Annotated in this window: 48 protein-coding genes and 2 tRNA genes (1 of these 50 running past the window's edge); 32 read left to right on the top strand and 18 right to left on the bottom strand. The window is 60.6% G+C overall.

The genetic code is table 11. The annotated features are described in order from the left end of the window. Positions 1-81: 81 nt before the first annotated feature. Entirely contained in the window at positions 82-795 is a 714-nt protein-coding gene (locus tag KGA81_RS10270) for a membrane integrity-associated transporter subunit PqiC (RefSeq protein WP_223545702.1), read from the top strand. Positions 796-1,059: 264 nt separating this feature from the next. Here KGA81_RS10270 and KGA81_RS10275 read toward each other — a convergent pair whose 3' ends face one another. After that, complete coding sequence (locus tag KGA81_RS10275; RefSeq protein WP_223545703.1) at positions 1,060-2,577, bottom strand: AhpA/YtjB family protein; 1,518 nt, start codon at positions 2,575-2,577, stop codon at positions 1,060-1,062. 135 nt (positions 2,578-2,712) lie between these two features. Here KGA81_RS10275 and serB point away from each other — a divergent pair, with 135 nt between their 5' ends. Further along, complete coding sequence (gene serB, locus KGA81_RS10280; RefSeq protein WP_223545704.1) at positions 2,713-3,927, top strand: phosphoserine phosphatase SerB; 1,215 nt, start codon at positions 2,713-2,715, stop codon at positions 3,925-3,927. Between the two features lie 140 nt (positions 3,928-4,067). Here the strand turns inward: serB and asd are convergent, their stop codons facing one another. The 3 genes from asd to KGA81_RS10295 are packed head-to-tail and all read right to left on the bottom strand — an operon-like array spanning position 4,068 to position 7,343. Further along, positions 4,068-4,928 carry an archaetidylserine decarboxylase gene (asd, locus tag KGA81_RS10285; RefSeq protein ID WP_223545705.1) on the bottom strand — a complete coding sequence of 287 codons (861 nt, stop codon included), beginning with the start codon at positions 4,926-4,928 and terminating at the stop codon, positions 4,068-4,070. Positions 4,929-4,946: 18 nt separating this feature from the next. Beyond that, positions 4,947-5,762 (bottom strand): rhodanese-like domain-containing protein, encoded by an 816-nt coding sequence (locus tag KGA81_RS10290; protein WP_223545706.1) that lies wholly within the window; start codon positions 5,760-5,762, stop codon positions 4,947-4,949. A 42-nt stretch (positions 5,763-5,804) separates the two neighbouring features. Beyond that, positions 5,805-7,343, bottom strand: a complete 1,539-nt coding sequence (locus KGA81_RS10295; RefSeq protein ID WP_223545707.1) for an HDOD domain-containing protein — start codon at positions 7,341-7,343, stop codon at positions 5,805-5,807. 167 nt (positions 7,344-7,510) lie between these two features. On the opposite strand from KGA81_RS10295, the gene motA reads away from it, so the two are divergent. Both motA and motB read left to right on the top strand, forming a co-directional pair. Next, positions 7,511-8,362: a flagellar motor stator protein MotA gene (gene motA, locus KGA81_RS10300; RefSeq protein ID WP_108218404.1), complete on the top strand. Its 852-nt coding sequence runs from the start codon at positions 7,511-7,513 to the stop codon at positions 8,360-8,362. Positions 8,363-8,365: 3 nt separating this feature from the next. Continuing rightward, positions 8,366-9,412: a flagellar motor protein MotB gene (motB, locus tag KGA81_RS10305; protein WP_223545708.1), complete on the top strand. Its 1,047-nt coding sequence runs from the start codon at positions 8,366-8,368 to the stop codon at positions 9,410-9,412. A gap of 40 nt (positions 9,413-9,452) precedes the next feature. Here motB and KGA81_RS10310 read toward each other — a convergent pair whose 3' ends face one another. From KGA81_RS10310 to rsgA, 4 genes are all read right to left on the bottom strand, one after another. Beyond that, positions 9,453-9,944, bottom strand: coding sequence for a toll/interleukin-1 receptor domain-containing protein (locus KGA81_RS10310; RefSeq protein ID WP_223545709.1), 492 nt, complete (start codon positions 9,942-9,944; stop codon positions 9,453-9,455). After that, entirely contained in the window at positions 9,944-10,903 is a 960-nt protein-coding gene (locus tag KGA81_RS10315) for a caspase domain-containing protein (protein ID WP_223545710.1), read from the bottom strand. The genes KGA81_RS10310 and KGA81_RS10315 overlap by 1 nt, the downstream gene beginning before the upstream one ends. A gap of 2 nt (positions 10,904-10,905) precedes the next feature. Continuing rightward, on the bottom strand, positions 10,906-11,313 hold the full coding sequence (locus KGA81_RS10320) for a TIR domain-containing protein (protein WP_223545711.1): 408 nt from the start codon (positions 11,311-11,313) through the stop codon (positions 10,906-10,908). A gap of 200 nt (positions 11,314-11,513) precedes the next feature. Continuing rightward, positions 11,514-12,545 (bottom strand): small ribosomal subunit biogenesis GTPase RsgA, encoded by a 1,032-nt coding sequence (rsgA, locus tag KGA81_RS10325; RefSeq protein ID WP_223462517.1) that lies wholly within the window; start codon positions 12,543-12,545, stop codon positions 11,514-11,516. A gap of 107 nt (positions 12,546-12,652) precedes the next feature. Here rsgA and orn point away from each other — a divergent pair, with 107 nt between their 5' ends. Next, entirely contained in the window at positions 12,653-13,195 is a 543-nt protein-coding gene (orn, locus tag KGA81_RS10330; RefSeq protein WP_007983969.1) for an oligoribonuclease, read from the top strand. A 152-nt stretch (positions 13,196-13,347) separates the two neighbouring features. After that, positions 13,348-13,959, top strand: a complete 612-nt coding sequence (locus tag KGA81_RS10335) for a trimeric intracellular cation channel family protein (protein WP_223545712.1) — start codon at positions 13,348-13,350, stop codon at positions 13,957-13,959. Here the strand turns inward: KGA81_RS10335 and queG are convergent. Continuing rightward, complete coding sequence (queG, locus tag KGA81_RS10340) at positions 13,941-15,020, bottom strand: tRNA epoxyqueuosine(34) reductase QueG (protein ID WP_223545713.1); 1,080 nt, start codon at positions 15,018-15,020, stop codon at positions 13,941-13,943. The genes KGA81_RS10335 and queG overlap by 19 nt on opposite strands. Before the next feature lie 63 nt (positions 15,021-15,083). On the opposite strand from queG, the gene KGA81_RS10345 reads away from it, so the two are divergent. From KGA81_RS10345 to KGA81_RS10400, 12 genes are all read left to right on the top strand, one after another. Beyond that, positions 15,084-16,583 carry an NAD(P)H-hydrate dehydratase gene (locus KGA81_RS10345; protein ID WP_223545714.1) on the top strand — a complete coding sequence of 500 codons (1,500 nt, stop codon included), beginning with the start codon at positions 15,084-15,086 and terminating at the stop codon, positions 16,581-16,583. After that, complete coding sequence (gene tsaE, locus KGA81_RS10350; protein WP_223545715.1) at positions 16,571-17,041, top strand: tRNA (adenosine(37)-N6)-threonylcarbamoyltransferase complex ATPase subunit type 1 TsaE; 471 nt, start codon at positions 16,571-16,573, stop codon at positions 17,039-17,041. The genes KGA81_RS10345 and tsaE overlap by 13 nt, the downstream gene beginning before the upstream one ends. Continuing rightward, positions 17,042-18,472: an N-acetylmuramoyl-L-alanine amidase gene (locus KGA81_RS10355; protein WP_317850783.1), complete on the top strand. Its 1,431-nt coding sequence runs from the start codon at positions 17,042-17,044 to the stop codon at positions 18,470-18,472. It begins immediately after the preceding gene. Next, positions 18,469-20,379, top strand: a complete 1,911-nt coding sequence (mutL, locus tag KGA81_RS10360) for a DNA mismatch repair endonuclease MutL (RefSeq protein WP_263293297.1) — start codon at positions 18,469-18,471, stop codon at positions 20,377-20,379. The genes KGA81_RS10355 and mutL overlap by 4 nt, the downstream gene beginning before the upstream one ends. Then, the gene (gene miaA, locus KGA81_RS10365; protein ID WP_223545716.1) at positions 20,379-21,350 is read left to right on the top strand and encodes a tRNA (adenosine(37)-N6)-dimethylallyltransferase MiaA; all 972 of its coding nucleotides are present in this window, start codon (positions 20,379-20,381) and stop codon (positions 21,348-21,350) included. Before mutL ends, miaA begins: the two co-directional genes overlap by 1 nt. A 93-nt stretch (positions 21,351-21,443) precedes the next feature. Beyond that, positions 21,444-21,704 (top strand): RNA chaperone Hfq, encoded by a 261-nt coding sequence (hfq, locus tag KGA81_RS10370; RefSeq protein WP_007902656.1) that lies wholly within the window; start codon positions 21,444-21,446, stop codon positions 21,702-21,704. A gap of 12 nt (positions 21,705-21,716) precedes the next feature. Then, positions 21,717-23,018, top strand: a complete 1,302-nt coding sequence (gene hflX, locus KGA81_RS10375) for a ribosome rescue GTPase HflX (protein ID WP_008048071.1) — start codon at positions 21,717-21,719, stop codon at positions 23,016-23,018. Positions 23,019-23,114: 96 nt separating this feature from the next. Beyond that, complete coding sequence (gene hflK, locus KGA81_RS10380) at positions 23,115-24,290, top strand: FtsH protease activity modulator HflK (RefSeq protein WP_223545717.1); 1,176 nt, start codon at positions 23,115-23,117, stop codon at positions 24,288-24,290. Next, entirely contained in the window at positions 24,290-25,159 is an 870-nt protein-coding gene (hflC, locus tag KGA81_RS10385) for a protease modulator HflC (RefSeq protein ID WP_056725458.1), read from the top strand. Before hflK ends, hflC begins: the two co-directional genes overlap by 1 nt. 312 nt (positions 25,160-25,471) lie before the next feature. Continuing rightward, positions 25,472-26,659: an ATP phosphoribosyltransferase regulatory subunit gene (locus KGA81_RS10390; protein WP_223545718.1), complete on the top strand. Its 1,188-nt coding sequence runs from the start codon at positions 25,472-25,474 to the stop codon at positions 26,657-26,659. A 54-nt stretch (positions 26,660-26,713) separates the two neighbouring features. Beyond that, the gene (locus KGA81_RS10395; protein ID WP_223545719.1) at positions 26,714-28,003 is read left to right on the top strand and encodes an adenylosuccinate synthase; all 1,290 of its coding nucleotides are present in this window, start codon (positions 26,714-26,716) and stop codon (positions 28,001-28,003) included. Between the two features lie 150 nt (positions 28,004-28,153). Further along, positions 28,154-30,088 carry a methyl-accepting chemotaxis protein gene (locus KGA81_RS10400; RefSeq protein ID WP_223545720.1) on the top strand — a complete coding sequence of 645 codons (1,935 nt, stop codon included), beginning with the start codon at positions 28,154-28,156 and terminating at the stop codon, positions 30,086-30,088. A gap of 120 nt (positions 30,089-30,208) precedes the next feature. Here the strand turns inward: KGA81_RS10400 and KGA81_RS10405 are convergent, their stop codons facing one another. From KGA81_RS10405 to KGA81_RS10420, 4 genes are all read right to left on the bottom strand, one after another. After that, positions 30,209-31,765, bottom strand: coding sequence for an ABC transporter permease (locus KGA81_RS10405; RefSeq protein ID WP_223545721.1), 1,557 nt, complete (start codon positions 31,763-31,765; stop codon positions 30,209-30,211). Next, on the bottom strand, positions 31,765-32,775 hold the full coding sequence (locus tag KGA81_RS10410) for an extracellular solute-binding protein (RefSeq protein ID WP_223545722.1): 1,011 nt from the start codon (positions 32,773-32,775) through the stop codon (positions 31,765-31,767). Before KGA81_RS10410 ends, KGA81_RS10405 begins: the two co-directional genes overlap by 1 nt. Before the next feature lie 180 nt (positions 32,776-32,955). After that, positions 32,956-33,042, bottom strand: a tRNA-Leu gene (locus tag KGA81_RS10415). A gap of 167 nt (positions 33,043-33,209) precedes the next feature. Beyond that, positions 33,210-33,296 (bottom strand) — tRNA-Leu (locus KGA81_RS10420). A 225-nt stretch (positions 33,297-33,521) separates the two neighbouring features. Between KGA81_RS10420 and rnr the strand changes: the two genes are divergently transcribed. From rnr to KGA81_RS10475, 11 genes are all read left to right on the top strand, one after another. Further along, positions 33,522-36,146, top strand: coding sequence for a ribonuclease R (rnr, locus tag KGA81_RS10425; protein WP_223545723.1), 2,625 nt, complete (start codon positions 33,522-33,524; stop codon positions 36,144-36,146). Further along, positions 36,143-36,910 carry a 23S rRNA (guanosine(2251)-2'-O)-methyltransferase RlmB gene (gene rlmB, locus KGA81_RS10430; protein ID WP_007973273.1) on the top strand — a complete coding sequence of 256 codons (768 nt, stop codon included), beginning with the start codon at positions 36,143-36,145 and terminating at the stop codon, positions 36,908-36,910. Before rnr ends, rlmB begins: the two co-directional genes overlap by 4 nt. A 315-nt stretch (positions 36,911-37,225) precedes the next feature. After that, complete coding sequence (gene rpsF, locus KGA81_RS10435) at positions 37,226-37,648, top strand: 30S ribosomal protein S6 (protein WP_008048087.1); 423 nt, start codon at positions 37,226-37,228, stop codon at positions 37,646-37,648. 28 nt (positions 37,649-37,676) lie between these two features. Further along, positions 37,677-37,907, top strand: a complete 231-nt coding sequence (gene rpsR / locus KGA81_RS10440) for a 30S ribosomal protein S18 (protein WP_002551829.1) — start codon at positions 37,677-37,679, stop codon at positions 37,905-37,907. 36 nt (positions 37,908-37,943) lie between these two features. Beyond that, a complete protein-coding gene (locus KGA81_RS10445; protein WP_108218425.1) occupies positions 37,944-38,837 on the top strand; it encodes a hypothetical protein in 894 nt (297 codons plus the stop codon). 19 nt (positions 38,838-38,856) lie between these two features. After that, positions 38,857-39,303 carry a 50S ribosomal protein L9 gene (gene rplI, locus KGA81_RS10450; RefSeq protein ID WP_034149636.1) on the top strand — a complete coding sequence of 149 codons (447 nt, stop codon included), beginning with the start codon at positions 38,857-38,859 and terminating at the stop codon, positions 39,301-39,303. A 134-nt stretch (positions 39,304-39,437) separates the two neighbouring features. Further along, positions 39,438-40,835, top strand: a complete 1,398-nt coding sequence (gene dnaB, locus KGA81_RS10455) for a replicative DNA helicase (protein WP_007915846.1) — start codon at positions 39,438-39,440, stop codon at positions 40,833-40,835. Between the two features lie 146 nt (positions 40,836-40,981). Next, positions 40,982-43,285, top strand: a complete 2,304-nt coding sequence (locus KGA81_RS10460) for a YgiQ family radical SAM protein (protein WP_223545724.1) — start codon at positions 40,982-40,984, stop codon at positions 43,283-43,285. Positions 43,286-43,703: 418 nt separating this feature from the next. Continuing rightward, entirely contained in the window at positions 43,704-46,979 is a 3,276-nt protein-coding gene (locus KGA81_RS10465; RefSeq protein WP_223545725.1) for a DUF2126 domain-containing protein, read from the top strand. An 88-nt stretch (positions 46,980-47,067) separates the two neighbouring features. Continuing rightward, a complete protein-coding gene (locus KGA81_RS10470) occupies positions 47,068-49,554 on the top strand; it encodes a circularly permuted type 2 ATP-grasp protein (protein ID WP_223545726.1) in 2,487 nt (828 codons plus the stop codon). Next, complete coding sequence (locus KGA81_RS10475) at positions 49,554-50,444, top strand: transglutaminase N-terminal domain-containing protein (RefSeq protein WP_223545727.1); 891 nt, start codon at positions 49,554-49,556, stop codon at positions 50,442-50,444. The genes KGA81_RS10470 and KGA81_RS10475 overlap by 1 nt, the downstream gene beginning before the upstream one ends. Positions 50,445-50,658: 214 nt before the next feature. Here KGA81_RS10475 and KGA81_RS10480 read toward each other — a convergent pair whose 3' ends face one another. Both KGA81_RS10480 and KGA81_RS10485 read right to left on the bottom strand, forming a co-directional pair. Then, complete coding sequence (locus tag KGA81_RS10480) at positions 50,659-50,850, bottom strand: hypothetical protein (RefSeq protein ID WP_110660080.1); 192 nt, start codon at positions 50,848-50,850, stop codon at positions 50,659-50,661. Between the two features lie 68 nt (positions 50,851-50,918). Further along, on the bottom strand, positions 50,919-51,506 hold the full coding sequence (locus KGA81_RS10485; protein ID WP_223545728.1) for a TIGR00730 family Rossman fold protein: 588 nt from the start codon (positions 51,504-51,506) through the stop codon (positions 50,919-50,921). A gap of 344 nt (positions 51,507-51,850) precedes the next feature. Here KGA81_RS10485 and azu point away from each other — a divergent pair, with 344 nt between their 5' ends. Then, complete coding sequence (azu, locus tag KGA81_RS10490) at positions 51,851-52,297, top strand: azurin (RefSeq protein WP_223545729.1); 447 nt, start codon at positions 51,851-51,853, stop codon at positions 52,295-52,297. Between the two features lie 176 nt (positions 52,298-52,473). On the opposite strand, the gene nadE is transcribed toward azu, so the two are convergent. The 3 genes from nadE to KGA81_RS10505 all read right to left on the bottom strand — a co-directional run bounded on the left by nadE (position 52,474) and on the right by KGA81_RS10505 (position 55,645). Beyond that, positions 52,474-53,301 carry an ammonia-dependent NAD(+) synthetase gene (gene nadE, locus KGA81_RS10495; RefSeq protein WP_223545730.1) on the bottom strand — a complete coding sequence of 276 codons (828 nt, stop codon included), beginning with the start codon at positions 53,299-53,301 and terminating at the stop codon, positions 52,474-52,476. A gap of 4 nt (positions 53,302-53,305) precedes the next feature. Then, complete coding sequence (pncB, locus tag KGA81_RS10500; RefSeq protein ID WP_223545731.1) at positions 53,306-54,532, bottom strand: nicotinate phosphoribosyltransferase; 1,227 nt, start codon at positions 54,530-54,532, stop codon at positions 53,306-53,308. A 207-nt stretch (positions 54,533-54,739) separates the two neighbouring features. Beyond that, entirely contained in the window at positions 54,740-55,645 is a 906-nt protein-coding gene (locus KGA81_RS10505; RefSeq protein WP_223545732.1) for a LysR family transcriptional regulator, read from the bottom strand. 174 nt (positions 55,646-55,819) lie between these two features. Between KGA81_RS10505 and KGA81_RS10510 the strand changes: the two genes are divergently transcribed. Next, positions 55,820-57,310: an aldehyde dehydrogenase family protein gene (locus KGA81_RS10510; protein WP_223545733.1), complete on the top strand. Its 1,491-nt coding sequence runs from the start codon at positions 55,820-55,822 to the stop codon at positions 57,308-57,310. 125 nt (positions 57,311-57,435) lie between these two features. Next, on the top strand, positions 57,436-57,511 hold the start of the coding sequence (locus KGA81_RS10515; protein ID WP_223545734.1) for an NAD(P)/FAD-dependent oxidoreductase. Its footprint extends 1,208 nt past the window's final position; the window shows 76 of its 1,284 coding nt (coding positions 1-76); its start codon is at positions 57,436-57,438; its stop codon lies beyond the right edge, outside the window.

Raw genomic sequence — 57,511 nt, forward strand, 5'->3', positions numbered from 1 at the left:
CGCCGGCATTGCCGCGCGTTCTTCATATTTGTTGAGTATTTTCACTGTGATCAACCTTTTAGCGATCACTTGGATGGGACGATGACTGCTCTGCGCCTTCCTTTTATTCTTATGCTCGCTGGCGTTCTTGGCCTGGCGGGTTGCAGCGTTCACCAACCGGTGTCGTTGTATCAGCTGGACGCTGGTAGTCCGGTTCAGCCTGCACAGAACGCGGGCATGGCGGTATTGTTGGGGCCGGTCACCGTGGCCGACTACCTGCAACGCGAAACCCTGTTGCAGCGTCAGCCGGATGGCAGCCTGCAAGCCTCGACCGACGGTCGTTGGGCTGGCAGCCTTTCGTCGGATATCGATCAGTTGCTGCTGCGTCAGGTCGCAGGTCACCTGGACAGCCAGCGCGTAGTGCTGGCCCCGGCGACAGTGGGCTTCACCCCGGACGTTCAGGTGCTGCTGACTATCACGCGCCTGGATTCGGGTGCAAAACAACCGGCGATCCTCGATGCGCAATGGCGCCTGATCGACCGTCGCGGCCAGGTCCGTGACAACCGCATCATCCATTTGCAGGAACAGCATGCCGGTAGTACGGCGGCTCAGGTTCAGGCCCAGGGTGTGTTGCTGCAACGTCTGGCCGAGCAACTGTCGGTGGCACTCAAGCCGCTGGCCAATCAGCCACCGATCGCCGAAGCCCCGCGCAAGCCGGCTGCCAAGGCAGCAGCACCTGCGGTAGAGCAGGAAAAACAGCCGAAGATCCCGATGGCCGCGCCGGTCCGGACGGATATGGAAGTGTTCCGCTTCTGACTTTGGATGGATTTGAAGCAGAGCCCGCATTGATGCGGGCTTTGTTGTTTCTGCAGGTTGGAGATCTTCAGGGCCCGTACGGACGCCTTCGCTGGCAAGCCAGCTCCTACAGTGGATCGGTGTAAGCCCGCAATTGTGTGAACGACGCAAAACCTGTAGGAGCTGGCTTGTCGGGTCGCCGCATCGCAGCGAAGGCGTCCGTACAGGCACAAAAAAGCCCACAGACGATCACTCATCTGCGGGCTCTGTTATTGCTCCTGGCGGTTACGCCCGGCGTTCGTGCATCCGCGCCAATTGCCGCTCAAGCATCGACGGATACGGCTCCATCAACCGTTCCACGCAGCATGCACCTTCAGGGCTGGCAATCGGGCGGATCCGTGCACGCTGGCGGATCAACGCGTCGTCACTGATCTTGCGCTCCACCAGCAGCAGGTTGCGGCTGTGCTGCGACAGGGCCAGGGCGTCCTGGGCGGAGTCGGTCAGCAGCAGGTCGATCTGGCTCAGGCCGAACAGTTCGTCACCGAGGGTCAGGCCCAGCTGCAATTGCAGGGTGATGCCGCTGTCCGCGACTTCGATCTGCAACTGGTGGCCCAGGGCCCGCAGCAGCTCGCCACAGCAAATGGCGTTGGTCAGGTAATCGTCGCCGCTGTCTTCTGTGTGGAACAGCATCAGCGTGCTGCCATCGTTCAAAGTCTCCACTTCGCCTTGATATAGCGAAGCGGCTTGGTCGAGACAATCGCGATAGCGTTCGAGCAGTTCTTCCAGGCGTGCCCGCGGCAGTCGCCGCAGTTGTTCCTGGGAGCCCAATTGCACTGCCAGCACCGCGCTGTGTTGCGGCACGCTCGGCGTAGCCTTGCGAATTAGCGGTTGCGGGGGGCTGTCCAGCGACTCGTCGCGCAGGTCGGCGAACGGGTCTTCGTCATCGTCGTCCTCGACGGTGCTGACGATCTGCCGCGGCGCCGGCTTGAGCGCCGCTACCGGAGGGCTCTCGTCGAAACTCGGGTCGCGCAGGTTACGGACTTCGAAGGCCGGGTCGACCTCGTCATCGACGTCGTCGAATTCCGGTTCCGGCTCCGGCACGGGGGCAGGCTCCGGGGCGAAGTTGGCGTGCAGCTGGCGCGCCAGGTCACCGATTTCGTCCTGTCGGTCGGTGGCCGGGGTGTATTCATCGATATTGCGCAGCCACACCCGCAATTGCAGCAGCGGCGTGGAGAGATAACGCCCCATGCGCAGGCTCAAGGCCAGGGACAGGGCCAGCAGGATGGCGCTCAGAATGCCCATGCTCTGCAGGCTGATGGTCATTGGCTGCTGGAACTGGTCCATGTCCAGGCTGATGCGCAATTGCCCGGCAGTCACGTCCTGGAAGGTGATCTTGCTCTGGTACATGCCCTCGGCTTCGCCCAGCAGACCATGCTTGGGACGCTGGCCGGATTCGGCGAGGATGCGGTTGTCCGGGCTGTAGATGGCAGCGTGGGCCACCAGCTTGTTCTTGGTCAGGTTATTGAGCAGCACATTGAGGCTGAGGATGTCGTTGGACACCAACAGCTCGGTGGCCGAGGTGGCCGTCTGCGTGGTCAGGCTTTCGCCCAGCGCATCCGCCTGCTCGTGCATGGCCTGCTTGAACTGCAAGCCCATCACACCGGCATAGATGACCAGGGCCAGGGCGACCAGGATCACGTTATGGCTGGCGATGCGCAATGCAATCGGTACACGGCGGTGGCGCAGTGCCCGGAAGATCAGCAGGAAGAAGTTGTCGGTTTTTACTGGCGTGGGCCGGTTCACTTGAGCTCGGCTCTTTTGTCCGTGAAGTTGACGCGCAGTATAGCGACAGGCCCTAGGCCGTCAAAGCGCTCGCGGTGCCCGATGGTCACTGAAAGTGGGTAGAATGCGGTTTTTTTCCACCTGCGGGGGTGCGCCTTGCGCGAAATCGTCCTGATAAACATCACGGGAGTCGACCGTCCGGGTCTGACTGCGGCCATTACCGGCGTTCTGGCCCAGGGTGGTGTGAACATTCTCGACATCGGTCAGGCGGTGATCCACGACACCTTGTCGTTCGGCATCCTGGTTGAAATTCCCGACACTGAACAAGGCAGGTCCGTGCTCAAGGACATCCTGTTCAAGGGGTACGAGCTCGATCAACAGGTACGTTTCACTCCGGTGTCCGAAGAGGATTACCAGCAGTGGGTCGGCAACCAGGGTAAAAAACGTCACATCGTGACCTTGTTGACCCGCAAGGTGACAGCCGGGCAGTTGCAGGCCGTGAGTTCGATCACCGCCAAATATGGCCTGAACATCGACCATATCGATCGTCTGTCCGGGCGTATGCCGCTGGATACGCCGGCTGACAAGGGCAAGGGTTGCATCGAGTTTTCCGTGCGTGGCGAAGCGGCTGATCCGCAGGCGCTACGTGCCGAATTCCTCAGCGTTGCCCAGGAACTGAACGTCGACATCGCCTTCCAGGAAGATTCGCTGTTCCGGCGCAACCGTCGCCTGGCGGTGTTCGATATGGATTCAACGCTGATCGAAGCCGAAGTGATCGATGAACTGGCCAAGGCGGCCGGCGTTGGCGACAAAGTGTCGGAGATCACCGAGCGGGCAATGGCCGGTGAGCTGGATTTCCGCGCCAGCTTCAAGGAACGCCTGGCCTTGCTCAAAGGTCTGGACGTCAACGTGCTGGATTCCATCGGTGCCTCGCTGCGCCTGACCGAAGGCGCCGAAACCCTGTTCGCCGAGCTCAAGCGCCTGGGCTACAAGACTGCGATTCTGTCGGGTGGTTTCACCTACTTCGCCAAGCAGTTGCAGGCCAAGCTGGGTATCGACTACGTGTTTGCCAACGAACTGGAAGTGGTCGACGGCAAAGTCACCGGCGTGGCGATCGAGCCTATTGTCGATGCGCAGCGCAAGGCCGATTTGCTGAAGGAACTGGCGCACAAGGAAGGTTTGCGCCTGGAGCAGACCATTGCGGTCGGCGACGGTGCCAACGACCTCCCGATGCTGGCGATTGCGGGGTTGGGCGTGGCGTTCCGCGCCAAGCCGCTGGTCAAGCAGTCAGCCAAGCAGGCGATTTCGACCCTGGGCCTGGATGGTGTGTTGTACCTGCTGGGCTTCCGTGACCGCGACGGACAGCTGTAACACCGCAAAACTACTGTAGGAGCAGCCGGTCGACGCTCGATTGCTCGCGATGGGCGTTAACGATGACGCGGGCAATCTGAATGCCCGCGTCGCCTTGTCGTCCATCGCGAGCAAGCTCGCTCCTACAGGATGTGTGTCGATCAGGCCTTTGGTGAGCCCATGCCCTGACCCATCTGCACCGCTGTACCGGCGGTCATTTCTTCAGCCCACTTCACTTGATCCGGCCCGAACAGCACGACAGCGGTAGAACCCAGCTTGAAGCGACCCAGTTCCGCACCTTTTTCCAGATGGATCGGCGCGCGTGCGGCTTCGTCGTAGCGGAAGGTTTTCAGCTCGCGCTTGGGCGGCGTCACCAGACCGGCCCAGACGGTTTCAATCGACGCCACGATCATCGCACCCACCAGCACCACGGCCATTGGGCCGCGCTCGGTGTCGAAAATGCACGCCACGCGCTCGTTGCGGGCAAACAATTCCGGAACGTTTTCAGCAGTAGTCTGGTTGACCGAGAACAGACGACCCGGGATGTAGACCATCTCACGCAGGGTGCCAGCCAGTGGCATGTGCACGCGGTGATAGTCCTTCGGCGACAGGTAGATAGTCGCGAAGTCACCGCCCATGAACGGCGCAGCGATTGCCGCATCGCCACCCAACAGTTCCAGCACGCTGAAGCTGTGGCCCTTGGCCTGGAACACGCGACCATGCTCGATCGGGCCGAGCTGGCTGATCGCGCCGTCGGCCGGGCTGAGGATCGCGCCCGGGGTCTCGTCCAACGGGCGGGCACCGTCTTTCAGTGCGCGGGTGAAGAACGCGTTGAAGTGCTCGTAGGCGGTCAGGTCTTCGACCAGCGCCTGGGACATGTCCACCTGATAACGCTTGGCGAACCAGGCGGTAAAGGCGATCTTGAACCAGCGCACGCGGCATTCGGCGATGCAGCCGGCCAATCGCGAGAGCAAGTTGTGGGGCAGCAGGTACTGGCTGACGATAAACAGACGCTTGTTCATTAACTGTCCTTAAAAACCTTAAATCTCAACGGGCGTATCGGGATGGTTACCCCATTCGCCCCAGGAGCCGGCGTAGCCTTTGACCCGCGGATAACCGAGAGCCTTGGCCACCAGATAGGTGAAGCCAGAACGATGGTGGGTCTGGCAGTGGGTAATCACTTCTTTGTCTTTGCTGATCCCGAGTTGTTCGAGGATCTGCGGCATGTCGGTGCGGATGCGCAACTGGCGCGCCTGATCCATGCCGGCGGTCCATTCGAAATTGACCGCGCCGGGAATGTGCCCGCCCTTGGCTGCCAGGACTTTCTCGCCGGAGTACTCCTGCGGGCCGCGAGCGTCCCAGATTGCCAGGTCGGCGGCGCCGAGTCGGCTTTGCAGGTATTCGCGGGTGGCGGTGGGTTCATCATGCAAGGTCAGTGCAACCGGGCCACCCACGGGTGGCGGGATCTGGATCGACATGGGCAAACCCTCTGCCATCCAGGCTCTCAGGCCGCCGTCGACATAGTGGTACTTGCTGTGGCCGATGACATCCAGCAGCCAGATGAAGCGCCCGGCCCAGCCGCCGCCTTCGTCGTCATACACCACGTAGACCGCATCGGGGTTGTGTCCCAGCTCACCAAACAAGGTTTCGAGTGCTGCCTGCGGGGGTATCAGTCCCGGGGCGGGAGCCAGGCCGAGCTGCGTGCGTTTCGGTTCGACAAAACGCGCGCCGGGAATGTGCCCTTCGGCGTAGCGGGCGGTACTGGTCAAGTCCACCAGAATCAGTTCGCGGGCGTCGAGGCGAGGGAGCAAGTCGCTCGGCTCGATCACCAGCGGCAAGCCAGAGAAGTCAGACATGTGAGGTCTCCAGAGCACAAAAGGGAGGATTGTAGCGCAGCCTCATCGGCCACGGTGGCTAAAGCTGTGCAGGGCTTTCTCGATGCACTGTGCGGTTTTGCCGAAGGCCTGTACGGAAATTTCCGAAAACGGCCCACCGCCTTGATCCGCCACGACGATCATGATCACCCGGCCATTGTTGACCAGCGAGCGCAGCAGCAGATGTTCGCCGCTGAACTGCGAACGCAGGCTGTTGGGCAGGAGGGCCGAGAACTGCGCGTTGTTGGCGGGTGTCAGGCGCACCTGGGCCTGTTGCGCGAGCAGGCGTTGCAACACGCTGCTCTGGCTGACCACGAAGTTCAATCCGGCCGCTTCCTTCGGCAGGCCGGCCGTCTGGTGCACGCGCAGGTTGGCATGAGTGCGGTCGGCCATCAGGATCATCACCCGACGCATGCCGCAGGCCACCAGGGCGTCCCGGGCGGCGATGGTCAGGTGCATGGCATTGGTGAAACGACTCGGCTCGGTCAGCAACTGGGCACATTGCTTACGCCATTTCGCCAGATCTTCGGCGGTCGGTGCCGAGGCCGGCAGCAGCCCGGCGTGGACACGGTTCATGCCCCGTGGCCAGATCAGCGATTCGGCGGGGTGCCAGAGGTCGGGCATGGCGTGTTGGCGTGCGCTGTTGGCGGCTTGCTGGTGCAGTTGCTGTTGCACCTCGTCCATCGGTATTTGCAGATAAAGGCTGGTCAGCAATTGCCAGCGCTCACTGTGCGGGCTGTCCCAGGCGTGTTGTGCCGACAGCGCCAGCCCGTTGGCCAGTAGCACTGTGTTGGCCGGCTGATTGAGCCAGCGACGCAGGGTCGGATCGTCATCGAGACGGTTCTGCTGGCGCAGTGGATGCTCACTGTCACGGGCGATGCGCAGGACTTTCACCAGTTCCCGCTGCTCGGTGAGCAACAGGCGATAACACTGCTGCACCCAGATCGGCAGGCGCCAGACCTCCACCAGCGCCTGGCCGATGGCCAGCAGGCGCACACCAAACAGTTGCTGTTCGACTTTGCGTGCCGACTCACCTTTATGGATGACCCGCAGCTCCCACTCTTCGAGCAGTTTCGGATGAGTCAGCGCCAAAGGCCACAGGGGTGATAGAAACAGCAGGCTGCCCCAGTGGATGTCCTGCCACAGGCGCGCCAGGCGACTGGCAAAAAAACCGTTGGCCTGTTGCGTGGCGTGCTGGCTGATCATCTGCAGCTGACGCAAGGCTTTGGGAATCTCGGACTGGGGTTCGGCGGGCAGGCGCGCGAGCAGTTCTTCGGTGCGTTTCAGACCGAGGCGATTGATTGCGATCTCAAGGTTTTCCGCAGGCGTGCTCATGCCGCCGTGGGTGTGCCGGTTGGCTTCGCGAATCACGCTCAAGGCCAGGGCCGGGCTGCCTTGCATGAGGTCGGCGATGTCGCGCAGTGAGCTGCGATTGTCGCGGATGGCTTTGCAGACACGGTCGTGGCTGGCTTGCGGGACGGGAAGCCGTACGCCATCGAGCAACTTTACCCAGCCTTCGAGTGTTGTTGGTTTTGGCGTTGGAACGTTCGTTTCATTAACCATGGTGGGAGGCGATCATCGTCAACATTACCTGGGCCCGGATGGGGTCAAATCAGTTTTTCGCCTGAACGGCCTATAGTCTGGCGCAGTTTTGCCGATAAGTAGAAGAAGAGATTTTTTAACTTCCGAATATGACCTTGAACCCGACTCAGTAAGTGCTCTCCTAACCTATGGCTAAAATTATCGGCATCATCGTCGTATTCGCGAGCGTGCTCGGCGGATACGTGCTTTCCCACGGCAAGATTGCCGCCCTGATCCAGCCTTTCGAGGTCATGATCATCGGTGGCGCCGCCCTTGGCGCATTCTTGCAGGCCAACCCCGGCCACATGACGATGCACGTGCTCAAGAAGTCCCTGAGCATGTTCGGTTCGCGTTTCAACCACGGCTTCTATCTGGAAGTGCTGGGCCTGATCTACGAGATCCTCAACAAGAGCCGCCGCGAAGGCATGATGGCCATCGAAGGTGACATCGAGGACGCTGCCGCGAGCCCGATCTTCGCCAAGTACCCGACCGTTCTCAAGGACGAGCGCATGACCGCGTTCATCTGCGATTACCTGCGCATCATGTCCTCCGGCAACATGGCTCCGCACGAGCTGGAAGGCTTGTTCGACATGGAACTGTTCAGTCTCAAGGAAGATCTGGAACACCCATCCCACGCCGTGAACGGCATCGCCGACGCCATGCCCGGTTTCGGTATCGTCGCGGCGGTACTGGGGATCGTGGTGACCATGGCTTCGCTGGGTGAGGGCGATCAGAAATCTATCGGCCTGCACGTAGGTGCGGCACTGGTGGGTACCTTCTTCGGTATTCTCGCCGCCTACGGCTTCTTCGGCCCGCTGGCCCATTCCCTGGCCCACGATGCCAAGGAAGAACTGAATGTCTACGAAGCCATCAAGGCCTCGCTGGTGGCTTCGGCTTCCGGCATGCCGCCATCGCTGGCCGTGGAGTTCGGGCGCAAGGTACTTTACCCGGCGCACCGTCCAAGTTTCGCCGAGCTGGAACAAGCGGTTCGCGGTCGATAAGTTATGGAAAACAATCAGCCGATAATCATCAAGCGCGTCAAGCGCATCGCCGGCGGACACCACGGAGGCGCCTGGAAAATCGCCTTCGCGGACTTCGCCACAGCGATGATGGCGTTCTTCCTGGTGTTGTGGCTGCTGTCCACCGCCACGCCGGAACAGAAGATTGCCATCGCCGGTTACTTCAAGGACCCGATCGGTTTTTCCGAAAGCGGCACGCCCTACATCATCGATCTGGGGGGCACGCCGACCCTGGCGCCGGAAAACACCCTCAACCCCGAAGTGAAGTCCCAGCCGCAGCCGGACAAGGTCACCATCGATACCGACCAGGTCGAAGGCATGGCCGAGCAGGTCGAGAAAGAACGCCTCGAATTGTTGCTGCAAGAACTGCAGAACAAGGTTGAAGAGAACCCGCAGCTGCAGAAGTTCAAGGATCAGATCCTGTTCGAAATCACACAGGACGGCCTGCGTATCCAGATCATGGACGCAGAAAACCGCCCGATGTTCGACTCAGGCTCGGCCCGTCTGAAACCGTATTTCGAAGACATCCTGCTGGCCATGGCCGACACCATCAAGGCAGTGCCGAACAAGATCAGCATCAGCGGCCACACCGATGCCAAGCCATACACCGGCACCGGTGATTTCGGTAACTGGGAGCTCTCAGCCAACCGTGCCAACGCCGCGCGTCGTGCGCTGGTGGCGGGCAGCTATCCGGATGCGCAGGTGGCGCGGGTGGTCGGTTATGCCTCGTCGGCCCTGTTCGATCGCGAGCATCCGTTCAACCCGGTGAACCGTCGTATCGACATTGTGGTGCTGACCAAGAAAGCCCAACGTGCGATCGAAGGTTCGCAAGGTGCGGAGCCTGCCCCCGATGCGCCGCAAGGTTCGGCTGCTCCGGGAGCCGCACCGGCTACACCGGTCGACCCGAACGCATTGCCGGCGGACAAGGAACCGCTGCCGGCCCACGAACTGCGCGAACGTCTGAACTTGTTCGATAATCCGGCACCGAAACCGGGTGAGCCAGCCAAACCGGCTGAACCGCCCAAGCAGTGACCGAAAAAAAACGCCGACAGCGATGTCGGCGTTTTTTACGTTAAAAGCCGCGGATGATTCGCGACTTGAGGTCGGAGTGAAAGCGATCCGCATTGGATTTGTTGACGCTGCGCACCGACTCGCTGCCGGTCACCGACTCCAGTGACATCGAGCGCTTGAGCATCGCTTCGTTTCGATAGGCATCGATAAAGAACTCGATGTCCCGGTCGTTGGTCAGCTTCGGCCATTTGTCCAGGTACAACGGCAGCTCTGTCGGGCCGGTCCTGTACGAACAGATACGTCGATTCGTGATGGTTGCCTCGCCGATTTCGAACGGTACCCACCAGGACAGTGCGGTTTTCTCCGACACCACCGCCAGCAGGTGCGTGCATTCGCTGATGTTGCGGGTGATCACCCCGGTGATGTCATCGGTGGTCTGGGATTCGGCATCCAGTACGTCGAGGTAGGTCTTGATGTTGGCCTGGATCAGGCGCGTGTTGATTTTGACCGCGTGGGCGCGATCCATGTGGCGGTAGCTGATAAACACTGGCATCAGAAATGTCCCTTGATCGCGAGTTCGCGGTAATAGGCGCCGAGTGCGGTGAGGCGGCAGCCGGTGGCGTGAATGGCGGCGTAGTACATGTGCTCGGCATCTACCGGTTCGATGAGGCTGTGACGGTTGCACTTTTGCAGCTGGGCGAAGACCTCGCCGTGCTCCGGGTTGAATTCAGGTTCGGTGGGCTCAAAGCTGGGGGCGAGGGGGTACACCGACTCGGCTTCGGCAAACCATTCGGGGAGTTTGCGCAGGATTTCCTTGGGGATCAGCGGTGACACTTCGCGCAGGGAAATGAACTGCGACACGTTGGTCTTGAACACCGGACGCTGTTCCCAGGCATCGAGGGCATTGTCGACAAATGAATAAAGGCTGCCGGGGGTGATCTTGCCCAGAATGTTCGCGGCGCCGCCGTGCAGGGCCTGGAGCAACAATCCGGTGAACACGCCGTGTTGCGCGCCCTCCATCGCCGGCTCTTCCTTTTTGCAGGCGGTCAGAATGGTCATGCCTTCGCCGATCACGCTGCCTTCGCTGCGCAAGGCGCGCAGTTCGCCGGCCGAGCCGCTCTGGCAACAATCGAGAATGATCACTTTGTTTTTGATCTTCGTGGCTTTGCTCGCCCAGTTGAGAATGTCGCTGAGGCGAATTCCGTCCTTGGCGCTCTTGTAATCCTGCGGGATCAACATGCCTTCGTCGGTGTCGGTATCGAAGCTGCCGTGGCCGGCGAAATACAGCAGCGCGACATTGCAATCCCCGGAAAACAGCTCGCGGATCTGGTCTTCGAGTTTTTCCCGGCTCAGGTAGTCCTCGGCGGAGGTCAGTACGATGTTCTTGAAGTTCGGATCGCCATTGGCGTCGGTCTTGAGCACCGAGGCCATGGCCATGGCGTCATTGCTGCAACCGCTCAGGCGCGACACGTGGGTGTAGTCGTTGATGCCGATAAACAGTCCCTTGCGCATGGTTACACCGCCGTGTGCTGGCGAATCGCATCGATGATGCTGTTGGTGTTCCACGCACATTCGGCATGTGCCGCGTCACGTACCACCGTGGAAATCCGCTCGGCACCAAACGGCTTGATCGCAATGATCACCTTGCCCATGCGCTTGGCGATCTCGATTTCCTTGTTGATCCACTTGCTGTAGGTGGAGTACATCCCGGCCATGATCAATACCGCCGAACACGGGCGAATCTTGTTTTCGATGGCCTCCTCAAGTTGTTTGTCGGTTTTCGCGCCGACAATCGGGTTTTCCGGTGGCACCGAAAAATTCTTGTACGCGAACCCCGGCTTGGCGTTGAGCAAGCGCACGAGATTGTTGTGGGCGTCGGAGTAGTTCCACGAGTGGCTGATGAACAGATGGTAGGTTTGCATGGGTGTCCCTCGGTGTCGCTGGAGTGCGAAGAGGGTCTGAAGCTAGGCTATTGGCTGGCGGCTACAAGGGGATGTGATTTAAAGAGAAATGCCCTACAAGCACCGGTGCTGGTGTCTTACAGAAAGGTCTGATGTTTAAGCAGGGGGAAGATCCAGCCGCCGGCCGTCCCGCTGAAGGCAGGAGCGGCCGGTACGTCTGTTTAGTAGCCGTTTTCCGGCAGACTGGCGATGATCGAGCGGTAGCTGTTCATCCGTTGCTGCTGCACGCGGCCGTCTTCAAGGGCCTTGAGCAGGGCGCAGCCGGGTTCGCGATCATGCTTGCAGTCACGGAAGCGGCAGGTGCCAAGCAGGTCGTTGAACTCGATGAAGCCGGCTTCGACGTCGGCACGGCTGACGTGACCCAGGCCGAATTCGCGGATACCCGGGGAGTCGATCAACTCACCGCCGCCGGGGAAGTGGAACAACCGCGCGGTAGTGGTGGTGTGGGTGCCCTGGCCGGACAGTTCGGACAACGGGCCGACGCGGGTTTCGACATCCGGCAGCAGGCTGTTGACCAGCGATGACTTGCCGACACCGGACTGACCGACGAACACGCTGATGCGTCCGTCCAGCTGCTTCTGCAACTGCTCCATACCGTTGCCGTGGTGCGCCGACACTTCCAGCACCGGATAGCCGAGGGTGCGGTACACCGCGAGCAAGGCATTCAGCGCAGGAGCGTTGTTGTCGTCGATCAGGTCGAACTTGTTCAGCAGCAACAGCGGTTTGATGCCCGCATGCTCGGCCGCGACCAGGTAGCGGTCGATCAGGTTGGCGTGGGGCTCGGGCAGCGGTGCAAACACGATGACGATCATGTCGACGTTCGCCGCCACCGGCTTGAGCTGGCCACGGCTGTCCGGGCGGCACAGCTCTGTGTTGCGCGGCAGTTGCGCCACGATCACGCCGATGCCCTGGTTGCCGGCACGCCAGACTACCTGATCGCCGGTCACCAGCGCCGGCAGGTTGGCGCGCAGGTGGCAACGGAACACCTGGCCGGCCAGTTCGCCGTCGCGGGCCTCGACCTCGACCTGCACACCGAAGTGCGCGATCACCAGGCCGTGTTGTTCCGGGCCCAGATCGCCGCCCTCAAGTGCCTCGACAGCCGAGGACTCGCGTTTGGCGGCGCGGGCAGCGCGTTCGCCCTGAATCTTTTCGATGCGCCAGTTTTGACGACGATTGAGTTGGCGTTTGGCCATGGGTGTTCCGTATCAAGAATGCAGCGATTAGGTAAAACGGCCGCGAGTTTAGCACGCCCGGCCACCGGCCTAGGCTAAACTGCGCAGCATTGCCTAGGAGCCGACACATGCAAAACCCGCAGAACCTGATCTGGATCGACCTGGAAATGACCGGTCTGAACCCGGATACCGACGTCATCATCGAAATGGCCACCATCGTCACCGACAGTGACCTGAACACCCTGGCCGAAGGCCCGGTGATCGCCATTCACCACAGCGACGAAATCCTCGCCGGCATGGACGAGTGGAACACCCGTCAGCACGGCGGTTCCGGGCTGACTCAACGGGTTCGCGACAGCCGCATCAGCATGGCCGAAGCCGAGGCCGAAACCATCGCCTTCCTGGAGAAGTGGGTGCCGAAGGGCAAATCGCCGATCTGCGGCAACAGCATCTGCCAGGATCGACGCTTCCTTTATACGCACATGAAATCCCTGGAAAGCTATTTCCACTACCGCAACCTCGACGTATCCACGCTCAAAGAGCTGGCTGCTCGCTGGGCACCGGACGTGCGTGACAGCTTCAAGAAGGGCAGCACCCACCTGGCCCTGGACGACATCCGCGAATCCATCGCCGAGTTGCAGCATTACCGCAAGCATTTCATCAAAGCCTGAGCCTGAAACCCGATCTGTAGGCGCTGGCTTGCCAGCGAAGGGGCCCTTGAGGACGCCTTCGCCAGCAAGCCGGCTCCTACAGTGAGCAATGCCCTCTTTTGGTGCCTGGGTGAAGTGAGTAGACTGCGCGCCTTTTTGTAAGGATCGCCACCATGCTGCTGATGCTCTACCTGATCGCCATCACCACCGAAGCCATGACCGGCGCCCTGTCTGCCGGGCGTCGTGGCATGGACTGGTTCGGTGTGGTGTTGATCGCTTGCGTCACGGCGCTGGGGGGCGGGTCGGTGCGCGACATGCTGCTCGGGCACTACCCGCTGACCTGGGTCAAACACCCGGAATACCTGGTGCTGACGTCTGTCGCCGCGATGATTACGGTGTTCACGGCGCGCTGGATGCGCCATCTGCGTTCACTGTTCCTGGTGCTCGATGCCATGGGCCTGGTGGCTTTCACCCTGATCGGCTGCATCACCGCCCTGGAAATGGGCCACGGCATGTTGGTGGCCTCGGTCAGCGGGGTGATCACCGGGGTTTTCGGCGGCATCCTGCGGGACATCTTCTGCAACGACATTCCGCTGATCTTCCGGCGTGAGCTCTATGCCAGCGTGTCGTTTGCGGCGGCATGGTGCTACATGCTCTGCATCTATCTGCAATTACCCGACGAACAATCGATTCTGATCACTCTGTTCGGTGGTTTTCTGCTGCGCTTGCTGGCGATCCGTTTCCACTGGGATATGCCCAAGTTCGTCTACAACGACGAAGCCTGACGTTCGGCATGTTGGCGCAACGCCCACTCGACGTGTTCACGTACCAGTTGCGAAGGATGTTCCCGTCGCGCCTTCAGCGCCTCCAGCACGGGAATCGTTGACGGCGCATTGCCCAGGCCCACCGCCAGGTTGCGCAACCAGTTTTCGTAACCGGTCCGGCGCAGCGGCGAGCCTTCGGTACTGCTGAGAAACTTCTCTTCATCCCACATGAACAGTTCTGCCAGCCCGGCGTTGTCCAGATTGTGCCGCGGCTTGAAGTCGCTTTCACCGGACGGACGGGCGAAGCGGTTCCACGGGCAGACGATCTGGCAATCATCGCAACCGAACACCCGATTGCCGATCAGTGGCCGCAGGTCCTCAGGGATGGCGCCTTTGAGTTCGATGGTCAGGTAGGAAATGCAGCGTCGGGCATCCAGCACATAGGGGCCGACGAAGGCGTTGGTCGGGCAGATGTCGAGGCAGGCGCTGCACCGCCCGCAGTGTTCGGTGGCGTGGGGTGGGTCTACCGGCAGCGGCAAGTCAACGAACAGTTCGGCGAGGAAGAAATAACTGCCTGCCTTGCGATTCAAAACCAGAGTGTTTTTGCCGATCCAGCCCAGGCCGGCCTGTTCGGCGATGGCTTTTTCCAGCACCGGGGCACTGTCGACGAATGCGCGATAACCGAAAGGCCCGATGACCGCCTGGATCTTTTCCGCCAGTTGTTGCACGCGTTTACGGATCAACTTGTGGTAATCGCGACCCAGGGCATAACGCGAGACGTAGGCTTTTTCCGGTTGGGCGAGCATTTTTGCCATGTGGGTGTCGCCCGCCAGATAGTCCATGCGCAGGGACACCACGCGCAATGTGCCCGGCACCAGCTCTTCGGGGTGCGAGCGTTTACTGCCGTGGGCGCCCATGTAGTCCATTTCGCCGTGGTAGCCGGCGGCGAGCCAGCGCTCCAGATGCTGCTCATGCTCGGCCAGGTCGAGGCCGCTGATGCCGACTTGTTGAAAGCCCAGCTCACGACCCCAGTCCTTGATGGATTGGGCGAGGGCGGGCAGGTCTGTGGTAATAGCGGGCATGAGACGAGAGAAACCGGAGCTGAGGTGCGTATAATTCTGCCAGACATCGGAGCCCGAAGACGCATGCCGCACATTAAAGATGAATTACCCGACGCGCTGTACAGCGCAGCACAAGTGCGAGGCCTCGATGCGAGCCTGATCGCGGCCGGCACACCGGGCTTCGAATTGATGCAGCGTGCAGCGCATGCGACCTGGCGGGCCTTGGTCCGCCAGTGGCCGACAGTGAAAGAAATGAGCGTGCTGACCGGTCACGGCAACAATGCCGGGGATGGGTATCTGGTAGCGGCGCTGGCCAAACGTGCCGGTTGGGCAGTGCGGGTGCTGGCGGTGGGGGATCCGCAGCGTTTGCAGGGTGATGCGGCGTTGGCCCATGCCGAGGCAGTGTCTGAAAAAGTGCTCGTCGAGCCCTGGACCGCGCAATCCGGAATGCGCGGCATTGTGCTGGATGCTTTGCTTGGCACCGGACTGGGCGGCGATGTGCGTGAGCCGTATGCCAGCGCCATCGCCGCGATCAACGCCAGCGGGTTGCCGGTTGCGGCGGTGGATATCCCTTCAGGACTGTGTGCCGATACCGGTCGTGTGCTTGGCTGCGCGGTATGTGCCGACCTGACGGTGACATTCATCGGGTTGAAGCTGGGAGTGTTCACCGGTGAGGCGGCGGATGTGGTGGGTAAGCTGGTGTTCAACGACCTGCACGCCGATCTACAGCTGCTCGAGGCGGCACCGCGCAGTGCCCTTCGCCTGACGGCGGCTAACCTGCCGCGTCTGGCCTTGCGGCGACCTGCTTCCCATAAAGGCAAGTTCGGCCATATGCTGCTGATCGGCGGCGATCGTGGTTATGGCGGAGCGATCCTGCTGAGCGCGCAGGCTGCGCTGCGCAGCGGTGCGGGCATGGTGTCGGTGGCAACCCGCGGCGAACATGTGCCGGCGGCCCTGGCCAGAATCCCCGAGGCCATGGTGCTGGGCGCTTCTTCGGCCAATCAGTTGATGGAATTGCTGCAAAAAGTTTCCGTATTGGTGGTCGGCCCGGGGCTGGGTCAGGCTGCCTGGGGACGCAGCCTATTGTCGGCCGCCGCCAACGCACCACTGCCGCAAGTCTGGGATGCCGATGCGCTGAACATGTTGGCCGAAGCGAGTGTGAGCTTGCCCAGGGATTGCGTGATCACGCCGCATCCCGGGGAGGCCGCACGGTTGCTGGGCCTGAGCACTGCCCAGGTGCAGGCTGATCGTCCTGCAGCTGCCCGTGCATTGAGCAAGAAATACACAGCGGTCGTGGTGCTCAAAGGTGCCGGAAGTTTGATCGCCAGTCCCGACGGGCGCCTGGCGCTGTGTCATCAGGGCCATCCGGCGATGGCCACCGCCGGGCTGGGCGATGTACTGGCCGGTTTGCTCGGGGCGCTGCTGGCCCAGGGCATGGCCGCATTCGACGCGGCCTGTCTGGGCGTCTGGCTGCACGCCAATGCCGGTGAGCAACAAGGAAAATTCGGCCGTGGGCTGGCGGCCAGTGATCTGATTCCAGCCATTCGTCAGTTGTTGGAGGAGCAAGCACCGTGTCTGAAGTAACCCTGTACCTGGCCGATGAGCAGGCCATGAGCGACTTTGGCGCACGCATTGCCCGAATCACCCAAGGCCATGGCCTGATCTTCCTCGAGGGCAACCTGGGAATGGGCAAGACCACCTTGTCCCGAGGCATCATCCGTGGCCTGGGGCATGTCGGGGCCGTAAAAAGCCCGACGTTCACCCTGGTTGAACCCTACGAGATCGGCGATATTCGGGCCTTCCATTTCGACTTGTACCGTCTGGTCGACCCGGAGGAGCTTGAGTACCTCGGTATCCGCGACTACTTCGAAGACGACGCGCTGTGCCTGATCGAGTGGCCCGAAAAAGGTGCAGGCTTTTTGCCAAAGCCGGACCTGACCATTACCATTAGCCCGCAAGACAGCGGGCGTTCGCTGAACATTTTATCCCAGGGCTCGCGTGGCGAGGCCTGGTGTGCCGCTTTGGCATTGGAATCCAATTAAATGATGGGGTTAGGTATGCGCTTTCGCGCGTTGGTTGCTGCCGTAGGATTGTTGTTTTTGGCGGTGACCGTCGACGCTGTGGCCGAGACGAAGGTCAACAGTGTTCGCCTGTGGCGGGCGCCGGACAACACACGACTGGTGTTTGACCTGACCGGCCCGGTGCAACACAGCGTCTTTACCCTGACGGCTCCGGATCGTCTGGTCATCGACATCAATGGCGCGACCCTCGGTGCGCCGCTCAACGTCAACACCTCGAACACCCCGATCACCGCCATGCGCTCGGCTCAACGCACGCCGACCGATCTGCGGGTGGTCATCGACCTGAAAAAGGCCGTGACACCGAAGAGCTTCTCCCTGGCGCCGAATGCCCAGTACGGCAACCGCTTGGTGGTCGATCTGTTCGATAACGCCGCGGATGCCGCTCCTCCTCCCGCGCCAGCGCCTTCGGTCGCCACAGTGCCCGCCGTGCCGGTCACGCCTGCGGAGCCTGCGATCAAGCTGCCACCAGCCCCGGCCGGTAAGCGCGACATCATTGTGGTGATCGACGCCGGTCACGGCGGTGAAGACCCGGGTGCATCGGGTTCTCGCGGTCAGCGTGAAAAAGACGTGGTACTGGCCATCGCCCGCGAGCTGCAACGCCAGGTCAACGGCATGAAAGGTTTCCGCGCCGAACTGACCCGTACCGGCGACTATTTCATTCCGTTGCGCGGCCGTACCGAAATTGCCCGCAAGAAAGGCGCCGACCTGTTCGTCTCGATCCACGCCGACGCCGCGCCTTCTGCCGCCGCGTTCGGTGCCTCGGTATTTGCCCTGTCCGATCGCGGCGCGACCTCCGAGACGGCCCGCTGGCTGGCCGACAGCGAAAACCGTTCCGACCTGATCGGTGGTGCCGGCAACGTCAGCCTCGATGACAAGGACCGCATGCTCGCCGGCGTACTGCTTGACCTGTCGATGACGGCATCCCTGACGTCCAGCCTGAACGTTGGCCAGAAGGTGCTGAGCAACATTGGCCGGGTTACGCCTCTGCACAAGCAGCGGGTCGAGCAAGCCGGGTTCATGGTGCTGAAATCGCCGGATATTCCGTCGATCCTGGTGGAAACCGGGTTCATCTCCAACGCCGACGAAGCCTCGAAACTCGCGGCCTCGAGCCATCAGCAGGCGTTGGCGCGTTCGATCAGCAGCGGCGTGCGTCAGTTCTTCCAGCAGAACCCTCCACCGGGCACTTACATCGCCTGGCTGCGTGATTCCGGCAAAATCGCCCAAGGTCCACGTGACCACCGCGTCAACCCGGGCGAGACCCTGGCGATGATCGCTGTGCGCTATCAGGTGTCGCCCGCGACCCTGCGCAGTGCCAACAACCTGTCGAGCGATGAGCTCAAGATCGGTCAGCACCTGACCATTCCGGGCACTGAACTGGCGGCCAAAGAATGAATCAAGTCGTGAACAACAGCGCTCGTATCGAGCTGCTCAGCCCACGACTGGCGAACCAGATTGCCGCGGGTGAGGTGGTCGAACGCCCGGCTTCGGTGATCAAGGAACTGCTGGAAAACAGCCTTGATTCCGGTGCCAGGCGTATCGATGTCGATGTGGAGCAGGGCGGCGTCAAGCTGCTGCGGGTGCGCGACGATGGCAGCGGCATTTCCGCCGATGACCTGCCGCTGGCGCTGGCCCGTCACGCCACCAGCAAGATCCGCAACCTGGAAGACCTCGAACAGGTCATGAGCCTGGGGTTTCGTGGTGAGGCCCTGGCATCGATCAGCTCCGTGGCGCGCCTGACCCTGACCTCGCGCACCCGCGACGCCGATCAGGCCTGGCAGGTCGAGACCGAAGGCCGTGACATGGCGCCCCGCGTGCAGCCTGCGGCCCACCCGGTGGGTACATCGGTTGAAGTGCGCGACCTGTTCTTCAACACGCCAGCGCGGCGCAAGTTTCTCAAGACCGAAAAAACCGAATTCGATCACCTGCAAGAAGTGATCAGGCGCCTGGCCCTGGCGCGCTTCGATGTGGCGTTCCATCTGCGTCACAACGGCAAGACCATCCTCAGCCTGCACGAGGCCCATGATGATGCGGCCCGTGCCCGGCGCGTGGCAGCGATCTGCGGGCCGGGCTTCCTGGAGCAGGCGCTGCCGATCGAGATCGAGCGCAACGGTCTGCATCTATGGGGCTGGGTCGGCTTGCCGACCTTCAACCGCAGCCAGGCCGATTTGCAGTATTTCTTCGTCAATGGCCGTGCCGTTCGCGACAAGCTGGTGGCTCACGCGGTACGCCAGGCTTATCGCGACGTGCTGTTCAACGGTCGGCACCCGACCTTCGTGCTGTTTTTCGAAGTCGATCCGACCGGCGTGGACGTCAACGTGCACCCGACCAAGCACGAAGTGCGCTTCCGTGAAGGGCGCATGGTTCACGATTTCCTCTACGGCACCTTGCACCGCGCCTTGGGCGATGTGCGCCCCGACGATCAACTGGCGGCACCGGTTGCCACGGCCATCGTCCGGCCTACCGGCCTCGAAGCCGGTGAATTCGGGCCCCAGGGCGAAATGCGCCTGGCCGCCAATGCGCTGCTGGAGCAGCCTCAGGCTCAGCCGTCGTTCAATGCGCCGGCGGGTTCGGGAGCGGGCGCGGGTTATCAGTATCAATACACGCCGCGTCCGCAGTCCGGTGTGCCTGTCGCCGAAGCGCAGGCCGCCTATCGCGAGTTTTTTGCGCCGCTGCCCGAGGCCAATGCCGTTGCGCTACCGGCCGGGCAGGACGACATCCCGCCGCTGGGATATGCACTGGCACAACTCAAGGGCATCTATATTCTTTCGGAAAACGCCCAGGGCCTGGTGCTGGTGGACATGCATGCCGCCCACGAGCGGATCATGTACGAGCGCCTGAAAGTGGCGATGGCCAGCGAGGGCCTGAGCGGCCAGCCGTTGCTGGTGCCGGAGTCCCTGGCCGTCAGCCAGCGTGAAGCCGATTGCGCCGAGGAGCATGTCGCCTGGTTCCAGCGCCTGGGCTTCGAATTGCAGCGCCTTGGCCCGGAAACCCTGGCGATCCGGCAAATCCCGGCACTGCTCAAGCAGGCCGAGGCCAACCGGCTGGTCGCCGACGTCCTGGCCGACCTGATGGAGTTCGGCACCAGTGACCGCATTCAGGCGCACCTGAATGAATTGCTCGGGACCATGGCCTGCCACGGTGCGGTTCGTGCGAATCGGCGCCTGGCCCTGCCGGAAATGAACGCTCTGCTGCGTGACATGGAAAACACCGAGCGTAGCGGTCAATGCAACCATGGCCGACCGACCTGGACCCAACTGGGCCTGGACGATCTGGACAAACTCTTCTTGCGCGGTCGTTGATGAGCCAGCTCCCACCTGCGATTTTCCTGATGGGCCCGACCGCCGCCGGCAAGACCGATCTGGCCATCGAACTCACCAAGGTTCTGCCGTGCGAGTTGATCAGCGTCGATTCGGCGCTGGTCTACCGTGGCATGGACATTGGCACCGCCAAGCCTTCCAAAGAGCTGCTGGCGCAATATCCGCATCGTCTGATCGATATTCTCGATCCGGCCGAGAGCTATTCGGCTGCGGATTTCCGCCGTGACGCCCTGCAAGCTATGGCGGAGATCACCGCACGCGGAAAAATTCCGCTGCTGGTGGGCGGCACCATGCTCTATTACAAGGCTTTGGTTGAAGGTCTGGCGGATATGCCGGCGGCCGATCCCGACGTCCGCGCGCAAATCGAAGAAGAGGCTGCACGCCTTGGCTGGCAAGCCTTGCACGAACAATTGGCGGTAATCGATCCGGAGTCTGCGGCTCGAATACATCCGAACGATCCCCAGCGATTGAGTCGAGCACTGGAGGTTTATCGTGTCAGCGGTCAAAGCATGACCGCCCTGCGATTGCAACAATCTGTGCAAAGTACCGAAGCAGCCGCTTCGGGGCGGCAACAATTGCCCTATACTGTCGCGAACTTGGCTATTGCTCCGGCAAATCGCCAGGTACTGCACGAGCGAATTAAACAAAGATTCACTTTAATGTTGGAACAGGGATTCATTGACGAGGTCGTAGCCCTGCGTAATAGAGGTGACCTGCATGCCGGGTTGCCGTCTATACGTGCAGTAGGCTACCGCCAAGTCTGGGACTACCTGGATGGCAAGCTGACGTCAGCCGAGATGCAGGAGCGTGGAATCATTGCCACGCGCCAATTGGCGAAACGCCAGTTCACCTGGCTGCGCAGTTGGACTGATCTGCATTGGCTGGACAGTCTCGATTGCGACAATCTGCCGCGCGCCTTGAAATACCTGGGGACCGTCTCCATATTGAGCTGAGTCCTTGCAATTGCCGTCTATCCTTGGGGGTGTGACGGCCAAAGCCATCTGTTTACCTATTTTTTATATTGAATCCTTAAAGGAGTGCGGCACATGTCAAAAGGGCATTCGCTACAAGACCCTTACTTGAATACGTTACGTAAAGAGAAAGTTGGGGTGTCCATCTATCTGGTCAACGGTATCAAACTGCAAGGCACGATCGAGTCTTTCGACCAGTTCGTTATCCTGCTGAAAAACACCGTCAGCCAGATGGTCTACAAACACGCGATCTCTACAGTGGTGCCGGTTCGTCCAATTCGTCTGCCTAGCGCAACCGAATCCGAAGCTGGTGACGCTGAGCCAGGTAACGCCTGATAGGAGTCTCCTTTGTTCTTTGAGCGCCACGGTGGTGGTGAGCGAGTAATCCTCGTTCACTTGGATGGACAGGACCCTGAGGCGCGCGAAGATCCGCAGGAGTTTCAGGAACTGGCTAATTCGGCGGGTGCCGAGACCGTCGCGTTTTTTAACGTGCCGCGTCATCGGCCAACCGCAAAGACACTGATTGGCAGTGGCAAGGTCGAGGAACTGCGCGACCTGGTCAAAGCCGAACAGGCCGATCTGGTGATTTTCAATCACATCCTCACACCCAGTCAGGAGCGTAACCTCGAACGTGTTTTCGAGTGTCGCGTGATCGACCGTACCGGTCTGATTCTCGATATTTTCGCCCAGCGCGCCCGTACCCATGAAGGCAAGCTCCAGGTCGAACTGGCCCAGCTTGACCACATGAGCACCCGGCTGGTTCGTGGGTGGACCCACCTTGAGCGCCAAGGTGGCGGTATCGGTATGCGTGGCCCGGGTGAAACCCAGCTGGAAACCGACCGCCGTTTGCTGCGGGTTCGCCTGCGGCAGATCAAGGGGCGGCTGGAGAAGGTACGCAGCCAGCGAGAACAGTCGCGCCGTGGCCGATCGCGTGCGGATATTCCTACCGTGTCCCTGGTGGGGTACACCAACGCCGGTAAATCCACGCTCTTCAATAACGTGACGAAGTCCGACGTCTACGCAGCTGACCAATTGTTTGCCACGCTGGACCCGACCCTGCGCCGTCTGGATATAGATGATCTGGGGCCGATTGTCCTGGCGGACACTGTGGGTTTCATTCGTCACTTGCCCCACAAGCTGGTCGAAGCATTTCGGTCTACCCTCGAAGAGTCGAGTAACTCCGATCTGTTGTTGCACGTGATCGATGCGGCCGAACCGGATCGCATGTTGCAGATCGAGCAGGTAATGGTGGTGCTCGGCGAGATTGGTGCTCAGGACTTGCCGATCCTCGAGGTCTATAACAAACTCGATTTGCTTGAAGGCGTTGAGCCACAAATCCAGCGCGACGAAAACGGCAAGCCCCAACGGGTCTGGCTGTCGGCGCGTGATGGCAGTGGTCTGGAATTGCTTGAACAAGCCATTGCCGAGTTACTGGGCAGTGATTTGTTCGTCGGTACCTTGCGCTTGCCACAACGATTCGCTCGACTGCGTGCGCAGTTCTTTGAGCTCGGTGCGGTGCAGAAAGAAGAACACGACGAAGAAGGCATCAGTTTGCTGGCCGTTCGTTTGCCCCGGGTCGAGTTGAATCGACTGGTAAGCCGCGAGGGATTGCAGCCGATGGAATTCATCGAGCAACACACTTTGCAATAAAAGCCTGAGAAAGCGGTTGTGCCGCGGTGACAGGCATTCTGTAGCATTGGTCGGCGCGCCGTGGGTGCGTCTTTGCTTTATCAGATGGAGAGCGCTATGGCTTGGAATGAGCCGGGTGGCAACTCGAATAATCAGGATCCTTGGGGTGGCAAGCGTCGTAACAACGGCGACCGCAAGGGGCCACCGGATCTCGACGAGGCCTTCCGTAAGCTGCAGGAAAGCCTGAACGGTTTGTTCGGTGGTGGTAAGAAACGTGGTAGCGACGACGGCGGTGGTCCGGGCAAGAGTGGCGGCTTTGGCGGCCTGCTCGGCATCGGTCTGGTCGTGCTGGCCGCCGTGTGGCTGTATAGCGCGGTTTATGTCGTCGACGAGCAGGAGCAAGCCGTGGTGCTGCGTTTCGGCAAGTACTACGAAACCGTAGGTCCGGGCCTGAATATCTACTTCCCGCCGATCGACAGGAAGTACCTGGAAAACGTCACGCGTGAGCGTGCCTATACCAAGCAGGGCCAGATGCTGACTGAAGACGAGAACATCGTCGAAGTGCCGCTGACCGTGCAGTACAAGATCAGCAATCTGCAGGACTTCGTGCTGAGCGTCGATCAGCCGGAAATCAGCCTGCAGCACGCGACCGACAGCGCCTTGCGCCATGTGGTGGGTTCCACCGCGATGGACCAGGTACTGACCGAAGGTCGTGAGTTGATGGCCAGCGAGATCAAGGAGCGTCTGCAGCGCTTCATGGACACCTATCGCACCGGTATCACCGTTACCCAGGTCAACGTTCAGAGCGCAGCGGCACCGCGTGAAGTCCAGGAAGCCTTCGATGACGTGATCCGTGCCCGGGAAGACGAGCAGCGTTCGCGCAACCAGGCCGAAACCTATGCCAACGGTGTCGTGCCGGAAGCTCGTGGTCAGGCCCAGCGCATCCTCGAGGATGCCAATGGTTACCGTGACGAAACCGTCTCGCGCGCCAAGGGTGAGGCCGATCGCTTCACCAAGCTGGTCGCCGAGTACCGAAAGGCTCCTGAAGTCACCCGCCAGCGTCTGTACCTGGACACCATGCAGGAAGTCTTCAGCAACACTAGCAAGGTTCTCGTGACCGGCAACAAGAACGGCCAGAACAACCTGCTGTACCTGCCGCTGGACAAAATGGTCGAAAGTGGTCGCAACACCAGCGCTCCGATGAGCGGTGCGGCAGCCAGCAGCAATGAAGCGAATACGCGTGCGGCAGCAGATCTGCAGCAACAGCAAGCACGTACCAGGGAGAGTCGCTGATGAGCAATAAATCGCTGATCGCCCTTATTGTCGGCGTCGTCGTGGCGATCGCTGCCTGGAACTGCTTCTACATCGTGGCTCAGACCGAGCGTGCGGTGTTGCTGCAGTTCGGTCGCGTGGTTCAGACCGATGTTCAGCCAGGCCTGCATGTGAAAGTGCCCTACGTTAACCAGGTGCGTAAATTCGACGCCCGCCTGATGACGCTGGATGCACCGACACAACGCTTCCTGACGCTGGAAAAGAAAGCCGTGATGGTCGATGCCTACGCCAAGTGGCGCGTGAAGGACGCAGAGCGTTACTACACCGCGACTTCCGGCCTCAAGCAGATCGCCGACGAGCGTCTGTCCCGTCGTCTGGAATCGGGCCTGCGTGACCAGTTCGGTAAGCGCACCTTGCACGAAGTGGTGTCGGGTGAGCGTGATGCGCTGATGGCGGATATCACGGCTTCGCTGAACAAAATGGCCGAGAAAGAGCTGGGCATCGAAGTGGTCGATGTTCGGGTCAAGACCATCGACCTGCCGAAAGAAGTGAACCGCAGTGTGTTCGAACGTATGAGCACCGAGCGTGAGCGTGAAGCTCGCGAGCACCGCGCCAAGGGTAACGAGCTGGCCGAAGGCATCCGTGCCGACGCCGATCGCCAACGCCGCGTGCTGCTGGCTGAAGCCTATCGTGAATCCGAGGAGGTTCGCGGTGATGGTGATGCCCAGGCCGCTGCGATCTATTCCAAGGCCTACGGTCAGGATCAGGAGTTCTACGCGTTCTATCGTAGCCTGCGCGCCTACCGTGAAAGCTTCGCGAACAAATCCGACGTATTGGTCCTGGACCCAAGCAGCGACTTCTTCCACTACCTGGAAAAAGCCAAGCCTTGATACGGCGTTGACCCGATTTATCCCCCGCCGGGCGGCTAAAACCTCTGGCGGGGTGATCCTTTGGGAAAACGTGTGTATGATGCGGCAGCCGGGAAATTCCCGGCTTTTTTGCGTCTGCATGTTTGATTGCTGTTCTCAAGCGGATGCCGGGCCGATTGGCTCGACAGATTTTCGAGGAAAGTGGTTGGCGAAGCCGGTAGAAGGGCTTTTCGCTCCGTCGCTCATGCGCGTGGTTTGTGCGCAAGCCGACCATTTTCTGCTTCACTCAAGGCTCGCCGACAGGCTGGTCGCCCGGATATAGGGGAAGGCGTAATGGCAACGGTAGACCGCTGGCTTCTGCCAGATGGCATCGAAGAAGTACTGCCACCGGAAGCTGCGCGTATTGAAGTCGCGCGCCGTCAGGTGTTGGATCTGTTCCAGAGCTGGGGTTACGAGTTTGTCGTGACTCCCCATATCGAGTACCTGGAATCCCTGCTGACCGGCGCGGGCCAGGACCTGGATCTGCGCACCTTCAAGGTCATCGACCCGCAATCGGGCCGGCAGATGGGTTTCCGTGCCGACATCACGCCGCAAGTGGCGCGTATCGATGCGCACACCCTGCGTCGCGAAGGTCCGAGTCGGCTGTGCTATGCCGGTAGTGTTCTGCATGCTCAGCCTCGCGCTTTGTCGTCCTCGCGCAGCCCGATTCAGCTGGGCGCCGAGTTGTACGGCGACGGCAGCCCAAGCAGCGACGTCGAAGTCATCAGCTTGATGCTCGCCATGCTGCAACTGGCCGATGTGCCGGATGTGCACATGGACCTCGGTCATGTCGGTATCTACCGTGGCCTGGCTCGCGCTGCCGGTTTGTCCGGTGAAGTCGAGCAACAGTTGTTCGATGCCTTGCAACGCAAGGCCATCGATGAGGTCATTACCTTGACCGAGGGCTTGCCTGCCGATCTGTCGGGCATGCTGCGGGCGTTGGTCGATCTGTGTGGCGATCGTGAAGTGCTGGCTGCAGCCCGCGAGCGCCTGGCCAAGGCTCCGGCCCCTGTTCTGGCGGCTCTGGACGACTTGCTGGCGATTGCCGAGCGGCTGTCCGTGCGTTTCCCTGAGCTTCCATTGTATTTCGACCTGGGCGAGTTGCGCGGTTACCACTACCACACCGGTGTGGTGTTCGCCGTGTTCGTGCCGGGTGTTGGCCAGTCGATTGCCCAGGGCGGTCGTTACGACGACATCGGCGCCGACTTCGGTCGCGCCCGTCCGGCAACCGGTTTCTCTACCGATTTGAAAACCCTGGTGACCCTGGGGCGTGCTGAGATCGAGCTACCGTCTGGCGGTATCTGGATGCCTGACAGTACGGATGCAGCACTCTGGCAGCAGGTTTGCCAGTTGCGCAGTGAGGGTCAGCGTGTCGTTCAGGCCTTGCCTGGACAACCTTTGGCCGCCGCCCGTGAAGCGGACTGCGACCGGCAATTGATTCAGCAGAACGGGCTTTGGCAAGTTTCGCCACTGGCTTCTTGAGTTTTCCTGCCGGCCGCCGCCGGCACCAAGTTTGCGCGAATGAGGACAAGTGTTATGGGTAAGAATGTCGTAGTCCTGGGCACCCAATGGGGTGATGAGGGCAAAGGCAAGATCGTTGATCTGCTGACCGAACATGCTGCCGCCGTAGTGCGTTACCAGGGCGGCCACAACGCTGGCCACACCTTGGTGATCGACGGTGAAAAGACCGTCTTGCACCTGATTCCGTCGGGCGTGCTGCGCGAGGGTGTGCAGTGCCTGATCGGCAACGGCGTGGTGGTTGCACCTGACGCCCTGATGCGGGAAATCGTCAAGCTGGAAGAGAAAGGCGTACCGGTGCGCGAGCGCCTGCGCATCAGCCCTTCCTGCCCGCTGATCCTGTCCTTCCACGTTGCGCTGGACCAGGCCCGTGAAAAGGCCCGTGGCGAACTGAAGATCGGCACCACCGGTCGCGGCATCGGCCCGGCCTATGAAGACAAGGTTGCACGCCGTGGCCTGCGTGTGGGCGACCTGCTCAACATGCCGCGCTTTGAAGACAAGCTGCGTGAGCTGGTGGATTACCACAACTTCATGCTGGTGGGTTACTACAAAGAGCCAGCCATCGAATTCGACAAGACCCTGGCCGAGTGCAAAGAATACGCTGAGCTGCTCAAGCCGCTGATGCTGGACGTGACTGCCGAGCTGCACGACCTGCGTCGCGCTGGCAAAGACATCATGTTCGAAGGCGCCCAGGGTTCGTTGCTGGACATCGACCACGGTACCTACCCGTACGTGACCAGCTCTAACACCACCGCTGGCGGCGTTGCTACCGGTTCGGGTGTTGGCCCTATGTTCCTGGACTACATCCTGGGCATCACCAAGGCTTACACCACGCGTGTAGGTTCGGGTCCATTCCCGACGGAGCTGTTCGACGAAGTCGGTGCGCACCTGGCCAAACAAGGTCATGAGTTCGGCGCGACTACCGGCCGTGCCCGTCGTTGCGGCTGGTTCGACGCTGTTATCCTGCGTCGCGCTATCGATGTGAACAGCATCTCGGGCATCTGCCTGACCAAGCTGGACGTACTCGACGGTCTGGAAACCATCAACATCTGCGTCGGCTACAAGGATGCGCAGGGTAAGGACGTTGCCCCGACTGATGCTGACAGCTACGTGGGCCTGCAGCCTGTGTACGAAGTAGTGCCGGGCTGGACCGAGTCGACCGTGGGTGCCAAAACCCTGGAAGAGCTGCCAGCTAACGCCCGTGCTTACATCAAGCGCGTCGAAGAGCTGATCGGCGCGCCGATCGACATTATTTCGACGGGCCCGGACCGCAACGAAACCATCGTTCTGCGTCATCCGTTTGCTTGATAAGTCGTTGATGTAAAACACAAAGGCTCCTTAATCGGGGCCTTTGTCGTATTTGTCTGTCGGACGGCATGACCTTTGCTGTGAACATTAAAAAAAGCATTGCTTCTGGCGTGCTATCAATTTAATGGCGCCAAAGCAGAGGGATTTCAGATGTCGGCCGTTCTCTCGTTGTTACAAAGCCGTTTGTTGCGGCCCGTGTTCGTTACCCTGGGTATCGCCCTATTGGTGCAGGTGCTGGTGGCCGTTGCTCTGACCCGGAGCACGGTGACTGCGCTGGAAGCCGATCTGGGCCTGCGCCTGGGCGCGGACAGTCAAAAGCTCTCTGCCGAGCTCGAGCAGGCAGGGCGCGAAGTCACGTCCAGTCTGGACAGCCTCTCTACCAGTACGCGTCAGCGCCTCACGGCCGGTTTGTCCTCGCGACTGGAGGAGGAGCAGGCGCAATTGCGTTCGACCCTGGAAAAGGATCTGAAGGACTCCGCCAGCGACATGGCGCAGCTTCTGGCATCAGTCGCGCCCCGCGCCATGTGGGACAACGACGTCCCGACGCTTTCCGAATTCGCCCGCCGGGCGCAGCGCAATCCCAATGTGCTGTTCGTGGTGTATGACGACGCTACCGGCCAGCACCTGACACGCTATCTCAACCGGGAAAACCCGATCAACAAGGCGCTACTGGAAAAAGGCCAGGGTGAGCGGGCGCTCGACAAGGTGCTGGATGCGGCGAAGAACGATCCTTCGGTCTTCTACACCGAGGCTTCGATCAATCCCAATGGCGTGGAAATCGGCAAGGTCCTGATGGGCGTCTCGACCGCTTCGGTGGAGACTGATCTCACGGCCCTGGACAAGCGCTTCTCGGCCTTGATCGCCAGCAGCGATCAACTGGTGGGCGACAGTCTGAAAGGCGCGGCGGCTGACAGCGCAACGGCCATGCGCTCGCGCCTGCAGTCGGCCCAATCCACCGCAACTGAAATGAAAGCCAATACCACCAGCACCGTGCAGGAAGCTGCTACGACATTGCGCTGGCGCATCGGCGTATGCCTGGCGGTGGTGGGTTTCAGTGTCCTGCTGTTGTTGGCGGTGGTGCTCGGCCGCCGAGTGGTCAATCGCCTGAAAATGCTGATCGTAGCCATGGATGACCTGGCAGCGGGCGAGGGCGATCTGACCAAGCGCGTGCAGATCAACAGCAAGGATGAAATCGGTGACATGGCCTCGGCGGTCAATCGCTTTGTGGACAAGTTACAGCCGATCGTGCGCGAGGCGGGCGATGTGGCTCAGCGTACCGGTGTGGAAATTGGCGCCATGACCTTGCGCAACGCTGGTGCGGATGCGGCGGCTGGCATGCAGCGCGACGAGGTGGCGGAGAGTTTGCGCGCCCTGTCGCAAATGGCGGATGAGGCGCAGTCGGAAAGCCACGCCATGCAGGCGGCGCTCAAGCAAGTCGTGGACATTCGTCAGGCTACCGATGAAAACACCCGCACCTCGGCGAAAGTCGGCAGCCTGATCGAGGAGCTGGCGGGGCAGGTCAATACAGGCGCGCAAGTGATCGAGCGCCTGGCGCAGCAAAGTGAGCAGATTGAGGTGGTGCTGACGGTAATTCACGGCATCGCCGAGCAAACCAACCTGCTGGCGCTGAACGCGGCCATCGAAGCGGCGCGTGCCGGCGAGACGGGGCGCGGGTTTGCGGTGGTGGCAGATGAGGTGCGGGCGCTGGCGAGCAAGACGCAGAGTTCCACTGGCGATATTCAGGCGCACATCGTGGCGTTGCAACAAGGTGCGCGTGAGGCGGTGGCGGCAATCGGTCAGGCCGGGCGTCAGGCCAGTGAGGGTTTGCTGGTGCTGCGTGACAGTGCGCGGTTGCAGCAGTCGGTGCAGGCGTCCGTCGAGCAGGTCCATGCGGCGATTGGTCTGGCTACCCAGGCTGCGGCGCATCAGGCGCAGGGCGCGCAGGCTGTGCGGGGGCGGGTCCAGACCATTCACGCCCAGGCCGAGAAGGCGGCGCAAGCCGTTGTGGAGACCACGGCGAGCGGCAAGGTGCTCGATGGTCTGGCGGCGCAGTTGAAGGCGAGCCTGGGGCAGTTCAGGGCTTGATGGGGTGTCTGTGCTGGCCTCATCGCGAGCAAGCTCGCTCCCACAGTGATCGTTGGTGGACACTAGATTTGTGAACGTCGCAGATTAAATGTGGGAGCGAGCTTGCTCGCGATGGCCGTCTTAACGGCTCAGATACATCCGCGTCGTCAGCAAATAGACCGGCAATCCCGACACCAATATCAACAACGCCGCATAAGGCGCCGCCGCCGCAAACTCCACGTTCGCTGTATGCGCCCAGACTTCGGTCGCCAGCGTGTTCAGCCCGGTTGGACTCAACAGCAAGGTCGCCGTCAGCTCCTTCATCGCATCCAGGAATACCAGGGCAAAAGCCGCCCCCAGCGCCGGGAAAATAATCGGCAGCGTCACTCGACAGAAAGCGCTGAATGACGAGGCGCCCAATGTGCGAGCCGCCTCCTCAAGCTGCGGCGCCGCCTTGTTCAGGGCGGTGCGGATCGGCGCCTGGGCCAGTGGCAGGAACAACAGGGCGTAGGCGATCAGCAGCAATGCCGAAGTCTGGTAAAGCATCGGCACGTAGTGCAGGGCGAAATACACCAGGGTCAGGGCAATGACCAGTCCCGGCAGCGCATGCAGTAGATACGGCAGGCGCTCGGCCCAGATCGCCAGTTGGCCCCTGTAGCGCACGACCAGCAGGCCGACCGGCACCGCCAGCACCAGGCACAATGCAGCGCCACCCAGCGACAGTGCGAGGGATGACAGCAATGCTTCGCCGATTGCCGACGCCGGAAAGGCTGCCGATGATCCCACTGCCAGCCAGTAGGCGAGCATGCCCAACGGAATCCCGCTGCCAATGATTGCCAGCAGCAGGCAATAAAGCTGGCCCGCCACGGCCCAGGGGCCCAGTTGAACCTGTTCCGCGCGTCGCGCCGCACCCTGGCCGGTGCGCACGTGCCGACCTTTGCCGCGCACGCGCAGCTCAAGCCACAGCAGCGCCAGGCACAGCATCAGCAGTACGGCAGAGAGCATCGCCGCGTTGGCATTGCTGAACTCCAGTTCGAACTGCTGATAAATCGCCGTGGTGAAGGTTTGCAGGCCAATGATCGACAAGGCGCCGAACTCCACCAGCATGTGCAGGGCAATCAGCAACGAACCCGCCAACAGCGAAGGCCAGAGCAGGGGCAGGGTGACCTTGAAAAATACGCCCCAACGATTCTGCCCGAGTGTGCGCGCGGACTCTTCGAGGGAGGGGTCAAGGTTGCGTAACGTTGCCGCCACGGGCAGGAAAATCAGCGGATATTTGGACAGGCTCATCACCAGGATAGCCCCGCCAAGTCCCTCGAAATGAGCGCTGAGCGAAACCCAGGTGAAGCTGCTGACAAAGGCCGGAACGGCGAACGGCAAGCAGAGGATCACCCCCCACAATCGTCGGCCCGGCAGATTACTGCGCTCCAGCAGCCAGGCCAGCGACAGGCCGATTACCCCGCAAACAGCGGTGACGCCAATCATCAATGCGAGTGTATTGCGCAGCAAGCCGAACACATAAGGTCGCCATAGCAAATGCAGTGCTTCTGCCCAGCCCGCCTGCCAGGCTTTCAGGCCGACATACAGCAGGGGCAGGAGGCTGAGCGCCACCAACAGCAACACGGGCAATATCAGCCAGATAGACGGCCGCTTGCGTCGTGGCGCATACACGTGATGGGTGGGCAGTGAGGCATCCATCAATTCAGGCCAACGTCACGTTCCAGGTCCAGCGCTTCCTCAGCGTTGCCGAGGTCGGCAGGCGTGACTTTGGGGGCTTGCAGTTCGCTGAACGGCTTGAGCCCGCGATCTGATTCCATGCCTTTGTGCAGCGGGTATTCGGCGGTGGCCTGGGTGATCACGCGTTGGCCTTCCTCGCTGGCCATGTAGGCGAGCAATTGCTGGGCTTCTTTTGGATGTTTGCTGGATTTGAGGACTGCGGCGCTGGAAACTGTGATCAGCCCGCCGACGTCGCCGCCAGTGAAGTAATGCAGCTTGGAATCGAGCTGGCCCTTTTCCCGTTGCAAGGCGAACCAGTAGTAGTTGTTCACCAGCACAGTGGCTACTTCACCATTTTCCACCGCTTTCAATGCAACCATGTTGTTGCTGTAAGTCTTGCCGAATGCGCGCAGGCCGGTCAGCCATTCTTCGGCCGCGTCCATGCCGTGCACCTTGATGATCGCAACGGCCTGTTCCTGAAAGGCGCCACTGGTGGGCACGAAGCCGACCTTGCCTTGCCATTTTGGATTGGAGAATTCCATCACCGACTTCGGCAGGTCTTTTTCATCGATCAGTTTCGGGTTGTAGGCCACAACGCGTACCCGGGCAGTCACGCCAATCCAGGTGCCGTTGCCGGCGACGTATTCCTTGGGCAGAACGGCCAGCGTGGCGTCATCCGCCTTGGCCAGCAGGCCTTGTTCGCCAAGTTTGTTCAGTGGCGGCGACTCTTCGGTGTAGATCACGTCGGCGGGAGAGCGATCGCCTTCTTCGACGATTTGGCTGGCGAGCTGGTTGCTGCTGCCTTTGCGCACATTGACGTGGATCCCGGTCTTGGCTTCGAAGGCTTTGGCGACCGCGTCGCCGACTTCTTTGTGTTGGCCGTTGTAGAGGGTCAGGGCAACCGGATCGGCGGCTTGGGTGAGGGGAGTGGCGAGTGCCAGGCCGAGCAGGGTAATGGTCAAGCCGCGGCGCAGGGTATTTCGAAACATCATTCGCAGGGTTCCTCACTGTCGCATTGCAAAAACTTGCAACAATGATAAACGATATTGTTTCTCAAATGCGCCTTGCGAGGGGCTTTGACTCTGGCGTGTATGGTTTTCAAATGCCAGAAACGCAAAAACCCGCTTTCGCGGGGTTTTGTGAAATTCAAGGTCGTAACCTTGAATTTGAATTGGTGCCCAGAAGAAGACTCGAACTTCCACGACCGTAAGGTCACCAGCACCTGAAGCTGGCGTGTCTACCAATTTCACCATCTGGGCATTCATCTTCAGCGTTGTCGCTGTTGATGTGGCGCACTATACGGAGAGCTATTTGATCTGTAAACCCCTGATTCTAAAAATAATAAATCAGCGGTCAAAAATGCAAAAACCCGCTTTCGCGGGTTTTTGTGTGAGCCTTGAAATTGAACTAATCTCAAGCTCGAAATTGGTGCCCAGAAGAAGACTCGAACTTCCACGACCTTTCGGTCACCAGCACCTGAAGCTGGCGTGTCTACCAATTTCACCATCTGGGCAGTATCGGCAACGTTGTCCGTCGTCGATGGCGCGCACTATACGGAGCGTCTTTTTAACTGTAAACCCCCGGAATCAAAAAAACCTGAAAAATTTCGCCAGCGGTCTTCAAAACAGCTTTGCGGTGTCGATACAAGGCTTTAGATGGGTCGTCTTAGCCTGAAATTTCCCGTTTCATTACGCCTATGCCAAACTAACCCGCATATAGACAAGGTGAAAACTCTCTAATGGCCGATTGGCAGTCCCTCGATCCCGAGGCCGCTCGTGAAGCGGAAAAATATGAAAACCCTATTCCTAGCCGTGAACTGATCCTTCAGCACCTTGCTGATCGAGGTTCGCCTGCTAACCGCGAACAGTTGGTCGAAGAGTTTGGTCTGACCACGGAAGACCAGATCGAAGCCCTGCGCCGCCGCCTGCGTGCCATGGAGCGCGATGCTCAACTGATCTACACCCGACGCGGCACTTATGCGCCGGTGGACAAGCTCGACCTGATCCTGGGTCGCATCAGCGGTCACCGTGATGGTTTCGGCTTCCTGGTGCCGGACGACGGCAGTGACGACCTGTTCATGAGCCCGGCGCAGATGCGTCTGGTGTTCGATGGTGACCGTGCGCTGGCCCGTGTATCCGGCCTGGATCGTCGTGGTCGCCGCGAAGGCATGATCGTCGAAGTGGTGTCCCGGGCTCACGAAACCATCGTCGGCCGTTACTTCGAAGAGGGCGGCATCGGTTTCGTGGTTGCCGACAATCCGAAAATCCAACAGGAAGTACTGGTCACGCCGGGTCGTAACGCCAATGCGCAGATCGGTCAGTTCGTCGAAGTGAAGATCACTCACTGGCCGACGCCACGCTTCCAGCCGCAAGGCGACGTGGTCGAGGTCGTGGGCAACTACATGGCGCCGGGCATGGAAATCGATGTCGCCCTGCGTACCTACGACATTCCTCACGTCTGGCCTGACGCCGTGCTCAAGGAAGCCGGCAAGCTCAAGCCGGAAGTCGAAGAGAAAGACAAAGAGAAGCGCATCGACCTGCGTCATCTGCCGTTCGTCACCATCGACGGCGAAGATGCCCGCGACTTCGATGATGCGGTCTACTGCGAAGCCCGTCCGGGCAAGCTGCGTCTGTTCTCCGGCGGCTGGAAACTGTACGTGGCGATTGCCGACGTATCCAGCTACGTGAAGCTCGGTTCGGCGCTGGATGCCGAAGCGCAGGTTCGTGGCAACTCGGTGTACTTCCCCGAGCGTGTGATTCCGATGCTGCCTGAGCAGCTGTCCAATGGTTTGTGCTCGCTGAACCCGCAAGTCGATCGTCTGGCCATGGTTTGCGAGATGACCATCTCCAAAACCGGCGAAATGACCGACTACTGCTTCTACGAGGCGGTGATCCACTCCCATGCGCGTCTGACCTACAACAAGGTCAGCGCCATGCTCGAAACGCCGAAAGCCACCGAAGCGCGCAAGCTGCGCGGCGAATACACCGACGTGGTGCCGCACCTCAAGCAGCTTTACTCGCTGTACAAGGTATTGTTGGCGGCTCGCCATGTGCGTGGCGCGATCGATTTCGAAACCCAGGAAACCCGGATCATCTTCGGTTCCGAGCGCAAGATCGCCGAAATCCGTCCGACCGTGCGCAATGACGCTCACAAGCTGATCGAGGAATGCATGCTGGCGGCCAACGTGGCCACCGCCGAGTTCCTGAAAAAGCATGAAATCCCGGCGCTGTACCGCGTTCACGATGGTCCGCCGCCAGAGCGCCTGGAAAAGCTGCGCGCCTTCCTTGGCGAGCTCGGCCTGTCCCTGCACAAAGGCAAGGATGGTCCGTCGCCCAAGGATTACCAGGCACTGCTGGCCGGTATCAAGGATCGTCCGGATTTCCACCTGATCCAGACCGTCATGCTGCGTTCGTTGAGCCAGGCGGTGTACAGCGCCGATAACCAGGGCCACTTCGGCCTGAATTACGAGGCGTACACGCACTTCACTTCGCCGATTCGCCGCTACCCGGACTTGCTCACGCACCGGGCGATTCGCAGTGTGATCCATTCGAAGCAGAACACCCCGCACGTTCGTCGTGCCGGTGCGATGACCATTCCGAAAGCGCGCATCTATCCGTATGACGAGGCGGCCCTGGAGCAGCTCGGCGAGCAGTGCTCGATGAGCGAGCGCCGTGCCGATGAGGCGACTCGTGACGTGGTGAACTGGCTCAAGTGCGAGTTCATGAAAGATCGCGTGGGCGAGTCGTTCCCGGGTGTGATCACTGCGGTGACCGGTTTTGGTCTGTTCGTCGAGCTGACCGATATCTACGTCGAAGGCCTGGTGCATGTTACTGCGCTGCCGGGCGATTACTACCACTTCGATCCTGTGCACCACCGTCTGGCCGGTGAGCGTACCGGTCGCAGTTTCCGCCTGGGTGACACCGTGGAAGTGCGGGTCATGCGCGTCGACCTCGACGAACGCAAGATCGACTTCGAGATGGCTGAAAAGACCATCAGCGCGCCGATTGGCCGCAAAAAGCGTGGCACCGAAGCGGCAGCGCCCGCGGCTAAAGCCGAAGCAGAGGCCTCGGCGAAAACCGGTCGTCGTCCTGCCAAGGAAAAGGCTGTGGAAGCCTATCGTCCGAGCGATGCGGCGGCGAAAAACGCCGAAGTGCGCAAAAGTCGTGAAATGAAACAGGCGTTGCTCGCCGGTGCGAAAAGCGGCGGTAAAGCGGCGTCTGCGGGAAAGACCAGTCGGTCGACGCCTGACAAGGCCGTCGGCGGCAAGCCAGCCAAACCGAGCAAACATCGTAAAGGTCCGCCAAAAGCGGGCTCTGCTCCAGCCAAGACTGGCGGGGCGCGTAAACCTAAGGCCAAGCCATGAGTCAGTTGGAAAAGATCTACGGCGTACACGCTGTAGAAGCGCTGTTGCGTCACCACCCGAAACGCGTCAAGCAGATCTGGCTGGCCGAAGGTCGCAATGACCCTCGGGTCCAGACGCTGATTGAGCTGGCGAACGAAAACCGGGTTCAGGTCGGCCAGGCCGAGCGCCGCGAAATGGACGCCTGGGTTGAAGGCGTGCACCAGGGTGTGGTCGCGGACGTGAGTCCGAGCCAGGTCTGGGGCGAGGCGATGCTCGACGAGCTGCTCGATCGCACCGATGGCGCGCCGTTGTTGCTGGTGCTCGACGGCGTGACCGATCCACACAATCTCGGCGCCTGCCTGCGTTCCGCCGATGCGGCGGGTGCGTTGGCAGTGATCGTGCCGAAGGACAAATCGGCGACCCTGACTCCGGTTGTGCGAAAAATCGCCTGCGGCGCGGCGGAAGTGATTCCGCTGGTTGCCGTGACCAACCTGGCGCGCACCCTGGAAAAACTCCAGCAGCGCGGCTTGTGGGTTGTCGGTACGGCGGGGGAGGCCGAAGTCAGTCTTTATGACCAGGACCTCACCGGCCCGACCATCCTGATCATGGGGGCCGAAGGCAAGGGCATGCGTCGCCTGACTCGCGAACATTGCGACTACCTGGTGAATCTGCCGATGGCCGGTAGTGTCAGCAGTCTCAACGTTTCCGTAGCGACGGGTGTATGCCTGTTCGAAGCGCAGCGTCAGCGCAGTGTAAAAGCCAAGGCTGCCGCCAAGAAATCCTGACTTGCTGCAAATCTCCTGTGGGAGCGAGCTTGCTCGCGATGGCGGTGTCACATTCAGCATCAATGTTGAATGTGTTGCCCTCATCGCGAGCAAGCTCGCTCCCACAGGGGTTTGTAGTGAGGCAAAAATTGTGGTGTGAACGAGCTGTTCAATTAATCACCAATTACCTTGCGCCTCCCTCGCCCCTTCTCTACAATTGCGCCCCTTGCTGTGATGGCAGGCACCAACGTGTCTAGCGTCCGCAAGTCCATAAGTGTCATTCACTCCTTGTCTGACCGCTTTTGAGCGGCAGGCTACAACCCGTAAGGAGCATTCATGCGTCATTACGAAATCATCTTTTTGGTCCACCCGGATCAAAGCGAGCAAGTCGGCGGCATGGTTGAGCGTTACACCAAGCTGATCGAAGAAGACGGCGGCAAAATCCACCGTCTGGAAGATTGGGGCCGTCGTCAACTGGCCTACGCAATCAACAATGTTCACAAGGCTCACTACGTGATGCTGAACGTTGAGTGCACTGGCAAGGCCCTGGCCGAGCTGGAAGACAACTTCCGCTACAACGATGCAGTGATCCGTAACCTGGTCATCCGTCGCGACGAAGCCGTTACCGGCCAGTCCGAGATGCTCAAGGCTGAAGAAAACCGCAGTGAGCGCCGTGAGCGTCGCGACCGTCCTGAGCACGAAGGCGCTGAAAGCGCTGATAGTGATGACAGCGACAACAGCGATAACGCTGACGAGTAATCCACGGACCTTTTAAGGAGCCAATTACATGGCACGTTTCTTCCGTCGTCGTAAATTCTGCCGCTTCACCGCTGAAGACGTGAAAGAGATCGATTACAAAGATCTCAACACTCTGAAAGCCTACGTATCCGAGACCGGCAAAATCGTTCCAAGCCGCATCACCGGTACCAAAGCTCGTTATCAGCGTCAGCTGGCCACCGCTATCAAGCGCGCCCGCTTCCTGGCCCTGCTGGCCTACACCGACAGCCACGGCCGCTGAGACCGGGCAGTCGACACGTAGCAAAGGATTGAATGCATGCGGGCCATAGCTGAGTTCATCATGCGCGGCCGTATGCAGGCCACTCTGGTAGTGGCTGGATGCGCGGCGATGCCGTTGTTGTATTGGTTGGGTGCTGCCGCCGGATGCCTTGTGCTCCTGCGGCGCGGATTGAGGGACGCCCTGGGCGTTCTTGCTCTGGGACTGCTGCCGGCATTGGCCTGGTGGCTGTACTCCGAAGACCCACGGGCACTTCTGGTGCTGCTGGGGTCTGCGAGCCTTGCGCTGGTTTTGCGCGCAAGCGAGTCCTGGAACCGCGTGCTGCTGGTCAGCATAGCGATGGGAGTGGTGTTTTCAGTGGTGTTGGGGACAGCTTTTGCTCCCCAGATCGAGATGCTGGCGCAGGCTTTGATCAAGGTCATGCCGTCGCTACTCGGTGACGTCTACCAGAAGTTGTCGGTAGACGAACAAGCGCGTTTCGCGTCCCTGATTGCACCGGTCCTGACCGGCTTGATTGCGGCGTTGTTGCAAATCGTCAGCTTGCTGAGCCTGCTTGTCGGGCGTTACTGGCAGGCGTTGTTGTACAACCCGGGCGGTTTTGGTCGCGAGTTTCGCGCCATCCGCTTCCCGCTGTTGCCAGCGATGTTGCTGCTGGCGTGCATGCTTCTGGGGCCGAACATCGGCCCGCAGATGGCCATGTTGACGCCGTTGTGCAGCGTACCGCTGGTGTTCGCCGGGCTGGCCCTGATTCACGGGCTGGTGGCGCAGAAGCGACTGGCCAGGTTCTGGCTGGTGGGGTTGTACGTGACGCTGTTGCTGTTCATGCAACTGATCTATCCGTTGCTGGTGGTCCTGGCCATCGTCGACAGCCTGATTGATTTTCGCGGTCGTTCGGCACCGAAAGATGCCGATAACGCGAACGGTGAAGGTTAAAAGTTAAGAGGATTTTCACATGCAACTGATCCTTCTGGAAAAAGTCACCAACCTGGGCAACCTGGGTGACAAAGTGAACGTTAAGGCTGGTTACGGTCGTAACTACCTGCTGCCTTACGGCAAAGCTACCGCTGCGACCCCAGCCAACCTGGCTGCGTTCGAAGAGCGTCGTGCCGAGCTGGAAAAAGCTGCAGCAGATCGTAAATCGTCGGCTGAAAGCCGCGCTGCCCAACTGGCCGAGCTGGAAGTGACCATCACTGCCACCGCTGGCGACGAAGGCAAGCTGTTCGGTTCGATCGGTACTCACGACATCGCTGACGCACTGACCGCCTCCGGCGTTGAAGTGCAGAAGAGCGAAGTTCGTCTGCCGAACGGCACCATCCGCAACGTAGGCGAATTCGACGTAGCCGTGCACCTGCACGCCGAAGTTGAAGCCACCGTACGCGTTGTCGTGGTAGCAGCTTAAGCAGCACTTGTCGGCTGGCACCCTCGGGTGCTTGCCGGTAACATCGGGCACGATCCTGTTTACAGGTCGTGCCCTTTGTTTTTTTGGTAGCTCCTGTTTTTCAACCCCTGCTTTTTATAAACAACCAAGTGGCCATGAACGATATCTCCGCTCCTGAGCAATACGATCTGCAAACCGCCGCGCTGAAGGTGCCGCCGCATTCCATCGAGGCCGAACAGGCCGTGCTCGGTGGTCTGATGCTGGACAACAACGCCTGGGAACGCGTGCTCGATCAAGTCTCCGACGGCGATTTCTATCGACATGACCACCGCCTGATTTTCCGCGCGATCGCCAAGCTGGCCGATCAGAACATGCCGATCGACGTCGTGACCCTGTCCGAACAACTGGACAAGGAAGGTCAGACTTCACAGGTTGGCGGTCTCGGTTACCTGGGCGAACTGGCGAAAAACACCCCGTCCGTTGCCAACATCAAGGCCTATGCGCAGATCGTTCGCGAGCGGGCGACGTTGCGCCAACTGATCGGTATCAGTACCGAGATTGCCGACAGCGCGTTCAACCCTGAGGGCCGCACTGCCGCCGAGATTCTCGACGAGGCCGAGCGGCAGATCTTCCAGATCGCCGAGGCCCGTCCGAAAACCGGTGGCCCGGTGGGCGTCAACGACCTGCTGACCAAGGCCATCGACCGCATCGACACCTTGTTCAACACGGACAACGCCATTACCGGGCTGTCCACGGGTTACACCGACCTCGACGAGAAAACCAGCGGCCTGCAACCGTCCGACCTGATCATCGTCGCCGGCCGTCCATCGATGGGTAAAACCACCTTTGCGATGAACCTGGTGGAAAACGCCGTGTTGCGCAGCGAGAAGGCCGTCCTGGTTTACTCCCTCGAGATGCCAGGCGAATCGCTGATCATGCGTATGCTGTCTTCCCTGGGCCGTATCGACCAGACCAAGGTCCGTTCCGGTCAGCTTGAAGACGACGACTGGCCGCGCCTGACCTCGGCGGTCAACCTGCTCAACGACCGCAAGTTGTTCATCGACGATACCGCCGGCATCAGCCCGTCGGAAATGCGCGCCCGGACCCGCCGTCTGGTGCGTGAACACGGCGATGTCGGTTTGATCATGATCGACTACCTGCAACTGATGCAGATCCCGGGTTCCAGTGGCGACAACCGGACCAACGAGATTTCCGAGATCTCCCGATCCCTCAAAGCCCTGGCCAAGGAGTTCAACTGCCCGGTGGTGGCGCTCTCGCAGCTCAACCGTTCCCTCGAGCAACGGCCGAACAAGCGCCCGGTGAACTCCGACTTGCGGGAATCCGGAGCGATCGAGCAGGACGCCGACGTGATCATGTTCGTGTATCGCGACGAGGTGTATCACCCGGAGACCGAGCACAAAGGCATCGCCGAGATCATCATCGGCAAGCAGCGAAACGGCCCGATCGGCTTTATCCGCCTGGCGTTCATCGGCAAGTACACCCGCTTCGAGAACCTGGCGCCGGGTAGCTATAACTTCGACGACGACGAATAACTGTCGATGCAGGGCCCTTGTGGCGATGTGTAGCCTTGGGATTGCCTGCTCCCACCAATTTCCGACCATGGCCGTCGGAATTGGTCAAAATTTGTGCTATATTCCGCGCCCGCGAAATTCAATGAAAGCCAACACCGGTTATCGACATGCAAGCAGCCAAGCCGTTATTTGACTATCCCAAGTACTGGGCCGAATGTTTCGGGCCAGCGCCGTTCCTGCCCATGAGCAGGGAGGAGATGGATCAGCTCGGCTGGGATTCCTGCGACATCATCATCGTCACCGGTGATGCCTACGTCGATCACCCGTCGTTCGGCATGGCGATCATCGGCCGGCTGCTGGAGTCCCAGGGCTTCCGCGTCGGGATCATTGCCCAGCCGAACTGGCAGTCCAAAGACGACTTCATGAAGCTCGGCGAGCCGAACCTGTTCTTCGGTGTCGCGGCCGGCAACATGGACTCGATGATCAACCGCTACACCGCGGACAAGAAGATCCGTTCCGACGACGCCTACACACCGGGTGGCCTGGCCGGCAAGCGTCCGGATCGCGCCAGCCTGGTCTACAGCCAGCGCTGCAAGGAAGCCTACAAGCACGTGCCGATCGTACTCGGCGGCATCGAAGCGTCCCTGCGCCGCATCGCCCACTACGACTACTGGCAGGACCGTGTGCGCAACTCGATCCTGATCGACGCCAGCGCCGACATCCTGCTCTACGGCAACGCCGAGCGAGCCATCGTCGAAGTCGCCCAGCGCCTGTCCTACGGTCACAAGATCGAAGACATCACCGACGTGCGCGGCACCGCGTTCATCCGTCGCGATACGCCAAAAGACTGGTACGAAGTCGACTCCACGCGCATCGACCGTCCGGGCAAGATCGACAAGATCATCAACCCGTACGTCAACACCCAGGACACCCAGGCCTGCGCCATCGAGCAGGAAAAGGGTCCGGTTGAAGATCCGCAGGAAGCCAAGGTCGTGCAGATCCTGGCCAGCCCGCGCATGACTCGCGACAAGACCGTGATTCGTCTGCCGTCGGTGGAAAAGGTCCGCAACGACGCGGTGCTCTACGCCCACGCCAACCGAGTGCTGCACCTGGAAACCAACCCGGGCAACGCCCGTGCCCTGGTGCAGAAGCATGGCGAGGTCGATGTCTGGTTCAACCCGCCGCCGATTCCGATGACCACCGAAGAAATGGACTACGTGTTCGGTATGCCTTACGCACGTGTTCCACACCCGGCGTACGGCAAGGAGAAGATCCCGGCTTACGACATGATTCGTTTCTCGGTGAACATCATGCGTGGCTGCTTCGGCGGCTGCACCTTCTGCTCGATCACCGAACACGAAGGCCGGATCATCCAGAACCGTTCCCACGAGTCGATCATTCGCGAAATCGAAGAGATTCGTGACAAGGTTCCGGGTTTTACCGGCGTGATCTCCGATCTCGGCGGTCCGACCGCGAACATGTACCGCATTGCCTGCAAGAGCCCGGAAATCGAATCCGCGTGCCGCAAGCCATCGTGCGTATTCCCTGGCATCTGCCCGAACCTGAACACCGACCACTCGGCGCTGATCCAGCTGTACCGTAGCGCCCGTGAGTTGCCGGGTGTGAAGAAGATCCTGATCGCTTCCGGCCTGCGCTACGACCTCGCGGTCGAGTCGCCGGAATACGTCAAGGAACTGGTGACCCACCACGTCGGTGGTTACCTGAAGATCGCCCCGGAACACACCGAGGAGGGTCCGCTCAACCAGATGATGAAACCGGGCATCGGCAGCTATGACAAGTTCAAGCGCATGTTCGAGAAGTATTCGAAGGAAGCGGGCAAAGAGCAGTACCTGATCCCGTACTTCATCGCCGCCCACCCGGGCACCACCGATGAAGACATGATGAACCTGGCCCTGTGGCTCAAGGGCAACGGCTTCCGTGCCGACCAGGTGCAGGCGTTCTACCCGTCGCCGATGGCCACCGCCACCGCGATGTACCACTCGGGCAAGAACCCGCTGCGCAAGGTCACCTACAAGAGTGACGCGGTGACCATCGTCAAGAGCGAAGAGCAGCGTCGTCTGCACAAGGCGTTCTTGCGTTATCACGACCCGAAGGGCTGGCCAATGCTGCGTGAAGCGTTGACCCGCATGGGCCGCGCCGACCTGATCGGGCCGGGCAAGAACCAGTTGATTCCTTTGCACCAGCCGTCGACCGACAGCTATCAGAGCGCCCGTCGCAAGAACTCGACGCCCGCTGGCAGCCACAAGGTTGCAGGGGAAAAGACCACCAGGATCCTCACCCAGCACACCGGCCTGCCACCCCGCGCCAGCGACGGCGGCAACCCGTGGGACAAGCGTGAGCAGGCCAAGGCGGCGGCATTCGCCCGCAACCAGCAAGCGGCCAAGGAGCGCAAGGAAGCCGCCAAGGGCAAGGGGCCCAAGCCAGCTCGCAAGCCGGTCGTGCCGCGCTAAGCGATGCATGAGCTGAACAGAACGCCAACCTTCGGGTTGGCGTTTTGCGTTGTGCAGCCTGAACGGAAGGGCTTTTGTAATAGGAGCTGGCTTGCCAGCGAAGGCGTCCTCCCTGGCGCCAAAAGCTTCGCTGGCAAGCCAGCTCCTACAGTGTTCGAGGTCGTCTGCGGTACTGTGTTCACAGCAGATCCCTGTGGGAGCGGCGGTGAGGCAATCCTGCTTGCCCGCGAGGAGGCCGGTTCTGGCGGCGACTTTGCCACTGACCGCCACAAATACGTGCAAACGTTCCAACCATTTTCCTGCATCGCCCGATTTTGGTGCTGTACTGGCTCAGGCAACAGAAGAAAGCGCCAGCGTTGCTGGATGGCATAAGTTTTGCGCGCTTTCCCATACGCTCTAGGCTCGCAGGAGGCACGCCGTGTCGATTCATGTCGCATTGCACCACGTCACGCATTACCGTTATGACCGCGCTGTCGAGCTCGGCCCGCAGATCGTTCGCCTGCGTCCCGCCGCTCACAGCCGCACGCGGATTCTGTCCTATGCGTTGAAAGTCTCGCCCGAGCAGCATTTCATCAACTGGCAGCAGGACCCTCAGGGCAATTACCTGGCGCGGCTGGTGTTCCCGGAGAAAACCGAGGAATTGCGAATCGAAGTCGATCTGCTGGCAGAAATGGCGATCTTCAATCCGTTCGACTTCTTCCTCGAACCCTATGCGGAAAAAATCCCCTTCGCTTATGCCGCGGATGAGCGCAAGGAGCTGGCGCCGTACCTGGAAACCCTGCCCCTGACGCCAAAGTTCAAGGCCTATCTGGACGGCATCGACCGCACACCGTTGCCCGCCGTGGATTTTCTCGTCGCACTCAACCAGCGCCTGAGCGAAGACATCGATTACCTGATCCGCATGGAGCCCGGCGTACAAACACCTGAGCACACCCTCGACCAGGCCAGCGGTTCGTGCCGCGACTCCGCCTGGTTGCTGGTGCAACTGTTGCGCAACCTGGGGCTGGCGGCGCGTTTCGTGTCGGGTTACCTGATCCAGCTGACCGCCGACGTCAAAAGTCTTGACGGTCCGTCCGGCACTGACGTGGACTTCACCGACCTGCATGCCTGGTGCGAGGTGTACTTGCCTGGTGCCGGCTGGATCGGCCTGGACGCCACCTCCGGGCTGTTTGCCGGTGAAGGGCATATTCCCTTGGCCTGTAGTCCCGATCCGTCCTCTGCGGCGCCGATCAGCGGCCTGGTGGAACCCTGCGAGTGCGAATTCAGTCACGAAATGTCCGTGGAGCGGATTTGGGAAGCACCACGGGTCACCAAGCCCTACACCGACGACCAGTGGCTGGCGATTCAAGCCTTGGGCCGGCAGATCGATGCTGACCTGCTGGAAGGCGATGTGCGCCTGACCATGGGCGGCGAACCGACCTTTGTGTCCATCGATGACCCGGACGGCGCCGAGTGGAATACCGCGGCATTGGGGCCGGATAAACGACGGTTGTCCGCCGAACTGTTCCAGCGCATGCGCAAACACTACGCGCCCAAGGGGCTGGTGCATTTCGGGCAGGGCAAGTGGTACCCCGGCGAGCAGCTGCCGCGCTGGTCGCTCAATTGCTACTGGCGCCGTGACGGCGTGCCGATCTGGCACAACAGCGCGCTGATCGCCGATGAGCAGGAAGACTATGGCGCCGACGGAGCGCTGGCCGGGCGTTTTCTGGCGAGTGTCGCCGAGCGTTTGAAAATTCCGACACGTTTTGTGTTTCCAGCCTACGAAGACAATTTCTATTTCCTCTGGCGCGAAGGAATGCTGCCGCAAAACGTCAGCGCCGAAGACTCGCGTCTGGAAGAACCGCTGGAGCGGGCTCGTCTACGCAAAGTATTCAGCCAAGGCCTGGACAAGGTCATCGGTCAGGTCCTGCCGCTGGCGCGCACCGCCAAGGGCGACCAGTGGCAGAGTGGGCGCTGGTATCTGCGCGACGAGCACTGCCGCCTGGTGCCAGGGGACTCGCCGTTGGGTTATCGCTTGCCGCTGGGTTCGCAGCCTTGGGTGAAAGCGGCGGAATATCCATTCATTCATCCGCAAGATCCGAATCAGGATTTCCCGCCGCTGCCCGACACTACGCAACTGCAAAGCCAAAGCGAGTCTGCCGAGGTGCAGGAGCGTGCGCCGAAGATCGACGAATCCGCCGACTGGCTGACGCGTACCGCCTTCTGCGCCGAGGCGCGGGAAGGCCGGTTGTACCTGTTTATGCCGCCGCTGGAACGGGTCGAGGATTACCTCGAACTGGTCGCCGCCATCGAAGCCACCGCCGAAGAGCTGATGTGTCCGGTGTTGCTGGAGGGCTATGAGCCGCCGAGTGACCCACGCCTGAGCAATTTTCGCATCACCCCGGATCCGGGGGTAATCGAGGTCAATGTGCAGCCGTCCGCGACCTGGGATGAACTGGTCGAGCGCACCGAGTTCCTCTACGAAGAAGCGCGTCAGACCCGGCTGACCACTGAAAAATTCATGATCGATGGCCGTCATACCGGTACGGGTGGCGGTAACCATTTCGTGCTGGGTGGCGCGACACCAGGGGACTCACCGTTTCTGCGTCGCCCGGATCTGTTGCGCAGCCTGATCAGCTACTGGCACAACCATCCGTCGCTGTCCTATCTGTTTTCCGGATTGTTCATCGGCCCGACGTCCCAGGCGCCCCGTGTCGACGAAGCGCGCAACGATGCCTTGTACGAACTGGAGATCGCCTTCGCGCAGATGCCTGAAGCGGGTGAGGAATGTCCGCCATGGTTGGTGGACCGGCTGCTGCGCAATCTGCTGATCGATGTGACCGGCAACACCCACCGCGCCGAGTTCTGTATCGACAAACTCTATTCGCCGGACGGTGCCACCGGGCGCCTCGGATTGCTGGAACTGCGTGCGTTCGAGATGCCGCCCCATGCCCGCATGAGCCTGGCGCAACAATTGTTGCTGCGGGCGCTGGTCGCGCGGTTCTGGCGCGAGCCCTATGCGCCGCCGAAACTGGCGCGCTGGGGCACGGAGTTGCACGATCGCTTCCTGTTGCCGCACTTTATCGAGCAAGATTTCGCCGATGTCATCGTCGACCTCAACGCCGCCGGTTATCCGGTGCGGGCCGAATGGTTCGCCGCGCATCTGGAGTTCCGTTTTCCCAAGGTTGGCGACTACGCCGTCAGTGGCATTGCGCTGGAGTTACGCCAGGCGCTCGAGCCCTGGCACGTGCTGGGCGAAGAGGGCACCGTGGGTGGTACGGTGCGTTACGTGGATTCGTCGCTGGAGCGTTTGCAGGTCAAGCTCAGCGGCTTGCCGCCCCAGCGTTATCTGCTGACCTGCAACGGCGTGCCGGTGCCATTGCAGCCCACCGGGCGTGTAGGTGAATTCGTCGCTGGCGTGCGTTTTCGCGCCTGGCAGCCGGCGAACTGCCTGCAGCCCACCATCCCGGTCCACGCGCCCCTGGTGTTCGACCTGCTCGATACCTGGATGCAGCGTTCGCTGGGCGGCTGCCAGTACCACGTCGCCCACCCGGGCGGGCGCAATTACGACAGCTTGCCGGTCAACGCCAACGAGGCCGAGAGCCGGCGAATGGCGCGTTTCTTCCGCATCGGACACACGCCAGGGAAACTTCCCGTACCCAATCTGGAAATTAACGACGAGCTGCCGATGACGCTCGATTTGCGACGTTTCTAAACCGTACGCGACGCTCGGATTTTACGTATATCCGGGCGTCACGAGCCTGCGTTAGTCTGACCGTTCATTGCTGTCTGCCGAGCTTTCCATGCCTGACCTGCTAGACCGCTACCCGCTCACGGCGGGCACTTATCACGAACTGCTCGACGACAGTGGCGCCGTGCGCCCGCACTGGCGCCGGCTGTTCGAGCAATTGCAACGCAGCACGCCGGCGCAACTGGTGCAGCGTCAGGCCCTGCTGACCCGGCAAATCCAGGAGAACGGCGTTACCTATAACGTTTATGCCGATCCCAAAGGCGCTGACCGACCATGGGAGCTGGACTTGCTGCCCCATGTCATTGCTGCCGAGGAGTGGGAGCACCTGGCGGCCGGCATCGCGCAACGGGCCAGGTTGCTCAATGCCGTGCTGGCTGACCTTTACGGACCGCAACGGCTGATTGCCGAAGGTCTTTTGCCCGCCGAGCTGGTGTTCGGTCACAACAACTTCCTTTGGCCCTGTCAGGGCATCAGCCCGCCTGACGGAGCCTTTCTGCATCTGTATGCCGTGGACCTGGCGCGCACACCCGATGGCCGCTGGTGGGTCACGGCGGATCGTACCCAGGCGCCTTCGGGAGCCGGGTATGCGCTGGAAAACCGCACGATCGTGTCCCGGGCCTTTCCCGAGCTGTACCGCGATCTGAAGGTGCAGCACCTGGCCGGGTTCTTTCGCACCTTGCAGGAAACCCTGGCTCGTCAGGCCCCGAGTGACGGGGACGCGCCGTTGGTCGTGCTGCTGACGCCGGGGCGTTTCAACGAAAGCTATTTCGAACATTTATACCTCGCTCGCCAGCTCGGCTACCCACTGGTTGAAGGTGGCGACCTGACGGTGCGTGACGCCACGGTCTACCTCAAGACCCTGAGTGGTCTGCGCCGGGTTCACGCGATCATGCGCCGGCTCGACGATGACTTCTGCGACCCGCTGGAGCTGCGAACCGACTCAGCCCTCGGCGTGCCGGGCCTGCTGGAAGCGGTGCGGCAGGGGCGGGTGCTGGTGGCCAACGCCCTCGGCAGTGGTGTGCTGGAATCGCCGGGGTTGTTGGGGTTTCTGCCGAAGATCAATCAATTCCTGTTCGGTGAAGAGCTGGTCCTGCCGTCCATCGCCACCTGGTGGTGCGGCGAAGCGTCGGTATTGGCCCAGGCCCTGGAAAAACTGCCGGAGCTGTTGATCAAGCCGGCATTTCCGTCCCAGAGCTTTGCACCGGTATTTGGCCGGGATTTGAGTGAAAAGCAGCGCGAGGAGCTCGCCGAACGCATGCAGGCACGGCCATACGCTTATGTGGCGCAAGAACTCGCGCAGTTGTCCCAGGCGCCGATCTGGCAAGCCGAAGACGGTCAACTGCAACCCCGCGCCATCGGCATGCGCGTGTATGCGGTGGCCTGCCGCGAGGGCTATCGGGTGCTGCCCGGTGGCTTGACCCGGGTCGCCGCCGATGCCGATGCCGAAGTGGTGTCGATGCAGCGTGGCGGCGCCAGCAAGGACACCTGGGTGCTGGGCGATCGTGCGCCCAGCGGCGAACAATGGAAGGCTCAGCGCAACATCGGCGTGCATGACCTGGTGCGGCGCGATCCGTACCTGCCATCGCGGGTGGTGGAAAACTTGTTCTGGTTTGGTCGTTACTGCGAACGATGCGATGACAGTGCCCGTCTGCTGCGCATCATGCTGGCGCGCTATGTCGATGGCGACGACCCGCAAGCCCTGCAGGCCGCGGTGGATCTCGGCGAACGGCTGATGTTGTTGCCCGATGAGGGCGAATTGCCGGAGCGCCTGTTGGCGGCGCTGCTCGGCGATGACTGGCCGTTCAGCCTGCGTTCCAACCTGCAACGCTTGCAGTGGGCTGCTTCACAGGTGCGCGGCAAACTCTCGCGGGAAAATTGGCAGGCACTGGTGGAGTTGCAGCGTGAAGCCATGGAGCTGGAAACCGAAGAGCCGGATTTCGGCGAGTTGCTGGATTTCCTCAACCGTCTGGTGATGTCCCTGGCGGCACTGTCCGGCTTTGCCCTGGACGACATGACCCGGGACGAAGGCTGGCGTTTCCTGATGATTGGCCGACGGCTCGAGCGTCTGCAGTTTCTCAGCGGCAGCCTGGCTGCGTTCCTGCAGGGTGCCGGGGCTTTCGATCAGGCCGGGCTGGAGTGGTTGCTGGAACTGGGCAACAGCAGTATCACCTATCGTTCTCGGTATCTGGCAGTGGCGCAGTTGATCCCGGTGCTCGACCTGTTGTTACTCGACGAGCAGAACCCTCACGCCGTGTTGTTCCAGTTGAAACTGGTGACCCGCACCCTCAAACGGCTCAATGATGACTTTGGCGTACCGCGTGAAGCAGCACTGCCACAATTGGTAGAACGTCTGGCGCGATTCGATCTGGGCTGCCTGGAGAACCCGCTGTTCGGCGACGCGAGTGTTCGCGCTGCCATCGAGGGGCTGGCCGCGCTGTTGCAGGAGATCGCCGACGTCAGCGGGCAAGTTTCCGATCGACTGGCGCTGCGGCATTTCGCCCATGTCGACGATGTCAGCCAGCGCACGGTGTCCGTCTGATGAACGCCCACTACCAGATTTTCCACGACACCCATTATCACTACGACAGCCCGGTGTCCCTGGCCCAGCAACTGGCGCATTTGTGGCCGCGGCCTTGCGCCTGGCAGCGCTGCACCGACCGGCAATTGCAGATCAGTCCGCAGCCGACCTCGCGTCGCGATGAACTGGATGTATTCGGCAATCCGCTGACCAGGCTGGCGTTCGAGCGTCCTCACGATGAGTTGCTGGTCAACGCCAGTCTCACGATCGAAGTGTTGCCCCGGCCTGTGCTGGACTTCAGTCGGTCTGCGGCGTGGGAAAACACTCGAAACGCGCTGACCTACAGCAGCCAACCGCTGTCGCCCGAATTGCTTGACGCCTGCCGGTACCGGTTTGAATCGCCGTATGTGCATTTGAAGAAAAACTTCGTCGAGTTCTCGCAAAGCTGTTTTCCGCCCGGCCGACCGTTACTGCTTGGTGTGCAGGCGCTGATGGAGAAAATCTTCAGCGAGTTCACCTTCGATGCCGAGGCGACCCAGGTGGCGACGCCGCTGGTGGAGGTGCTGGAGCGCCGACGCGGGGTCTGCCAAGACTTTGCTCACCTGATGCTCGCTTGTGTGCGTTCCAGAGGGTTGGCGGCGCGCTATATCAGCGGCTATTTGCTGACCCAGCCGCCACCGGGGCAGCCGCGATTGATCGGTGCCGATGCATCCCACGCCTGGGTTTCGGTGTTTTGCCCGGTGCTGGGGTGGGTGGATTTCGATCCGACCAATAATGTGCAACCGGCGCTGGAGCACATCACCCTGGCCTGGGGCCGGGATTTTTCCGATGTGTCGCCTTTGCGGGGGGTGATTCTGGGAGGCGGGAACCACGACCCGGAAGTTCGGGTAACGGTGATGCCACTGGAGTAACAGGGATCAAAATGTGGGAGCGAGCTTGCTCGCGATAGCGGACTGGCAGTCAAAGAAATGTTGGATGCAGGGACGCTATCGCGAGCAAGCTCGCTCCCACAGGGTATTACGGTGTGTTCGAGTCATTCGATTGGCCTGTGAGGGTCGGCAGCAAAGCTGCCAACCCTGGACACAGATCCGGTGGGCCTGATCAGATCATCGGGCCCTGAGGGTCTCAGGCGTCGGGTGCCTGATCTTTCGGTGCTTCAACATCACTTTCTGCGGCCACTTCACCTTCTGCTTCCGGGTTCAGTGCGGCTGCTTCTTCTTCAGCTGTAGCTTTCTTGCGCTGAAGCTTTTCCTCTTTCTTCTGCTCCTTGGCCAAGTCTCTCTGACGTTTGGCGAAGGAATAATTAGGTTTGGCCATGGGCGATCCTCTGGGGTCGAAGGTGAGGTTGAGCGGCGCATATTCTGCCCTGTATCGGTGCCGAGCCGTTAGCTGGGTTTTTGCTCGGCCCATTTTGGCGCTACGCAAGGTTGCCAGGCATCCAGAGCATCGAGCAGGGTTTGCGGCGATTCGCTCACTTGCAGCATGTCACGGTGCTGCCCGCGAACGAAGCCTTCGCCGACGATATGATCGAGAAAAGACGTCAATTTGCTGTAGAAACCGTTCACTTCCAGCAAGCCCAACGGTTTGCCGTGGTAGCCGAGCTGGCCCCAGGTCCAGACTTCAAACAGTTCTTCGAGGGTGCCAAGGCCACCGGGCAGTGCGATAAAGGCATCGCTGAGCTCGGCCATCCGGGCCTTGCGCGCATGCATGCCATCGACGACTTCCAGGCGAGTCAGGCCACTGTGGCCGATTTCCTTGTCCTTGAGGCTCTGCGGGATGATGCCGATCACTTCACCGCCAGCTGCCAGGGCCGCATCAGCGACAATGCCCATCAGGCCCACGGCGCCACCGCCATACACCAGGGTCAGCTTGCGCTCGGCCAATGCCTGGCCCAAGGCCACAGCCGCTTGACGATAAGCCGGGTTGGTGCCGGTACTGGCACCACAAAATACACAAACGGATGTTAAAGACATGCCTTGCTCCATGTTCGCTCAGGGCCACAGAGTAAAGGCAGGCGCACTGTACTCCAAGGGCTAGACTTGGTTTTCCGGGGTTTCGTACGTACCGCTGGCGCCACAGGCGTAGGCGGCGAGCAAACTGCACAACAGGCTGTTGATCGACATGACAGGCGTTCCATTTGAAGGGGGACGGCCTGATGATAGGCCCGGACCAGACACTTGGCCGGTAGATATTTCGCATCGGTGTCATAGCGCGAAAGTTGTATACAATTTTTGATTCAAGTCATATGAACTTGCGAAGTTTTCAGGCAGTCTTCTGTTCATTCGCGATTTCATTAACCCTGCCTTGGAGATTCACCATGTTTGCCAAACTTGTTGCGGTATCCCTGTTGACACTGGCCAGCAGCCAATTGATGGCTGCCGAGTGCAAGACCACCATTGACTCCACCGATCAAATGTCCTTCAACACGAAGGCCATTGAAATCGACAAGAGCTGCAAGACCTTCACCGTCGAGTTGACCCACTCCGGCAGCCTGCCGAAGAACGTCATGGGCCATAACCTGGTGATCAGCAAAACCGCTGACATGCAGCCGATCGCCACTGACGGCCTGGCCGCTGGCATTGACAAGAACTACCTGAAAGACGGCGACGAGCGCGTAATCGCTCACACCAAAATCATCGGTGCCGGCGAGAAAGACACGCTGACCATCGACGTATCGAAGCTGGCCGCCGGTACCGATTACGGCTTCTTCTGCTCGTTCCCGGGCCATATCTCGATGATGAAAGGCACCGTTACTCTGAAGTAAGACTGACCACCGCGTTATCGTTCATCGCGGGCAAGCCACGCTCCCACAGGGACACCTCCGTACCTGTGGGAGCGTGGCTTGCCCGCGAAGAGGCCAGAAGCATCGACGCATGTGTTGGCCAAAGAAAAAGCCCGCTGAGGATCACTCCTGAGCGGGCTTTTTCATTCCATCACCAATTAAGGCGCAAACGGCATAACCCGCTTGTGATGGGTCTTGTTGTAGGTATCAACAATGATCTTGAACGCTTCCTCACGCACCGGCTCACCATGCAGGAAGGCGTCGATCTCGGTGTAGGTCACGCCGTGGGAGGCTTCGTCCGGTTTGCCGGGCGACAGGTCCTCAAGGTCGGCGGTCGGGACTTTCTCTACCAGCGATTCCGGCGCGCCGAAGCTGCGGGCGATGGCGCGGACCTGGTTTTTCACCAGGCCACTCAATGGCGCCAGGTCGCAGGCACCGTCACCGAACTTGGTGAAGAAACCCATCACCGCTTCCGCCGCGTGATCGGTGCCGATGACCAGGCCCTGGGTTGCGCCGGCGATGGTGTACTGGGCGACCATGCGCATGCGCGCCTTGGTGTTGCCGAGCACGAAGTCCACCGACACCGCATGTTTGCCTTCGAAGGCCGCCACTTCATTGGCCAGGGATTTGACCGCCGGGCCGATGTTCACGGTGTGGCACTCGTCCGGTTTGATGAAATCCACCGACGCCTGGGCATCGTGCTCATCGAACTGGGTTTCGTAGGGCAGGCGCACGGCGATGAATTTATAGGCGGCATCACCGCTGCGCTGGCGCAGTTCACGGACGGCCCGTTGGGCCAGCAGGCCTGCGGTCAGGGAGTCGACACCGCCACTGATGCCCAGTACCAGGGTCTTGAGCCCTGAGTTGACCAGGCAGTCCTGAATGAAAGTCACCCGCCGGGCGACTTCGGCCTCAAGGGCGGCTTCGTCGGCGAATGGCGGCTGGACCTTGAGCTGTTCAGCAATCTCACGCTGTACGGCTTGCATGAATTCACTCCTTGCTTGATGTACTTGAAAGGGCGGCAGGAACCTGGAAAACGTGTCGCAGGTAAGCGACGAAATTCGGGTCTTTGCAGTGTGTCTTGCCTGGCTCGTCGGAGATCTTCGCCACCGGCTGGCCGTTGCAGGCGGCCATTTTAAGCACGATGCTCATCGGTTCGACACCCGGAATATCACAGGTCAGGTTGGTGCCGATGCCGAAGCTGACATTGATCCGACCGCGCAGCGCCCGGAATATCTCCAGGGATTTGGGCAATGTCAGGCTGTCGGAGAACGTCAGCGTCTTGCTCATCGGGTCGATGCCGAGCTTGTGATAGTGGGCGATGGCTTTTTCCGCCCACAATACCGGGTCGCCTGAATCGTGGCGCAAACCGTCGAAAAGCTTGGCGAAAAACAGATCGAAATCGCCGAGGAAGGCATCAATGGTGATGCAGTCGGTCAGGGCAATCCCCAGCAGACCACGGTATTCGCGGACCCAGCAATCGAGTGCAGCAATCTGGCTGTCGATCAGCCGTGGGCCGAGTTGCTGGTGCGCCATGATCCATTCGTGGGCCATGGTGCCCAGCGGTTTCATGTCCAGCTCCCGGGACAGATGCACGTTGCTGGTGCCGACGAAGCGCCCGGGGAAGTCATGCTTGAGCACATTCACTACTTCTTCCTGCACGCGATACGAGAAGCGACGGCGCGTGCCGAAATCGGCCACCTGCAATTCGGACAATTCATCGCTGCTGGCATTGGCGCTCAGCCAGTCGAACTTGCGGTAGAGCTGCTCGCGGGCCTGCTCCATCACGACTTCGCGGTAGCGATAGCGGTTGCGCACCTCGCTGACCAGCGCCAGCAGTGGCACTTCGAACAGGATCACATGCAGCCAGGGGCCCCGCAGGCGGATAAACAGCTCACCGTTTTCGATGCCGGTGTAGAGGTAACGCAGGTTAAAGCGGAACAACCCGAGAAAGCGCAGGAAGTCCGGCTTCAGGAAGCTGATGCGCTCCAGAAAGCTCAATTGATCGGCGCTCAGGCTCAGTTCGGCCAGGCGCTCGATCTGGAAACGGATTTCCGCCAGGTATGGGCGCAAGTCCTCACCGTTACGGCAACGAAACTCCCATTCGACTTCGACGTTCGGGTAGTTGTGCAGCACCGCCTGCATCATCGTCAGTTTGTAGAAGTCGGTGTCGAGCAGGTTCTGCACGATGCGATCGGCAAACACACTCTCGCTCATAACGGGAATCTCCAGCGTTGCAGCGGTATTGATCAATGGCGTTAGTGGCGCATATCAGGGACAGGGATTACCAGCATTTTTTAGACTGAACCCGGTCCTTGTAGGAGCTGGCTTGCCAGCGAAGAGGCCAGCACATCCAAAAACAATGTTGACTGAAAGTCCGCCTTCGCTGGCAAGCCAGCTCCTACAACAAAGCGATGGCATCCATCAGGTCGCCTCCGGGCTATCGATCTGCTCCAGCATCCACTTCACGAAGTCCCGCACCTTGGGCACTTCCGCCGAGTGCTCCGGGTATGCAAGGTAGTACGCGTCCGTACTGGGCATTGCATGCTGCCAGGCAATGACCAGCTTGCCATCGGCCAGTTCCTCTTCCACCAGAAAGCGCGGCAGCAACGCCACGCCGCAACCGACCTGGGCGGCGCGGATGCACATGTAAAAGGTTTCGAAACGCGGGCCGTGGTAGCTGTGCTCGGTGTGGTAGCCCTGATGCTCGAACCAGTCGTGCCAGGCCTGGGGGCGGGAGGCGTTTTGCAGCAGTACCAGATCGGACAGTTGCGTCGGATCGGTGAACGGCGTGTCCGGCAGGCTGCCCGGGGCGCATACCGGCACCAGCTCTTCGCCGAACAGCTTCAGGCATTCGGTGCCGGGTCGCGAACCCTGGCCGAAGTAGAACGCCAGGTCGCTGCGACCTTGCAGCAGATCGTCGGCTTCCTGCTCGCTGCACAGGTCCAGGTGGATCGACGGGTGCCGCAGACGCCAGCCTTTCAGGCGCGGCACCAGCCAGCGTGCGCCGAAGGTGGGAGGCGTCGAAACCCGCAGGACTTCTGTTTCGCCACCGTAGGAACGCAGGTAATGGGTCGACATCTCGACCTGCGTGAGGATTTTTCGCACCTCAACCAGATACAGATCGCCCGCCGGCGTCATCTGCAGGCGGCGGCGCACCCGGCGAAACAGCAGGTGTTGCAACAGCTCTTCGAGTTGCGCAACCTGTTTGCTCACGGCGCTTTGGGTCAGGTTCAACTCTTCGGCGGCCCGGGTGAAGCTCAAGTGCCGGGTGACGGCCTCGAAGCACTGCAACGCAGCGATCGATGGCAAGTAGCGTTTATTCAGCATGGGCGGTCCTTGGTTCTTGTTTCTTATTGCCAGCAATGCACAGCATGAATAAACGGAATGATATCTCTCTTAATGGTCGTTTGTTGAGTAACCTCCGGGCAGCTAAAACTACAGGTCTGATCAGCCGTGAATTTCCGGCTGCACGTGTTCTGTCTTTTGCTTGAGGAGTGACCCATGGTTGCCGCATTGCTTGATCGTCTAGGTGTGAACCCGGCCCTGTACCAGAACGGCAAAGTGCCGGTGCACTCGCCGATCGATGGCAGCAGGATCGCTGCCGTGAACTGGGAAGGCGCTGCTGAAGTCGAGCAGCACATCAGTCGCGCAGATCATGCGTTCGAATTGTGGCGCAAGGTTCCGGCGCCGCGCCGTGGCGAGCTGGTGCGGCAACTGGGTGACATCCTGCGTGAATACAAGGCCGATCTCGGCGAGCTGGTGTCCTGGGAGGCCGGCAAGATCACCCAGGAAGGCCTGGGTGAAGTTCAGGAAATGATCGACATCTGCGACTTCGCCGTCGGCCTGTCCCGTCAGCTGTACGGTTTGACCATCGCCTCCGAGCGTCCTGGCCACCACATGCGCGAAACCTGGCATCCGCTGGGCGTCGTCGGCGTGATCAGTGCGTTCAACTTCCCGGTCGCGGTCTGGGCCTGGAACGCTACGCTGGCGCTGGTCTGCGGCAATCCGGTGATATGGAAACCGTCGGAAAAGACGCCACTGACCGCACTGGCCTGCCAGGCGCTGTTCGATCGTGTACTGAAGAATTTCAGCGACGCGCCAGCCCACCTGAGCCAGGTGATTATTGGCGGTCGCGATGCCGGCGAAGCCCTGGTCGATGATCCGCGTGTCGCGCTGGTCAGCGCCACCGGCAGCACCCGCATGGGCCGTGAAGTGGCGCCGAAAATCGCCGCGCGCTTCGCCCGCAGCATTCTGGAACTGGGCGGCAACAACGCGATGATCCTCGGCCCGAGCGCCGACCTGGACATGGCCGTTCGCGCGATCCTGTTCAGCGCCGTCGGCACCGCCGGCCAGCGTTGCACCACCTTGCGCCGCCTGATCGCCCATGAATCGGTCAAGGAAGAAATCGTCACCCGCCTGAAAGCCGCGTACTCGAAGGTGCGTATCGGCCATCCGCTGGAAGGCAACCTGGTCGGCCCGCTGATCGACAAACAAAGCTTCGACAACATGCAGGACGCGCTGGAACAGGCCCTGAGCGAAGGCGGTCGGGTGTTCGGTGGTGAGCGTCAGCTGCAAGACAAGTTCCCGAATGCCTACTACGTGTCGCCGGCCATCGTCGAAATGCCGGAGCAGAGCGATGTGGTCTGCCACGAAACCTTCGCCCCGATCCTGTACGTGGTCGGTTACAGCGATTTCCAGGAAGCCCTGCGCCTGAACAACGCCGTGCCACAAGGCCTGTCCTCGTGCATCTTCACCACCGACGTGCGTGAAGCCGAGCAGTTCATGTCGGCGGTGGGCAGCGACTGCGGCATCGCCAACGTCAATATCGGCCCGAGCGGCGCGGAAATCGGTGGTGCGTTTGGTGGCGAGAAAGAAACCGGCGGTGGTCGTGAGTCCGGCTCCGATGCATGGCGCGGCTACATGCGCCGCCAGACCAACACCGTGAACTATTCGCTGGAGTTGCCGCTGGCGCAGGGCATTACGTTCGACTGATGGTCCCCTTCGCTGGCAAGTCGGAACGCCGCACCGCAGCTCCTACAGGGCATTGCAAACTTCTGTAGGAGCTGGCTTGCCAGCGAAGCTCTTGTTGTTTGTTAGGTTTCTGTTGGAGTCTGGCAATGCCGTTACGCGAAGAGTGTCTGTGGGAAAACCTGACGCCGCAAAGGCCGGACAATTCGGCCCTCAAGGGTGAGG

Origin of the sequence: Pseudomonas sp. A-B-19 (assembly GCF_019947515.1) — a bacterium.
In the GTDB taxonomy this organism is placed as follows: Bacteria; Pseudomonadota; Gammaproteobacteria; order Pseudomonadales; family Pseudomonadaceae; genus Aquipseudomonas.

What these genes read in the sequence shown, in the direction of transcription:
- nadE (WP_223545730.1), bottom strand. Translation starts at nt 53,301, where the DNA reads ATGCAAGCCGTACAGCGTGAGATTGCTGAACAGCTCAAGGTCCAGCCG.
- KGA81_RS10270 (WP_223545702.1), top strand. Translation starts at nt 82, where the DNA reads ATGACTGCTCTGCGCCTTCCTTTTATTCTTATGCTCGCTGGCGTTCTT.
- hflK (WP_223545717.1), top strand. Translation starts at nt 23,115, where the DNA reads ATGGCTTGGAATGAGCCGGGTGGCAACTCGAATAATCAGGATCCTTGG.
- orn (WP_007983969.1), top strand. Translation starts at nt 12,653, where the DNA reads ATGCAAAACCCGCAGAACCTGATCTGGATCGACCTGGAAATGACCGGT.
- rnr (WP_223545723.1), top strand. Translation starts at nt 33,522, where the DNA reads ATGGCCGATTGGCAGTCCCTCGATCCCGAGGCCGCTCGTGAAGCGGAA.
- mutL (WP_263293297.1), top strand. Translation starts at nt 18,469, where the DNA reads ATGAATCAAGTCGTGAACAACAGCGCTCGTATCGAGCTGCTCAGCCCA.
- KGA81_RS10315 (WP_223545710.1), bottom strand. Translation starts at nt 10,903, where the DNA reads ATGCGCAAGGGACTGTTTATCGGCATCAACGACTACACCCACGTGTCG.
- rsgA (WP_223462517.1), bottom strand. Translation starts at nt 12,545, where the DNA reads ATGGCCAAACGCCAACTCAATCGTCGTCAAAACTGGCGCATCGAAAAG.
- KGA81_RS10395 (WP_223545719.1), top strand. Translation starts at nt 26,714, where the DNA reads ATGGGTAAGAATGTCGTAGTCCTGGGCACCCAATGGGGTGATGAGGGC.
- KGA81_RS10510 (WP_223545733.1), top strand. Translation starts at nt 55,820, where the DNA reads ATGGTTGCCGCATTGCTTGATCGTCTAGGTGTGAACCCGGCCCTGTAC.
- KGA81_RS10505 (WP_223545732.1), bottom strand. Translation starts at nt 55,645, where the DNA reads ATGCTGAATAAACGCTACTTGCCATCGATCGCTGCGTTGCAGTGCTTC.
- rplI (WP_034149636.1), top strand. Translation starts at nt 38,857, where the DNA reads ATGCAACTGATCCTTCTGGAAAAAGTCACCAACCTGGGCAACCTGGGT.
- rpsR (WP_002551829.1), top strand. Translation starts at nt 37,677, where the DNA reads ATGGCACGTTTCTTCCGTCGTCGTAAATTCTGCCGCTTCACCGCTGAA.
- KGA81_RS10445 (WP_108218425.1), top strand. Translation starts at nt 37,944, where the DNA reads ATGCGGGCCATAGCTGAGTTCATCATGCGCGGCCGTATGCAGGCCACT.
- pncB (WP_223545731.1), bottom strand. Translation starts at nt 54,532, where the DNA reads ATGAGCGAGAGTGTGTTTGCCGATCGCATCGTGCAGAACCTGCTCGAC.
- KGA81_RS10400 (WP_223545720.1), top strand. Translation starts at nt 28,154, where the DNA reads ATGTCGGCCGTTCTCTCGTTGTTACAAAGCCGTTTGTTGCGGCCCGTG.
- KGA81_RS10460 (WP_223545724.1), top strand. Translation starts at nt 40,982, where the DNA reads ATGCAAGCAGCCAAGCCGTTATTTGACTATCCCAAGTACTGGGCCGAA.
- motB (WP_223545708.1), top strand. Translation starts at nt 8,366, where the DNA reads ATGGAAAACAATCAGCCGATAATCATCAAGCGCGTCAAGCGCATCGCC.
- KGA81_RS10320 (WP_223545711.1), bottom strand. Translation starts at nt 11,313, where the DNA reads ATGCAAACCTACCATCTGTTCATCAGCCACTCGTGGAACTACTCCGAC.
- KGA81_RS10335 (WP_223545712.1), top strand. Translation starts at nt 13,348, where the DNA reads ATGCTGCTGATGCTCTACCTGATCGCCATCACCACCGAAGCCATGACC.
- KGA81_RS10405 (WP_223545721.1), bottom strand. Translation starts at nt 31,765, where the DNA reads ATGGATGCCTCACTGCCCACCCATCACGTGTATGCGCCACGACGCAAG.
- hfq (WP_007902656.1), top strand. Translation starts at nt 21,444, where the DNA reads ATGTCAAAAGGGCATTCGCTACAAGACCCTTACTTGAATACGTTACGT.
- hflC (WP_056725458.1), top strand. Translation starts at nt 24,290, where the DNA reads ATGAGCAATAAATCGCTGATCGCCCTTATTGTCGGCGTCGTCGTGGCG.
- KGA81_RS10290 (WP_223545706.1), bottom strand. Translation starts at nt 5,762, where the DNA reads ATGTCTGACTTCTCTGGCTTGCCGCTGGTGATCGAGCCGAGCGACTTG.
- KGA81_RS10295 (WP_223545707.1), bottom strand. Translation starts at nt 7,343, where the DNA reads ATGGTTAATGAAACGAACGTTCCAACGCCAAAACCAACAACACTCGAA.
- KGA81_RS10475 (WP_223545727.1), top strand. Translation starts at nt 49,554, where the DNA reads ATGAACGCCCACTACCAGATTTTCCACGACACCCATTATCACTACGAC.
- KGA81_RS10480 (WP_110660080.1), bottom strand. Translation starts at nt 50,850, where the DNA reads ATGGCCAAACCTAATTATTCCTTCGCCAAACGTCAGAGAGACTTGGCC.
- miaA (WP_223545716.1), top strand. Translation starts at nt 20,379, where the DNA reads ATGAGCCAGCTCCCACCTGCGATTTTCCTGATGGGCCCGACCGCCGCC.
- KGA81_RS10355 (WP_317850783.1), top strand. Translation starts at nt 17,042, where the DNA reads ATGATGGGGTTAGGTATGCGCTTTCGCGCGTTGGTTGCTGCCGTAGGA.
- queG (WP_223545713.1), bottom strand. Translation starts at nt 15,020, where the DNA reads ATGCCCGCTATTACCACAGACCTGCCCGCCCTCGCCCAATCCATCAAG.
- KGA81_RS10390 (WP_223545718.1), top strand. Translation starts at nt 25,472, where the DNA reads ATGGCAACGGTAGACCGCTGGCTTCTGCCAGATGGCATCGAAGAAGTA.
- azu (WP_223545729.1), top strand. Translation starts at nt 51,851, where the DNA reads ATGTTTGCCAAACTTGTTGCGGTATCCCTGTTGACACTGGCCAGCAGC.
- KGA81_RS10410 (WP_223545722.1), bottom strand. Translation starts at nt 32,775, where the DNA reads ATGATGTTTCGAAATACCCTGCGCCGCGGCTTGACCATTACCCTGCTC.
- KGA81_RS10345 (WP_223545714.1), top strand. Translation starts at nt 15,084, where the DNA reads ATGCCGCACATTAAAGATGAATTACCCGACGCGCTGTACAGCGCAGCA.
- motA (WP_108218404.1), top strand. Translation starts at nt 7,511, where the DNA reads ATGGCTAAAATTATCGGCATCATCGTCGTATTCGCGAGCGTGCTCGGC.
- KGA81_RS10310 (WP_223545709.1), bottom strand. Translation starts at nt 9,944, where the DNA reads ATGCCAGTGTTTATCAGCTACCGCCACATGGATCGCGCCCACGCGGTC.
- rpsF (WP_008048087.1), top strand. Translation starts at nt 37,226, where the DNA reads ATGCGTCATTACGAAATCATCTTTTTGGTCCACCCGGATCAAAGCGAG.
- dnaB (WP_007915846.1), top strand. Translation starts at nt 39,438, where the DNA reads ATGAACGATATCTCCGCTCCTGAGCAATACGATCTGCAAACCGCCGCG.
- asd (WP_223545705.1), bottom strand. Translation starts at nt 4,928, where the DNA reads ATGAACAAGCGTCTGTTTATCGTCAGCCAGTACCTGCTGCCCCACAAC.
- KGA81_RS10470 (WP_223545726.1), top strand. Translation starts at nt 47,068, where the DNA reads ATGCCTGACCTGCTAGACCGCTACCCGCTCACGGCGGGCACTTATCAC.
- rlmB (WP_007973273.1), top strand. Translation starts at nt 36,143, where the DNA reads ATGAGTCAGTTGGAAAAGATCTACGGCGTACACGCTGTAGAAGCGCTG.
- KGA81_RS10485 (WP_223545728.1), bottom strand. Translation starts at nt 51,506, where the DNA reads ATGTCTTTAACATCCGTTTGTGTATTTTGTGGTGCCAGTACCGGCACC.